Origin of the sequence: Teredinibacter purpureus (assembly GCF_014217335.1) — a bacterium.
Taxonomy (GTDB): domain Bacteria; phylum Pseudomonadota; class Gammaproteobacteria; order Pseudomonadales; family Cellvibrionaceae; genus Teredinibacter; species Teredinibacter purpureus.
The window spans coordinates 305,857-363,527 of the sequence record NZ_CP060092.1; the positions used below are offsets into that span (position 1 = coordinate 305,857).

Annotated in this window: 51 protein-coding genes (2 of these 51 only partly in view); 16 read left to right on the forward strand and 35 right to left on the reverse strand. The window is 47.8% G+C overall.

The window, feature by feature from the left end:
• Positions 1 to 401: the 3' end of a GGDEF domain-containing protein gene (locus tag H5647_RS01170; RefSeq protein WP_045855671.1), read on the forward strand. 883 nt of this gene lie to the left of the window's left edge; 401 of the gene's 1,284 nt are visible here — the last part of the coding sequence; its start codon lies beyond the left edge, outside the window; it ends in the stop codon at positions 399 to 401.
• Here H5647_RS01170 and H5647_RS01175 read toward each other — a convergent pair.
• The 3 genes from H5647_RS01175 to H5647_RS01185 form a co-directional block, all read right to left on the reverse strand.
• Positions 398 to 1,294, reverse strand: coding sequence for a type 2 periplasmic-binding domain-containing protein (locus H5647_RS01175; RefSeq protein WP_052691796.1), 897 nt, complete (start codon positions 1,292 to 1,294; stop codon positions 398 to 400). The two genes, H5647_RS01170 and H5647_RS01175, sit on opposite strands and share 4 nt — an antisense overlap.
• 69 nt (positions 1,295 to 1,363) lie before the next feature.
• The gene (locus tag H5647_RS01180) at positions 1,364 to 2,368 is read right to left on the reverse strand and encodes a lysophospholipid acyltransferase family protein (protein ID WP_236074725.1); all 1,005 of its coding nucleotides are present in this window, start codon (positions 2,366 to 2,368) and stop codon (positions 1,364 to 1,366) included.
• 92 nt (positions 2,369 to 2,460) lie between these two features.
• Complete coding sequence (locus H5647_RS01185; RefSeq protein WP_045855672.1) at positions 2,461 to 3,363, reverse strand: TolB family protein; 903 nt, start codon at positions 3,361 to 3,363, stop codon at positions 2,461 to 2,463.
• A 74-nt stretch (positions 3,364 to 3,437) separates the two neighbouring features.
• On the opposite strand from H5647_RS01185, the gene H5647_RS01190 reads away from it, so the two are divergent.
• Positions 3,438 to 4,394: a type 2 periplasmic-binding domain-containing protein gene (locus H5647_RS01190; protein WP_052691797.1), complete on the forward strand. Its 957-nt coding sequence runs from the start codon at positions 3,438 to 3,440 to the stop codon at positions 4,392 to 4,394.
• A gap of 17 nt (positions 4,395 to 4,411) precedes the next feature.
• On the opposite strand, the gene H5647_RS01195 is transcribed toward H5647_RS01190, so the two are convergent.
• Together H5647_RS01195 and H5647_RS01200 are read right to left on the reverse strand one after the other, a co-directional pair.
• Positions 4,412 to 6,613, reverse strand: coding sequence for an FdhF/YdeP family oxidoreductase (locus tag H5647_RS01195; protein ID WP_052691798.1), 2,202 nt, complete (start codon positions 6,611 to 6,613; stop codon positions 4,412 to 4,414).
• A 23-nt stretch (positions 6,614 to 6,636) separates the two neighbouring features.
• Positions 6,637 to 7,017 carry a nucleotide pyrophosphohydrolase gene (locus H5647_RS01200; RefSeq protein WP_045860947.1) on the reverse strand — a complete coding sequence of 127 codons (381 nt, stop codon included), beginning with the start codon at positions 7,015 to 7,017 and terminating at the stop codon, positions 6,637 to 6,639.
• A gap of 220 nt (positions 7,018 to 7,237) precedes the next feature.
• On the opposite strand from H5647_RS01200, the gene H5647_RS01205 reads away from it, so the two are divergent.
• A complete protein-coding gene (locus H5647_RS01205; RefSeq protein WP_082086918.1) occupies positions 7,238 to 11,041 on the forward strand; it encodes a hybrid sensor histidine kinase/response regulator in 3,804 nt (1,267 codons plus the stop codon).
• Between the two features lie 88 nt (positions 11,042 to 11,129).
• On the opposite strand, the gene pfkA is transcribed toward H5647_RS01205, so the two are convergent.
• The 8 genes from pfkA to H5647_RS01245 form a co-directional block, all read right to left on the reverse strand.
• Entirely contained in the window at positions 11,130 to 12,092 is a 963-nt protein-coding gene (pfkA, locus tag H5647_RS01210) for a 6-phosphofructokinase (RefSeq protein WP_045855674.1), read from the reverse strand.
• 133 nt (positions 12,093 to 12,225) lie between these two features.
• Positions 12,226 to 14,574 carry a putative bifunctional diguanylate cyclase/phosphodiesterase gene (locus tag H5647_RS01215; protein WP_162926258.1) on the reverse strand — a complete coding sequence of 783 codons (2,349 nt, stop codon included), beginning with the start codon at positions 14,572 to 14,574 and terminating at the stop codon, positions 12,226 to 12,228.
• Positions 14,575 to 14,953: 379 nt separating this feature from the next.
• Positions 14,954 to 15,220, reverse strand: coding sequence for a hypothetical protein (locus tag H5647_RS01220; protein ID WP_045855677.1), 267 nt, complete (start codon positions 15,218 to 15,220; stop codon positions 14,954 to 14,956).
• A gap of 175 nt (positions 15,221 to 15,395) precedes the next feature.
• Positions 15,396 to 15,926, reverse strand: a complete 531-nt coding sequence (locus tag H5647_RS01225; RefSeq protein ID WP_045855679.1) for a hypothetical protein — start codon at positions 15,924 to 15,926, stop codon at positions 15,396 to 15,398.
• Position 15,927: 1 nt separating this feature from the next.
• Positions 15,928 to 17,262, reverse strand: coding sequence for a Ni/Fe hydrogenase subunit alpha (locus H5647_RS01230; RefSeq protein ID WP_045855681.1), 1,335 nt, complete (start codon positions 17,260 to 17,262; stop codon positions 15,928 to 15,930).
• Positions 17,259 to 18,059 (reverse strand): NADH-quinone oxidoreductase subunit B family protein, encoded by an 801-nt coding sequence (locus H5647_RS01235; protein ID WP_045855682.1) that lies wholly within the window; start codon positions 18,057 to 18,059, stop codon positions 17,259 to 17,261. Before H5647_RS01235 ends, H5647_RS01230 begins: the two co-directional genes overlap by 4 nt.
• 2 nt (positions 18,060 to 18,061) lie before the next feature.
• Complete coding sequence (locus H5647_RS01240; RefSeq protein ID WP_082086919.1) at positions 18,062 to 18,949, reverse strand: FAD/NAD(P)-binding protein; 888 nt, start codon at positions 18,947 to 18,949, stop codon at positions 18,062 to 18,064.
• The gene (locus H5647_RS01245; protein ID WP_045855683.1) at positions 18,937 to 20,058 is read right to left on the reverse strand and encodes a 4Fe-4S dicluster domain-containing protein; all 1,122 of its coding nucleotides are present in this window, start codon (positions 20,056 to 20,058) and stop codon (positions 18,937 to 18,939) included. The genes H5647_RS01240 and H5647_RS01245 overlap by 13 nt, the downstream gene beginning before the upstream one ends.
• Positions 20,059 to 20,622: 564 nt before the next feature.
• Between H5647_RS01245 and H5647_RS01250 the strand changes: the two genes are divergently transcribed.
• From H5647_RS01250 to hypE, 6 genes are read left to right on the forward strand one after another with little or no spacing between them, the layout of a single operon-like run.
• Entirely contained in the window at positions 20,623 to 20,886 is a 264-nt protein-coding gene (locus H5647_RS01250) for a HypC/HybG/HupF family hydrogenase formation chaperone (protein ID WP_045855685.1), read from the forward strand.
• 1 nt (position 20,887) lies between these two features.
• Complete coding sequence (locus H5647_RS01255) at positions 20,888 to 21,424, forward strand: hydrogenase maturation nickel metallochaperone HypA/HybF (protein WP_045855687.1); 537 nt, start codon at positions 20,888 to 20,890, stop codon at positions 21,422 to 21,424.
• Positions 21,417 to 22,283, forward strand: coding sequence for a hydrogenase nickel incorporation protein HypB (gene hypB / locus H5647_RS01260; protein ID WP_045855690.1), 867 nt, complete (start codon positions 21,417 to 21,419; stop codon positions 22,281 to 22,283). Before H5647_RS01255 ends, hypB begins: the two co-directional genes overlap by 8 nt.
• On the forward strand, positions 22,280 to 23,440 hold the full coding sequence (hypD, locus tag H5647_RS01265; RefSeq protein ID WP_045855692.1) for a hydrogenase formation protein HypD: 1,161 nt from the start codon (positions 22,280 to 22,282) through the stop codon (positions 23,438 to 23,440). Before hypB ends, hypD begins: the two co-directional genes overlap by 4 nt.
• A gap of 25 nt (positions 23,441 to 23,465) precedes the next feature.
• Positions 23,466 to 25,718 (forward strand): carbamoyltransferase HypF, encoded by a 2,253-nt coding sequence (gene hypF, locus H5647_RS01270; protein WP_045855693.1) that lies wholly within the window; start codon positions 23,466 to 23,468, stop codon positions 25,716 to 25,718.
• Positions 25,719 to 25,760: 42 nt separating this feature from the next.
• A complete protein-coding gene (gene hypE, locus H5647_RS01275; RefSeq protein WP_045855695.1) occupies positions 25,761 to 26,768 on the forward strand; it encodes a hydrogenase expression/formation protein HypE in 1,008 nt (335 codons plus the stop codon).
• 32 nt (positions 26,769 to 26,800) lie between these two features.
• On the opposite strand, the gene H5647_RS01280 is transcribed toward hypE, so the two are convergent.
• From H5647_RS01280 to H5647_RS01315, 8 genes are all read right to left on the reverse strand, one after another.
• Complete coding sequence (locus tag H5647_RS01280) at positions 26,801 to 28,618, reverse strand: putative bifunctional diguanylate cyclase/phosphodiesterase (protein ID WP_052691800.1); 1,818 nt, start codon at positions 28,616 to 28,618, stop codon at positions 26,801 to 26,803.
• Between the two features lie 82 nt (positions 28,619 to 28,700).
• Complete coding sequence (gene rimO / locus H5647_RS01285) at positions 28,701 to 30,026, reverse strand: 30S ribosomal protein S12 methylthiotransferase RimO (protein WP_045855698.1); 1,326 nt, start codon at positions 30,024 to 30,026, stop codon at positions 28,701 to 28,703.
• A 110-nt stretch (positions 30,027 to 30,136) separates the two neighbouring features.
• Positions 30,137 to 30,703 carry a GNAT family N-acetyltransferase gene (locus tag H5647_RS01290; protein WP_045855700.1) on the reverse strand — a complete coding sequence of 189 codons (567 nt, stop codon included), beginning with the start codon at positions 30,701 to 30,703 and terminating at the stop codon, positions 30,137 to 30,139.
• A gap of 2 nt (positions 30,704 to 30,705) precedes the next feature.
• Positions 30,706 to 31,764 (reverse strand): lipoyl synthase, encoded by a 1,059-nt coding sequence (gene lipA, locus H5647_RS01295; protein WP_236074726.1) that lies wholly within the window; start codon positions 31,762 to 31,764, stop codon positions 30,706 to 30,708.
• Between the two features lie 37 nt (positions 31,765 to 31,801).
• A complete protein-coding gene (lipB, locus tag H5647_RS01300) occupies positions 31,802 to 32,437 on the reverse strand; it encodes a lipoyl(octanoyl) transferase LipB (RefSeq protein ID WP_045855701.1) in 636 nt (211 codons plus the stop codon).
• 31 nt (positions 32,438 to 32,468) lie between these two features.
• Positions 32,469 to 32,747: a YbeD family protein gene (locus tag H5647_RS01305; RefSeq protein WP_045855703.1), complete on the reverse strand. Its 279-nt coding sequence runs from the start codon at positions 32,745 to 32,747 to the stop codon at positions 32,469 to 32,471.
• A 5-nt stretch (positions 32,748 to 32,752) separates the two neighbouring features.
• Entirely contained in the window at positions 32,753 to 33,931 is a 1,179-nt protein-coding gene (locus H5647_RS01310; protein WP_045855705.1) for a D-alanyl-D-alanine carboxypeptidase family protein, read from the reverse strand.
• A 150-nt stretch (positions 33,932 to 34,081) separates the two neighbouring features.
• Positions 34,082 to 35,899 carry a glycoside hydrolase family 9 protein gene (locus H5647_RS01315; protein ID WP_236074727.1) on the reverse strand — a complete coding sequence of 606 codons (1,818 nt, stop codon included), beginning with the start codon at positions 35,897 to 35,899 and terminating at the stop codon, positions 34,082 to 34,084.
• A gap of 267 nt (positions 35,900 to 36,166) precedes the next feature.
• Between H5647_RS01315 and H5647_RS01320 the strand changes: the two genes are divergently transcribed.
• The gene (locus H5647_RS01320) at positions 36,167 to 37,264 is read left to right on the forward strand and encodes a GGDEF domain-containing protein (RefSeq protein WP_052691801.1); all 1,098 of its coding nucleotides are present in this window, start codon (positions 36,167 to 36,169) and stop codon (positions 37,262 to 37,264) included.
• Between the two features lie 26 nt (positions 37,265 to 37,290).
• On the opposite strand, the gene H5647_RS01325 is transcribed toward H5647_RS01320, so the two are convergent.
• From H5647_RS01325 to H5647_RS01375, 11 genes are all read right to left on the reverse strand, one after another.
• Complete coding sequence (locus tag H5647_RS01325) at positions 37,291 to 38,109, reverse strand: septal ring lytic transglycosylase RlpA family protein (protein WP_200911620.1); 819 nt, start codon at positions 38,107 to 38,109, stop codon at positions 37,291 to 37,293.
• 170 nt (positions 38,110 to 38,279) lie between these two features.
• The gene (mltB, locus tag H5647_RS01330) at positions 38,280 to 39,302 is read right to left on the reverse strand and encodes a lytic murein transglycosylase B (protein ID WP_121495340.1); all 1,023 of its coding nucleotides are present in this window, start codon (positions 39,300 to 39,302) and stop codon (positions 38,280 to 38,282) included.
• Between the two features lie 37 nt (positions 39,303 to 39,339).
• The gene (rodA, locus tag H5647_RS01335; protein ID WP_045855708.1) at positions 39,340 to 40,488 is read right to left on the reverse strand and encodes a rod shape-determining protein RodA; all 1,149 of its coding nucleotides are present in this window, start codon (positions 40,486 to 40,488) and stop codon (positions 39,340 to 39,342) included.
• Positions 40,485 to 42,383, reverse strand: a complete 1,899-nt coding sequence (gene mrdA, locus H5647_RS01340) for a penicillin-binding protein 2 (protein ID WP_045855710.1) — start codon at positions 42,381 to 42,383, stop codon at positions 40,485 to 40,487. Before mrdA ends, rodA begins: the two co-directional genes overlap by 4 nt.
• 55 nt (positions 42,384 to 42,438) lie before the next feature.
• Positions 42,439 to 42,882, reverse strand: coding sequence for a 23S rRNA (pseudouridine(1915)-N(3))-methyltransferase RlmH (gene rlmH / locus H5647_RS01345; protein WP_408034012.1), 444 nt, complete (start codon positions 42,880 to 42,882; stop codon positions 42,439 to 42,441).
• 39 nt (positions 42,883 to 42,921) lie between these two features.
• Positions 42,922 to 43,269 (reverse strand): ribosome silencing factor, encoded by a 348-nt coding sequence (gene rsfS / locus H5647_RS01350; RefSeq protein WP_045855715.1) that lies wholly within the window; start codon positions 43,267 to 43,269, stop codon positions 42,922 to 42,924.
• 50 nt (positions 43,270 to 43,319) lie between these two features.
• Positions 43,320 to 43,979, reverse strand: a complete 660-nt coding sequence (gene nadD / locus H5647_RS01355) for a nicotinate-nucleotide adenylyltransferase (RefSeq protein ID WP_052691802.1) — start codon at positions 43,977 to 43,979, stop codon at positions 43,320 to 43,322.
• Entirely contained in the window at positions 43,972 to 45,228 is a 1,257-nt protein-coding gene (locus tag H5647_RS01360) for a glutamate-5-semialdehyde dehydrogenase (RefSeq protein ID WP_045855717.1), read from the reverse strand. The genes nadD and H5647_RS01360 overlap by 8 nt, the downstream gene beginning before the upstream one ends.
• A gap of 214 nt (positions 45,229 to 45,442) precedes the next feature.
• Entirely contained in the window at positions 45,443 to 46,420 is a 978-nt protein-coding gene (locus tag H5647_RS01365) for an alpha-L-glutamate ligase-like protein (RefSeq protein ID WP_121495404.1), read from the reverse strand.
• A 5-nt stretch (positions 46,421 to 46,425) separates the two neighbouring features.
• Positions 46,426 to 47,958, reverse strand: coding sequence for an inactive transglutaminase family protein (locus tag H5647_RS01370; protein ID WP_236074729.1), 1,533 nt, complete (start codon positions 47,956 to 47,958; stop codon positions 46,426 to 46,428).
• 27 nt (positions 47,959 to 47,985) lie between these two features.
• On the reverse strand, positions 47,986 to 48,780 hold the full coding sequence (locus H5647_RS01375) for an ATP-dependent zinc protease family protein (protein WP_052691803.1): 795 nt from the start codon (positions 48,778 to 48,780) through the stop codon (positions 47,986 to 47,988).
• Positions 48,781 to 48,910: 130 nt separating this feature from the next.
• Here H5647_RS01375 and H5647_RS01380 point away from each other — a divergent pair, with 130 nt between their 5' ends.
• The 6 genes from H5647_RS01380 to H5647_RS01405 all read left to right on the forward strand — a co-directional run bounded on the left by H5647_RS01380 (position 48,911) and on the right by H5647_RS01405 (position 53,152).
• Positions 48,911 to 49,567 (forward strand): HAD family hydrolase, encoded by a 657-nt coding sequence (locus tag H5647_RS01380; RefSeq protein WP_045860957.1) that lies wholly within the window; start codon positions 48,911 to 48,913, stop codon positions 49,565 to 49,567.
• A gap of 74 nt (positions 49,568 to 49,641) precedes the next feature.
• Positions 49,642 to 50,220: a glycine zipper 2TM domain-containing protein gene (locus H5647_RS01385; RefSeq protein WP_045855722.1), complete on the forward strand. Its 579-nt coding sequence runs from the start codon at positions 49,642 to 49,644 to the stop codon at positions 50,218 to 50,220.
• 20 nt (positions 50,221 to 50,240) lie between these two features.
• Positions 50,241 to 50,642 (forward strand): PepSY domain-containing protein, encoded by a 402-nt coding sequence (locus tag H5647_RS01390; RefSeq protein ID WP_236074732.1) that lies wholly within the window; start codon positions 50,241 to 50,243, stop codon positions 50,640 to 50,642.
• 38 nt (positions 50,643 to 50,680) lie between these two features.
• Positions 50,681 to 51,358, forward strand: a complete 678-nt coding sequence (locus tag H5647_RS01395; RefSeq protein WP_045855723.1) for a response regulator transcription factor — start codon at positions 50,681 to 50,683, stop codon at positions 51,356 to 51,358.
• 8 nt (positions 51,359 to 51,366) lie between these two features.
• Complete coding sequence (locus H5647_RS01400) at positions 51,367 to 52,719, forward strand: ATP-binding protein (protein WP_045855724.1); 1,353 nt, start codon at positions 51,367 to 51,369, stop codon at positions 52,717 to 52,719.
• Position 52,720: 1 nt separating this feature from the next.
• The gene (locus H5647_RS01405) at positions 52,721 to 53,152 is read left to right on the forward strand and encodes a VanZ family protein (RefSeq protein WP_045855725.1); all 432 of its coding nucleotides are present in this window, start codon (positions 52,721 to 52,723) and stop codon (positions 53,150 to 53,152) included.
• Here the strand turns inward: H5647_RS01405 and H5647_RS01410 are convergent.
• The 3 genes from H5647_RS01410 to mpl form a co-directional block, all read right to left on the reverse strand.
• Positions 53,149 to 55,719, reverse strand: a complete 2,571-nt coding sequence (locus H5647_RS01410; protein ID WP_045855726.1) for an efflux RND transporter permease subunit — start codon at positions 55,717 to 55,719, stop codon at positions 53,149 to 53,151. The genes H5647_RS01405 and H5647_RS01410 overlap by 4 nt on opposite strands.
• Positions 55,720 to 56,089: 370 nt before the next feature.
• Positions 56,090 to 56,704 carry a flavin prenyltransferase UbiX gene (locus H5647_RS01415; protein ID WP_045855727.1) on the reverse strand — a complete coding sequence of 205 codons (615 nt, stop codon included), beginning with the start codon at positions 56,702 to 56,704 and terminating at the stop codon, positions 56,090 to 56,092.
• On the reverse strand, positions 56,705 to 57,671 hold the 3' portion of the coding sequence (gene mpl, locus H5647_RS01420) for a UDP-N-acetylmuramate:L-alanyl-gamma-D-glutamyl-meso-diaminopimelate ligase (protein ID WP_045855728.1). Its footprint extends 431 nt past the window's final position; 967 of the gene's 1,398 nt are visible here — the last part of the coding sequence; its start codon lies off the right edge, out of view; its stop codon occupies positions 56,705 to 56,707.

The following is a 57,671-nucleotide window of genomic DNA, read 5'->3' on the forward strand; positions in this document are numbered from 1 at the left end:
GGCGCACCAATATAGGTTTAATGATTTTCGATATCGATCATTTTAAACGCGTTAACGATCGGCGAGGGCACGACACGGGTGACCGAGTGTTGAAATCGATGGCTAAGCTAATCTCCATTAATACACGCGATTCAGATTTGGTGGGACGTTGGGGAGGCGAGGAATTTCTGCATATTTCCAGCGACATTCAAAAGAGCAACCTAATGGAGTTAGCTGAAAAATTACGGAATGCTGTAGCATTTTATACTTTTGAAGAAAACGACCCACTCACTATCACTATCAGTATAGGTGTGACGCTATTCAGAAAAGATGAGCCCTTTCTAAAAGCATTAAAGCGTGCCGACGACGCACTTTATGCGGCGAAAAATAATGGCCGTAACTGCTGTGTTTTTCAAGATTAAGGCGGAAACGTTTTCAACGTTAATACACGGCGGTTGTTCTTCTTAAGTTCCTTCATAGCCCATTGGTACCGAGGCACACTGTAAAACAGCCTATCGAAGCTGCCATCTTGCTGCGCCAAATGTAAGCCCGCTTCTATTCGATTTGCCAGCAGCTCATTGTCTCTTCCAACAAAAAAATAAAGGGCACCGTGATATTCCAACAACAACGTTTCTTCAATTGCCAGCGGCAAGTTGGGGTAGAAATGCACTTCTGAATGTATTTGGTAAATACCTCTCGAAAAATAGTCGAAACGCCTAGCGGCCAACATTTTAAATAATTTCCCGTAACCGGTGGCAGTCACCAGCGGGAGGCCATTAGCACGCATTACTTTTGCATCAGGCCATTGCGCACCCATTCCGCCACGTAGCTGCCCTAACGCTTCTAAGCCATTAATCGCACTAAACCTCGCCTGATCCTCTTCATGAATCAATAATAGCCGGTATTGGCTTAAGCCTTTTAACAGGGGAATTTTGACTGCTCGCAATTCTTTCTCTAGCGCCTTGCTGGAGGTTGACCAGATAACATCGACAGTTCCTTTGTTCAGCGCAAAGCGAAGGCGCTTATCGCGTAGCCATTCGGTATACATACCGTATTGCCAAGGCCCAAATTCACTGGTCGTTTTGTCTAACGCAAGGCGCAACAATTGAGAAAAATAATAATCTTCGTGGTTAATATCATGCGATAACAGATAGGGGAATACGACTTTGTGCACCGTTGAACGCGGGCTAACAGGTTGGGAGGTACGGCTAAGGTCTGGGCTGACAGTAGGTTCTGGCGATGCTGCGTGTCCCTGCGCAACCAACACTACGACACTCAGCGCCAACGCAACAATGCTAATGAAGGGTGTGTGCATGCGGGTAAACCACGGAAGTAGAATTCGTCAACGTAGTAAAGTTTAGTTGCTGATTCCTCATCTTGCCGATTAGTACACTTTTTTCTCGCCTTCCGGGCGATTTTTGAAACGTTTAATACTCCACCAATATCGCTCTGGGTGCGGCTCAATAATAGCTTCAATCGCACGATTTAAGGCCCTGGTATCGGCGATAGGCTCATCGCTGGGAAAATTATCGAGCGCAGGAAATATCCTCAACCGGTACGTTCGATCATCGTCATTACGGTAGTGGGCATAGGGCACAACAAGCGCATTGGTTGCCCGCGCAATACGACTAATGGCGAGAGTAGTGGAGGCTTGTACGCCTTTAAATTCAGCAAATACGCTATTTTTATTTTTAACTTCAATGTCGGGGGCGTACCACACAACCCCTTTTTTCTTTAACGCGCGAGTTATCCCCACGAGATTATTGACGGGGAAGAGGTGGTCCCCAAATTCGCCTCTGGCATCACAAATAAATGCGTCGACGATAGAGTCACTCGGCTTTCGATAGGTAAAGACAAAAGTTCGGTCCTTGCGCACTAAGCTTCCTACTAAGGCAACATTCAAATCCGGGCTGCCAAAGTGGCATGCCATTAAGATGATGCCCCGCTCGGACGCGAGCGCTGCCCGCCAATGCTCCAAGCCCTCTTGGGTAGCACTCGGCCAATAGAGTTTGGTCACATTCCCAAACCACGATTTAAACGTTTCGGCGAAGGTTATACCGAGTTCACGAAAGCTCGCCTTCACTAACGCCTCTTGTTCTCTCGGGGTTAACTCGGGGTAACACAATTGAATGTTCACACACGCAATGCCGCGTACGCGGGGCGAAAGCCATCCTATAAGGTGGCCGAAACCGGCGCCCAGCCGTAGAAGTATGCTGTGAGGAAGTAACGCCAACAAACGGCAAAACAGCAGCACGACACCCAATGCCCAATAACGTGGCGAGCGATTTAAGAAAAATTTTCGCCACATTTTAAAAGAGATACCGGTGTTATCCCTCGGTTTATAGGGCGTTATGGTCTCGGCGGTATCATCACTAGCGTTTAAGGTCATGGAGCAGCGGTACTTTAACAACACAAGGGTGGCGCATTATTTCCCAGCTAGCGCCAAATTGCGACTGCATTATCTCTCTACAATGCGGCAGCTTAGACCTGACGGTAGCTGACAAACGCCAATTGTGTGCTATCGGGCGACCAGCTGGGTACATTGAGTGAGCCCTGCCCACCGAAAAACACCTCGGTAATATCACGTTCGTTGCCGGTTTCGAGGTCCAATAAAACCAACTTCACATCACGACCAAACGGGTGCGCCTCTTGCTGGTCGTCTAGATAACGAATAAACACTAACTGTTTTCCGTCGGGTGACGGATGCGGAAACCAATCGGAATGCGGCGAATGCACAAGTTGCTTCGGGTTGCGGCCATCGGCATCCATACGCCAAATCTGCATCATGCCACTTTGATAAGAGTTGAAGTAGATAGTACCGCCATCGGGAGAGTAGTCGGGCCCATCATCAAGACCGCGCGTTTGCGTCAACCGACGTTCGTCGCCTCCGTCTACGCTAATGTCGTAAATATCATAATCGGGGCTACTAGCCCTGCCTGCAACATAGGCTAAACGCTCACCATTGGGCGACCAGCCATGCCAATAGGATGGACACTTTTCTGTCACTCTAAAGGGCGCGCCACCGTCGATAGGCAAAAGGTAGATTACCGATTCATCATCACTGTCCAGGGCATGATGACTGATGACAATCCGCTTACCGTCCGGCGATATACCGTGATCATTATTGCAGCGGGTGGCAAACCCACTATCAATGGGGTGCACGGTACCGGTAGCAAGATCAAACCGATACAACAAGCCTTCTCGGTTATAGATCAGATAGTGGTCGAACGGGTGCCAGTTAGGGGCTTCAAAGATGCCCATTTGGGCATAACGCGTCTCCCGTTCACCGGTCGCAAGGGTCAATATTTCCAGGCGGCTTTCAATGGCTGGCGGCGCAGTGGAGCAAGGTTCATCAGAGGAGGAGGCAGCTGGGCTTGTCGTCATAGTAATCTCAAGTATAGAGGTGGGCATATACGTCTATACTAAAGCACACTACGTGATGATCAGCGGAATATCCTTTGGCTTCAATTTTCAGTTCGCGACACTCCGCTAACAAGCATGCGGAAATCAAACGGTTGCTAATCACCCTGTCAATAGGGTGTTTGATTACAGTCGCCTTACTGCCCGTTAAAGCCAACGCTCAAACAAGCGTAGAGCCTTTACACTTTACGTACCCCTCCTCCGACGACATTTACTACGGTATACGCGATGCCTACTTCGTTAAGATACTAAAACTTGTACTCACAAAAAGCGGCGAACCCTACACCCTATCAACCATTAAAATGCCACCAATGCGCGAAAGCCGTAGCGCTCTTTACCTCAACAACAGCCGCTATACCGTACATTGGTATATGACAAATAATACCCTTGAGCACGACCTCATCCCCATTAGGGTACCGCTATACAAAGGGTTAATTGGTTGGCGGCTGCTGTTCATTCGGGACGGAAACCAACCGTTATTTGATAATGTTGAAACCGTAGACGATCTCAAAAAATTAAGCGGTGTACAGGGCACCTACTGGCCTGATAGCAGTGTCTTAAGAAGTAATGGCTTTGAGCTTTGGGTAACCGACGAATGGAACAGCCTCGCTGAACTAGTATCCCTAAAAAGAGCAGACTATTTCCCCCGCTCTGTGACTGAAATTTGGCGTGAAGCCTCCTTCGTTCGGGAGCAAAATTTGGTTGTAGAGAACACCCTATTGCTACAGTATCCGGCGGCCTATTATATGTTCGTCGCTAAACACAATACTGCACATGCGACACTGCTGAAAAAGGGCTTTGAGATCGCACTAGAAGACGGCTCTATGGATGCATTGTTTAACGAAACGTTTAGCGATTACATTCAGCAGTCGCACTTATACCGCCGAAAAATGATGAGTATTAATAACCCCCTTATGCCACCACAAACGCCCTATACCGATAAACGTTTGTGGTACCACATCCCTCCCACCACAATTAATATAGATCTCGATTAATCACACTGGCGAAGCATTTACACCACACGAACCGCAACCGATTTAAACCCTGGCGTTTTACTTCGCTCGTCGGTGCCACGCGGAATAAGTACATTTGCTTCGGGGTAATACACCATAATATTGCCGCACCGCACATCAAACGGTTTAACGTTTAACGCTTTCATCTCGCCGGTATCGGTACTAATTGTCACCTTTGAATTTTCGTGATAACCGCATAACTGCATATCGCGAGGATTCATCAACACCACCCAACGATTTTCTTGCCCACGATAGGTATCACGTTCATCATAAATAATAGAATTAAATTGCCCTTCACTACGAACGCTCGTTAACGTAAATTCATGCTCACCCTCATGATTTCGCCAAATGCCCGAGTGTGATCTTTTAGCTGTAGGTGAAAAGACGAAGGCCGCCTTACCCGTTGCCGTTGGGAAAACAGGCTGATGCAACGTACGCCCTGCAATGTGGAACTCCTCCCGTGAGTGGCCAATAGTGCTTACCGCCGAATACCCCGGCACAACATCGCCAATAAAGTCTCGAATACGCTGGTGATCCCTAAAAAGGGAAAAATCCAATCGTTTTATATCTATCAATTTTTCGCCTAAGGCACCAATTAAATCGACTTCTGACCGTAATTGCGGGAACCGGTTAATACCACCATTGCTCAAACGCACAAAATTGAACATCGATTCCTGTGTTGTTGGCTGAAGCTCTTCATCGCGCACTTTTATAGGAAAAATTAACACCTCGCCCTCGCTGCCTCCAACATGCCCGGAGTTAAGTGTCGAGGTGATAAAACACTTAAAATTAATACGGTTCATCGCTTCAACCGCGAAATTATGATCGGGGTTAGACGCCAGTAAATTTCCCCCAAGCATAACAGCGACATCCATATTTCCCACGCTGGCAGCGTGCATGCAGGCCATGGTATCGAGGCCTGTGGCCTGAGGAAGGCTCGCACCTAATCGTTCTTGAAGCTTTTCCTCCACCGAAGTTTTCAACGCCGGTGTAAAGCCCATAGAGCCCGTACCCTGAATATTACTGTGCCCGCGTAGCGGTAATAATCCCGCTCCCGGACGGCCCACCATTGCGCGCAACAACGCCAAAGCGACAAGCGTCTCAATATTGTCCACGCCATGATGATGATGGGTAAGCCCCATACTCCAACTAAACACGACATTTTTAGCCGCAGCGTATTCAGCGGCAATCGCTTCGATTTCGTGCCGAAAACACCCCGCGTTACGCTCAATATCATCCCATTCTAGCGCGTGAATGCTTGCTGAAAAATCGTCAAAACCCTCAGTATTGTGTTCGATAAAGTCAGTATCGTGCGCCGCATTATCCAACACCCATTTGGCCACCCCCTGCATAAAGGCAACATCACCCCCTAAATGCGGTTGAACATAATGGCTAGCAATATCTTCCCCGCCTTTTAGCATCGACCGCCAATCACTGGGCGATGCGAATTTCACCATGCCCGGTTCTTTCGCAGGGTTCACCACAATTACTTTGCCCCCACGACGACGACAATGCATTAGAGCTTTCACAAAACGCGGGTGATTAGATGCAGGGTTAGCACCAAAAACAAAAATGCAATCGGCCTTATCTAAATCGTCATAACGAATGGTTGCCGTGCTAGTACCAAGTGTTGACGTTAAACCAACCCCTGACGCTTGGTGACAGTAATACGAACAATTATTAACATTATTAGTGCCGTATAACCGTGCCATAAGTTGCAACAAAAAAGCGGCTTCATTAGAACTTCTACCCGACGCATAGAAAAAACTACGCTCGGGGCTCGCGGCTTTTAACTTAGTGGCCGCCAGCGAAAGAGCCTTGTCGTAACTGAGTGGCGTAAAATGAGTGTCGCCCGCTTTTTTATACAGGGGGATAGTAAGCCGACCCAACGCCTCTAACTGCTGGCCACTCATGCGGTTGAATTCAGCGATGGAGGTGCTAAGAAAAACGGTAGCCGGTATACCCGCTCGCACATCGCTTAAATGCGCTTGAATATTTTTATTGCAGACTTCTATACCTCTACCCGCTTCATTTTTAAACCCGCCTTTTTGGCCGCCAGTGCCAAATGCACAAGCTTTGCAAGCATTCTTTGAACGAAGTGTTTTCCATAAATTATACGGACCTATTTTCTGGGCATACCGCAACACGCTCAATACAGCCTTCCAGCCACCACCCACTATTTGATTGTTATTTTTCATCATTCAAAACACACCGTTAAAGGTAATTAGTCGAGGTTCGTATATTTTGTTGCATGCCCTTTTGCTTTTTCGACGGGGTAACGCTGTTCATTTAATACGGTTTTACGTTCGCTTGCTGCCATTAAATCGATCTTTAGAACATCGGCCATACGCAACAAATACAGGAATACATCGGCCATTTCTGCTTCAACCTCCGACATTTGCTCAATCGTTAGATGTCGCGAGCCCTCTTCCGGCAACCATTGAAAGATTTCCATTAATTCAGAAGCTTCTACCGCTAGCGCCATCGCTAAGTTTTTGGGCGCGTGAAATTTTTCCCAATCGCGCTCGTGTGCAAAAGTACGCAAATACTCTTGAATATCGTCAAGTGAACGAAAGTTCTTCGGTAAATCGGAAGATGTCGACATCAGTTTGGTGTCCATACGGTTTGAGGGTGTTTTTATCCTGAAGTAATAGCGTAAACTTATCAAACGCCATCACGCGCAGCCATAATGAATACACTAAGGCACCGTAATATTAAGAACCACATGGTGCCAATAGATATGGCCTACAATAAGCAACAAAACTGCTAGAATTACACACCTAAGTAAGTGGTTATAACAATAATATCGATTAAGGCTGCGGCTCGTGATAAAAACAGCACGTGTACTACTTTTTTATTTAGCTGTAATGGGGGTAGTGTGCTTAACATCACCGTTTTCCACTGCTAGCCATGACCCTGTCAGCGTAACCTTCCGTCACATTTTGCAAAGCAAAATGGAGGCTGTTGGTTATATCAATGCCATCGTTCAAGACGACGCTGGTTTTATGTGGTTTGGCGGCTCTAACGGCCTTGCCCGCTACGACGGCTACCAATTAAAACTATACCGCTACGATGAGAAAAAACCTCGTTCGTTATCGCAAAGCTATGTTTACTCCCTACTCGTCGACACCCAAGGCACGCTCTGGGTGGGCACTCGTGAAGGCCTCAATCGGTATCACCCAGAAACCGATGACTTTACTGTTTTTCATCACCCAAACCCCACAAAAACGGCGTTAAATGCCGACGATATCCGCTGTATTTTTGAAGATTCGAGAGGCCATCTTTGGCTCGGTACTCGCGGCGGGTTGTACTCATTCGATCGTGATAGCCAAGCCTATCATCGCTACCATATCAGTTCGCCGTCCAACGATAACGACCTCGATAGCGTTGTTACGTCCATTACCGAAGATCAGCAAGGCTCTCTTTGGGTGGGCAATTACAACCGAGGCGTGAGCCGTTTTGACCTCGCCAGCAACCACTTTCAACATTTTAATGAGGTTGCGCCACTCAGCGGCAACCGCATCCCTAACGATATTAGACGTTTATACGTCGATCACAACGACGTAGTTTGGGCCGCCACTTATAGTCGTGGTATTTTTGTCCTCGACCGATCAACCGATAGTTTTGAACCGTTTGCTCACGACACAGGAAACAGTGAAAAAAGTCGCAATGTCTGGGATTTTGTAGAAGATAAAGACGGCAATATGTGGATCGGAGACGGCAGTGCCGTGTCCGTTGTGCCGCCCAATCGTAACCATAGCGCCACTACTCGCTTCACCCACAGCGCGGGTGACCCGTCTTCACCCGGCAATTTCGTTATTAACCGACTTTACCAAGATAAGGCCGGCGATATTTGGGTGGGCTACTTTCCTTCGGGCATCGACCTCATTGACCACCAAGCCGCCGTGTTTCGTAACCACAATTACGACCCCGACGATGACAACACCGTGGCCGATGGCGGCATATTATCGTCGTTTGAAGATGATGAAGGCAATCTCTGGATTGGTGCCGGCTACGGCCTGAATTATTTTGATCGCGATAGCCGCCGGATCACACGCACCCTCTACGACGCCAAGAATCCAGAGGGGTTAAGTGGGAATACGGTTCTGTCGGTATTAGAAGATCACAAACAATCGCTCTGGCTCGGCATTTGGTCTGGCGGCCTAAACAGGCGCGACCCTGATTCAAACACGTTTAAGCATTATCTGCCTGAAGAAAACAATCCGAATTCGTTATTAGGTAAAGAACCATGGGCTCTACTATTAGACCACCAGCAGCGTTTGTGGGTGGGTACCGAGTCCGGGGTGAACCGTTATAACCCCGAGACCGATAGCTTTACCCGCTACCTGCCTCGCCAAGATCAAATGGATGGCGATGCTACCCTTTACACCCGCGCGATGCTAGAAGACTCGCAGAATCGTATTTGGGTTGGTTCTATTCGAGGGTTATTTCAGCTCGACCCTCAAACCCACCGTTTCACCCGCCATAGCACATTAAGCAACAACGCTTCGGCCATTAGTAATGACTACGTTATTGCACTTTACGAAGATAGCCAAGCCCGTATTTGGGTTGGCACACACGGTGGCGGTTTAAATTTATTTGATCCTGAAACAGAGCAGTTCACCCATTACACGATGGAGGATGGCCTGCCTGACGATGTTGTTACCGGCATTGTTGAAGATAATAACGGTATATTGTGGCTCAGTAGCCAACAAGGCTTAAGCTACTTCAACCCCGCAACGGGCACTATTCGCAATTACAATAAAGCGCACGGCCTCTCCGGTAACTTGTTTAACCGCAATACCCCATTAAGAACGCACGACGGAAAGATTTTTTTCGGCAATAGCCGTGGCTTTGTACTTTTCGAGCCAGACGACCTACAACCCAATGCCTATCAACCACCGGTCGTGATTACAGATTTTAAGTTATTTAACCAATCCGTCTCTCGCCTCGACGAGAATTCACTACTAGCAAAAGCGATTGAGTACACCGACACGGTAGAAATTGCGCACAAACAATCAATGATTACGTTTGAATTTTCGGCTCTCAATTTTCGCTCACCAGAACTCAACCACTATACCTATTGGCTAGAAGGGTTCGATCAGGATTGGCTGCCTGCAGACACAAGCCGCACTGCAACCTACACAAACCTCGATAGCGGCCACTATAAACTACACGTGAAAGCGGCGAATAATGACGGTATCTGGAGCCAAGAAGAAACCACCATAGAACTAACCGTTTTACCGCCTGTTTGGCGAACGTGGTGGGCATACTGTTTATACGGACTAGTCTTTATGGCCGCCATTTACGGTGTGATTTTTGTGCTAGTTAGCCGGCAATCGTTTAGTAAAGAGCGCGTATTACATAAGCGTTTAGAAGAAGTCGACCAATTAAAAGATGATTTTCTCGCTAACACATCGCATAAATTGCGCACACCCTTGAGCAATATGGTGGGGTTATCCGAAGCTATTCTTAACGAGCCTAGAACCCAGTACAGCGAAGGCACTCGCGAAAAGCTCAATGCTATAGCGTGCAGCGGTAAACAGCTTTCCGGCTTGGTAAATGAGATTATCGACTACTCACAATTGGCCGATAACAAACTGCAACTACATTTTCAGCCCGTTGATGTTTATGCGCTGGCCGAGCTGGTCATTTCTCTCGTTGCCCCTATGGCAGAACCCAAGCCCGTGCGCTTAATTAATGCACTTTCGCCGCGTATGCCACGGGTATTGGCCGACGAAGCGCGCTTAGAACAAATACTGATTAACCTCATTAGTAACGCTATAAAATATACCGCTGAAGGCTTTGTAACCATCAGCGGTGAAGTGCAGTCATCACATATTCGAATTTCGGTGGAAGATAGCGGCATAGGGATTGATCCCGACCAACTAGAGGCCATCTTCTTCCCGTTTCAACGCACAGAGATTGTTAATGAACATTACATCGAAGGGACAAGCCTAGGGCTAACCGTCTGCCGCAAACTCGTAGAACTTCATAACGGAAAAATTGAAGTGCGCTCAGCACTAGGTTCGGGCTCGGAGTTTATATTCGACTTGCCCATTGCCGACGATGACCTCTTAAAATCCAACCCCGCGACTACCGCCGACAACAGCCAACGGCAGCAAACACGCCACCGATTGGGGCAATCTATTGCCGCCCGTTCGGCAATTTACCCAGTAGCCTCTCACAAGCGCATAGAGCAAGATATATTCACACAGGTACCAACGCCGGCAAACGCTGCCCAATACCGCATATTAATTGTCGACGACGATAGCGCCAGCCGTATGGTGATTTCAGCCATGCTGGGGGCGCACAACTATCAGGTCGTTGAGGCCGCTTCAGGTGAAGAGGCTCTGGCACTTTTAGCCCATCAAACAGAGAAAGATTCGTTTGATTTGGTGATACTGGACGTTGTTATGCCTCACATAAACGGTTACCACGTATGCCAAAAAATTCGCCTCGACTACCCGCTAAAGGTATTACCCATACTGTTTCTTTCCGCCAGCACCCGCGACAAAGATATCGTTACGGCTTATAGCGTAGGGGGTAACGACTTTTTATCGAAGCCCGCCGCAAGTGCCGAGCTTATCTCCAAAGTGGATGTACATTTAAAATTAGTGTCAAAATAGGCCATAGCCGCTTAATTGCGTCATAAAAAAAGGGATGTGATTAACTCACATCCCTTTTCGGCCTTAACCGTGTGTTATACGCCGGTGTTTACGCCAAACGATGGCACAAATCGAGCAAACATTCTTTAAACGGACGAACCATATTATCGAGCGCATCGATAATATCGTGATGCACGAGCTCATTGGCTTGAATACCCACACAGCGGCCACCATGCCCTTCACGTAATAATTCAACCGAGTAAGCCCCCATACGGCTCGCCAATACACGATCAAAGGCTGTAGGCGCGCCACCCCTCTGAATGTGCCCCAATACTGTCGCGCGTGTTTCTAGCCCAGTAGAGAGTTCTACTCGCTTAGCCAGAGCGTTGACGTCGGTAATATGTTCAGTAACGCACACAATTGCGTGATTTTTACCTTCAGAGACATGCTCTTTAATATCGCGTATGAAAGCTTCTTCATCAAAGGGCTTTTCGGGCACAATCGCAAATTCGGCACCACAGGCCAACGCGGAGAAGATTGTAAGATCACCGCAGTAACGTCCCATTATTTCGACAATGGAGATGCGTTTGTGGGAGCTAGACGTATCGCGTAAACGGTCTATAGCTTCCAACACTGTGTTCAGTGCCGTGTAATAACCAATGGTGTAATCGGTGCCCGCTACATCGTTGTCGATGGTGCCTGGAATACCAATACACGGAAAACCCATCTCGGTGAGCTTTTTAGCGCCCATATAGGAACCATCGCCACCAATAACTACAAGCGCTTCAATACCGTGTTTCTCAAGGTTTTTAATCGCTTCGCGTCGTACCGCTTCATCTTTAAATTCTGGAAAGCGAGCAGACCCCAAAAAAGTGCCGCCACGATTCACCATATCGGCAACCGAACGACGGTCCAGCAGCTTAATTTCGTCGTGATACAGGCCATGATAGCCATTGTGAATACCGTACACTTCCAAACCGTAGTGCAACGCGTTACGTACTACAGCACGAACAGCTGCATTCATTCCGGGAGCGTCGCCGCCACTGGTTAAAACGCCGATTTTTTGTACCATCTTATAATCCTGTAGGCTGAGCTAAGTCGAGGTGGAGAAAAAGGAGCCCCCAATTAAGCTCTTATTCTCACCTATATGAAAAGCGTGTTAGTTGAGCGATTTCGCCTGGCAAGCAAAAACCGGCGCAATAATATCAGGAACCGCCGGTTAATGCCGGTGAAATCCCATATCTGCCGCTTATTTGACCCGCTGATGACTCTGACAAAGCCTTTTCAATACGAATTTTGAACAAGCCAACCCAGCGCTCAAAATCGGCTGCAGGGAGCGGGCGTGAGTGGAAAAACCCTTGACTGCACTCACAACCTTGTCGCAATAGAAACTGCAATTGCGCGTAGTTTTCAATACCTTCGGCCACCACACGAATATTCATGGCTCTCGCCATCGAGAATATCGCATTGACAATGACCGCATCATCGTCGTCATTCGGTAAGTCATTGATAAAGGAACGATCAATTTTAAGCACATCTATGGGTAAGCGCTTTAGGTAACTCAGTGACGAAAAGCCCGTGCCAAAATCGTCCATCGCAATCGTAACACCCAATTGTTTCAGTTGGTTTAACACTTCTACCGACTGCTCAACGTTTTCGATCACAGCACTTTCCGTTATTTCCAACTCAAGCAACGACGGATCTACGCCAAACTCGGCTATCGTATCGCAAAGACGCACCACCAAATCGTCATGGCTGAGCTGTCTAGGCGATAAATTCACGGCTAAACTTATAGTCTCTAACGAGGTGTGTTGCCATCGGGCTAACTGCGCACACGCCGCACGTATTACCCAGTATCCAATATCTACAATTAAATCACTTTGCTCGGCCACCGGAATAAAATCAAAGGGGTTTACAATGCTGTGGCCCGGCCGAAACCAACGCAGTAAAACTTCTGCACCCTGTACTCGGCTGCTGGAGATCGCTTCGCTGTGTACTTTACCCGTAGTATCTGTACCCATTTGATAGAGGATTTTGGGTTGAAAATACACGACCAATTCGTCTCGAATTAACCCTCGACGCAAGGCCTCTTCTAATTCTCGAGTATTTTTACGTTCAGATTCTAAATCCGCCGAAAAGAAAACTAATTGATTACGACCAAGCTCTTTCGCACGGTACATAGCGGCGTCTGAACGCTTAATAAGCGATTCCGCATTGCCGGCATCACGCGGGTACAACGCAATACCGATGCTTGCACCACCGTGTATACGGTTGCCCTCCAGCAACAAGATATCATTGGTCATCTCAATTAAATCTTTCGCCAAGTGTTGCAAGCTTGCTTCATCGCACACATCTGTTGCAATCGCGGTGAACTCATCGCCACCTAACCGAAAAATAAAATCTGTATTACGCACACGTTTTTTAAAGCGCTTAGCAATACTCTCTAGGTATTGATCGCCGACGGTATGGCCATGGCGGTCATTGATCCATTTAAAATTATCGAGATCTATATACAGAAGCCCCAACGACCGGGAATGCCGCTGGGCGAGTTGAATTTCATGTTCCAGTGTTTTAAGAAAGTTAGTCCGGTTCGGCAGGGCAGTAAGTGCATCAAAATAGGCCATGCGCTCTAACTCAATTTCGGAGGCTTTTTGCGCGCTGATATCCGTTATGACGCCCACATGACACACTTTATTACCATCGTGCCACACTTCATTAAAATTTAAACGCGCAGGAAAGGAACATGCCCCTCTTCGCCTTACAGCCACCTCTCCCGACCATTGTTTTAATTCCCTCAATTGCTGCCATAAGGTTGTGCCCGCACTACGTTCGGCCAATTTTAATTGTGGCCGCTTACCATAGAGATCGAGTGTGCTGTAACCGGTGAGCTGCGTAAATGCTCTATTCACCTCTATAACTTTAAAACTCCCATCCGTCATTACTACCCCTTCAGTAATGGCGTCGAGCGTTTGCCGCGCAACCTGCAATGAACGCACTGGCCGAATAAGCGATTGCCGTAACGACCAATACAAGAGCGCAACAAATAGCGTGCTCACTACCGCCACCTGAGCCAACTCAAGTAGCAGACCACTGTACAACGCACTTTTCAAACTCAAACGGCTGTACACCACCTCAACCGAGCCAATGGTCATGGTACCTTCACGTATGGCTTGATGAATATGAACTTCGTGCGGGCTGTTCACAGCTCGATTGTAGGGCGATTTTATATCAACCAATTGCCCACGCTCATTCTTTTCTCGCCCCAAATGGAGATGCCCAAAATTTCCATACACATTAATAGCGGTCACAAAATCAGAGGCGAGCTCAGCGTCGATAATAACCGACGCCACTTCAGACGGATAATGCCGATTAAACGAGCTAATATGAATATTCCAAATGGAAGGTTTCACCGAGTCTGCTACACGCTGTGCCACTTCAACCGCACGATCGTGTAATTCCAGCTGCCGCTGATCGGAAACCCAATAATACCGTAAGCCTATAAACGCGCTCATTACCGCAACAGTAATCAGTGTTAATACAAAAAATAATTTCATTGATAACTGAAATTGCATTATTGATATGGCCCGAACCACTGATAGTAATCATCGTAAAACGCTTTAAATTTTTTCTTTTTTGCACAATACGCTCGTTTTCTCGTCCCGTTCTCGATAGGGGGCAAGTACCACACCAGTAGAATGCTACCCACGGCGTAAACCAGCCTGTGTCCATCTGAAAAAAACCATGCAATGATAAAATCGGTGATGCCAAATAACGCCATAAGGCTCAGACAACATGTTTGCCATTAACGAGCCTTCCCCAAGGATAAAAAACATCATTGAGGCATCTAAATTCATACAATCAAATGGCGTGGAACCAACCTCCGCCCAAGCGGGGTAATAGCTACTCCACCCATTCGGCCTGCCATTTCCCATTTCAAGAGGTCGCTCGAAAAATATCGGGGCCTCTGACCCATTCGCCAGATGGATAAGGCGTTATCAGTAGACGCCCACGGCTCATCTGCGCAATGGCGTCGGTTAACAACGTGAGTTCTCGAAAACCCGCACTCTCAGCCACCACAGAGGTCTGTAATTGCCAACGGTGTATTGCATGCAACACCTTGTCGCATCCCGCCAATAAAACTAAACCGCATAAGCTCACGTTAAAACCCAAGCCACGGCGGTGTTTCCTCTCGAATAACACAGTATTTCTCTGATTACCTTTTTAAGGTTCTCGCAAGTATAGTTGCCTAAACGAGCCGCGTTAAAAAATCCCGTTATGAAGCACTACAGCTTATCGTTGAACGTTATTAAAACGAGCCATTAACGATGATAGGAATACCGTTTACGAAGCGTGGAGCACGCGTGGAGAAAAACTATTAGGTAGGCGCGTAAGATGATACGACAAAGGGTAATGCGCGGGGTTGAAGTACGCGTAAAATTTCCCCCCAAAGCGCGTGAACTAACTGCTGTTGTAACGACCAGCTCACCGGAGTGTGTTCATGCAAATACACATTCAAGCCCATTACGGCACAATGCTTCGGTAGCACGTTCAACGCACGCGCCAAACAAACGGCATCATTCACACCGCTTTCATGGCTGGAGAGTTCGCCTTTACCCGGCGTTAAAGCGTCTGCTTGAACATGAATAAGTGCGCCGTAATGTTGCTCTACCACACGACACGCATCAACAAACAGCACATGACTGAAGTGAGAAATTTTTTCCACTACGGCAGTAGGGTGTTGGTATTTAATAATATGTAAACCGTTCGCACCCTCGGCAGCGGCCTGACAGTATGGAAGCAAGCCGTGGCCACTTTCGAGATGAGCCGATAAATAATCGGCCACCTCCCAGCCTAAACTATCCGCACCATGTGCAGACCCTATCGCCGCAACCAGTAAAGAGGCCATACTATTCTCGGTGAACGGTTAAATTTAGAAAATGCGTTGAACAAGAAATACAGGGATCGTAATTACGAATAATTTTTTCGCATAACATCTGCAAGTCGTGATCCGAATGGTCTAACCCGTAATGCAACACCGCATTTTTAAGATTCAACTCAATACTGCCTTGGTTTTGGCTGGTCGGCGGAATCATACTGGCCGATACAACCTGGCCTTTTTCGTCTAGCGCAAACTCATGAAAAATAAGGCCGCGCGGTGCTTCGGTACAATGGCGTGCGATACCCGCTTTTGGTGTCACCGCTATAAAGGCTTTTTTGGGGCGCTGATAGCGCTTCAAAATACGCAGCGCTTCAACAATGCAGTAATACGATTCTACCGCCCGTGCGCGAACGTTATCAAACATATTGGTACTGGGAAAAGACAGCCCCACCTCCGTGCACAGTGTTTTGACAACCTCCGGTAACTGGTCAAAATTTACATTCATTCGCGCCAACGGCCCAACAAAATAGCTTTCGTTATCGAGCGTAGAATAAAAGGCCGTGGAGTGTTCCACCTGATGCTCTTTAAAGCGAGAGGGATAATCATCGAACGCTATCGTCTGACGCTTTGTGGTTACAATATGTCCTTCGTTAAGACCGTATTCGTTGTCGTTATGCACGGCAACACAATTAAACGCTTGATGGTCGACCGGTAAATCCAAACCTGCTGTCCATGCAACCACGCCTCGCGCGTCTTCTACTGCCGCTTCTAACCGGTCAATTAAATCGCTCACCTCGTGCATTTCTGGAGCGCGGTAAAACCCACCAACCCGCAAGCCGATGGGGTGCACCGAACGGCCGCCTAACAGCGTCAGCAACGCGTTACCCAACCCCTGTAACCGCATACCGCGCTTAACCGTTTCAGGGTGGTCTTGTGCCATAGCGATAGCATTGTTGTACCCTAAGAAATCCGGTGTTGCCAACAAATGGATATGTAACGCATGGCTCTGCAACCACTCTCCGCATTGCACCAGACGACGCATATCATGCACCCAAGGGCCAGGGTGCATACCGAAAAGACGCTCTATTGCGAGAATAGAGGTCATTTGATAGGCAATAGGACAGATGCCACAAATGCGGGCCGCCATGGTAGGCACTTCTGTAAAATACTGGCCCTCTAAAAATTTTTCGAATAATCGGGGCGGCTCATATATTTTGAGATGTAAATTATCTATTTCGCCGCCTTTGGCGCTAAATTCTAGAGCGCCTTCACCCTCTACCCGAACCATTACAGGTACGTCGATGGTGATATCCCTTGTGGGGCTATTCTTTGTGGCGCTAGGTGTAGACGTTAATTCGCTCATGAGTGCCCCCCGCTTGCATCAGCCCACAGCACTGTAGCTTTCGAGAATTCGGGCGATGCATTGTGCATCGATAAAAACTTTTGCTTTACTCTTTCTGGTGATAACCCCAACCCCATAAAGCACTCTCCTAATCGCTCCACATTCGCGTTTTCGGCTGGGCCATAACAGGCATAACAGGCCGCGCCGAAAGAAGGGCATAACGCACCGCACCCGGTGCGCGTAACGGGCCCCATACAGGGCATTGCCTGGGTCACCATCATGCAAACTGTATTGCGGCGTTTGCATTCTTGGCACACCTTTTCATTTATATCCAATGGTGCAACGCCAAACAATAGCTGCCTAACCGCCGCTAACATTTGTTTAACGTCTACCGGACAACCCCATAATTCGTAATCGACTTTTACATGCTGCTTAATCGCACCCGATGTTGATAACGACTGAATATATTCCGGCTTTGCATAAATTGAACGCATCCAAAGATCGCTATCCGCATTATTTTTTAATGCCTGAATACCACCAGACGTCGCACAGGCGCCCACGGTAATTACGTACGCACTTTTTTCTCTAATGCCTTTTAAACGCTCTACATCGTGCGGTGTTGTTATCGACCCCTCAATAAAACTAATATCCACGGTCTCGTCGGGGCCAAGTGGCCCGGCCTCTGCAAAATGCACGATATCGACCAATTCCGTTAGCGTAATTAAATCCTCACCCATATTGATGAATGCCAACTGACACCCCGAACAAGATGCAAATTTATGAACACTAACGCGCGGCTTACTCACTGGCCTATTCATGATTAAAACCCCCTGCGTTCAAGCACATCTTTTATGCGCTTGTAAGTGAATACAGGCCCATCCTTACACACAAAGGCCTCGTCCATCTGGCAGTGACCACAGTGCCCGAGCGCGCACTGCATATTACGTTCAAGGCTTAAGTAGATAGTATTTTCATTAACGCCCATATCCAACAACGCACGTGATGTTCCCGTCATCATAGGGTGAGGCCCACAACACATAACCGTACAGTGGTTAACATCGAAGTGCGCATCTTTAAACAGTGCCGCCACGCGGCCATGCTTCCAGTTGGGCCATGCGGTTTTATCTCGATCAGACGCCAACAAAACTTGTGTCGCCCGCACTTTTCGCCACTCGTCATATTGCGGCTCCCACAACATATCGTGCCGATGCAAAACTGTTTGCATAATAACGATACGGCCATACTCTTCACGGTGTGCCATTGCCTCGCGTATCGCCGATACTGCAGGCGCGCACCCCAAACCACCGGTGATAAAAACAAGATCTCGGCTTTTCGCTTCTAGCATGGGCCAGCCATGCCCAAATGGGCCACGAATACCCACACGCTGGCCTACTAATAACTTAGCCATAGCATTCGTAACACGTCCCACAGCCTGGATGGTATGTAATATACAATCACCCTCGCTGCCCATAATCGAAATAGCCACTTCACCAATACCAAATAAATACACCATATTAAATTGGCCGCATTGATACTGATAAACGTCACGCATTGCGTCGTTATCTAAACGAAGCTTCCATGTAAAAATAGTGGGCGTTTCTTCCTTTCGTTCTACGATTGTGGCCGACATCGGTATATAAGCATTACGCGAAATATTTTTCTCCGCGTGGCACGCCTCATCGGCCCGGTCCTGCACTATTGTTCCCATAATTCGAACTCCCCACATATTGCGTTCGCTACCGCTGGAAAATCAATTCCGGCTGGGCACCAACTAATACACCGTCCACAACCAACACAACCCGACCGGCCATACTGCGCGTTCCAGCTCCCTAATTTATGTAACATCCATTGCCTGTACCGCAATTCACTGCTATCACGCAATGTGTGGCCGTGCATCACACTATGGTCAGCATTAAAGCAACTGCTCCATTCACGAAAATGCGTGGTACTTTTTCCATTGAGGTCTGCGGTTTCTGTTTCTCTATGGCAAAAACAGGTAGGGCACACCGACGTGCAATTACCACAGGACAAACAAATATCCGCTATCTCGCGCCACTGACGGCTGTCCAGCTGCGAGAAAAGATTGGCGTGCATATTTTCATTAATGAGGAAACGTTTCTGCTGGGCTTTGGCGTGCAACGTTTGAATTTCGGCTAATTCAATGAGGTCACTACCGGCATTGATAACCGGTAGTGTCGATAAAATGTTCTCGCCCGCACCTGAACCACTGCGAATTAGAAATCCTGTGTCCAGTTCATCAAGCAATAAATCGTAGCCATCTTCGACGGAGGGGCCATCACCGGTAGACGCACAGAAGCACGTCTCGTTACACGTTGCGCAATTGACAACAACCGTAAATAGACATTGTCGTTGTGCGAGATAATAGGGGTCGACGTATTCGCCTTCTAAAAAATGCTGATCTTGCAATTTCATCGCCGCAATATCACATGGGCGAATGCCTATAACCGCTTTTGGTACCGGTTCTGGTGCTGCATCGCGAAACACTAACCCCCCATCCGTTGTTTCTGCTACCTGCTCAGCAAACCACAAGGGTTGACGCGATTTAAACAAGAGAGGCTTTAATGCACTAGGGCCATTCGCCCAATCGAAGTAGCGCGTAGAGAAAGTGTGGTCCAGCTGATAGAAACCAGGCTTCTGTACAGATTCCACCCCTCGGGGAATATCCGTAATATCGTCCATATGATCAAACACAATCGCGCCATCAGACACCTTAGGGCCAATGAGCGCATACCCAGATTCTGTCAGCGCACTGAATAAACTGGGTAGGTTTTCTGGTGTTAGAAAATAGACGGCCATAGCATGCATCCCTATGAAAAACAGTTGTCAATAGGACGACACTTTTTATTTCGACGCGTTGTAACGATAGAATTTTTATTTATATAGATAAACGTCGCAAATAATGGTGTCAGTCAAACCAAACACCGCGCTAATCCGATTGGATTGCTAAGGACGTAAAGAAGAATGGCTTCCGTTTAATACTTTTTTATTATCGTTTCCTACTAGAATATCGGGAAGCATATTTCTAATTGACCCTATCATAGTGGAGTATCACCGGCCTGCAATACCGCAGACACCTCGACCTCTATCGCAATCACACAACATCACACCCAGCCAACGGGCATGCGACGGCTAACGCGAACGTATGATTTTTTTGTTCGCGCTATTTACCCACACGAATAAAAAAATCCCACATTAAAATAACCGAAAAGATACGGGCCAAATATGCGCTACATCAATAAACCTCATCTTTATGAGGCATACACTCTTTAGTGTTCACTTTTTTCCATATCATTATTAATGATGCGTTACGCCTAACTCACGTTAACTAACTTGTTCACACTAAGGCCATAAGGTTAAGTTATGTGTTTAGCTATTCCCATGAAAATAATTAACATAGCGAACGGCGTTGCTAAGTGTGAGGCAACCGGTGTATTCCGTGACGTAAATCTCCATCTATTAGAAAAAGATGAAATAAACGTAGGTGACTTTATATTGGTTCACCTTGGTTACGCGATTCAAAAAGTAAATGAACCCGATGCCCGCACTTGCTGGGACACGTACAATGCCATGCAAGTAGCTGGAGACCTAGCCAACGATTCTAGAAAACCGAATAACGGTGGTTAACATGCATGAATTCAGCGTGTGTAAAAATATACTGCACGAAGCGCAAAAAATGGCGGCGCTGCAATGCCGCAACAACCCCGAATACGACACACAACAATCGATTGCTATCATTACGGGGCTTACGGTTAAAATTGGCCTGTTAGCGGGTATCGATAAAAATCTACTTCAACGGGCCTTTCCTATTGCGCTTCACGATCACCATCGTTATTGCCCGATCACACTAGAACAGGGCAACAAACAAGTTAGCGACGAACAACGCAATGGTGAAATTGATTTTTTACCCACAACAACGTTAATCGTTGAAGAGGTTCCGGCCTTGATCTATTGCCACGATTGTGGCTGTGAAGCCACCATTAATCAGGACCGTTTTCAGCGCCATTATTTATGTTGCGACAAGCAAGCCTCCCATCAAACACAGCTGCTCTCGGGAGAGGAAATGCACTTAGTGAATATAACCCTAAACATACAATATAACCCGCCAACCTTCTCAGCGCACCAGGACTCACGCAACGCGCAGAAGGAAAATCCACATGTGTGAAACCTGTGGCTGCACACTCAAAACACGTGTACTAACAATAAGTACATTCGCAAAAAGCACCTTAACTAAAAGTGCATTAAAAGCACCTAACCGACCACTCCAGGCCGGGGAAGTACTTTCCCCTCGCCAACCGTCTGAAAATCAGCATAGTCACGCCGTACTGCATAACATTATGTCGCGCAATGATGAGCAAGCTCAGCGCAACCGTGATCGGTTCAGTGACAACACTCTGGTATGCATCAATATCATGTCGTCACCGGGGTCGGGTAAAACGACGCTGCTCGAAACGACGCTTCAGCACTTAAAAAATAATTTTCGTATTGCCGTAATTGAAGGTGACCTTGAAACAGACAATGACGCAACGCGCATTCGTGCACAAGGCGTTGAAGCCATTCAAATTACCACGGGCAGCGCCTGCCATTTAGATGCTCACTATATTGCTGAGGCAATGAGCCAATTAAATCTTGCAGAACTCGACCTACTATTTATTGAAAACGTTGGCAATCTTGTTTGTCCTGCGGCATTCGATCTTGGCCAGCATGCCAATATCGCCCTACTATCCACGACAGAAGGGGATGATAAGCCGCTAAAATATCCTGTGCTCTTTCAGAAGATAGATGGTTTGGTTATTAGCAAAATTGAACTGCTCGATTTTTTCGACGATTTTTCCGAGATCGATGCCATAGAAAATTTTAGAAAACTCGCCAATAACAGTCCCGTCTGGCCGCTTTCTGCAAAAACAGGAAGGGGAATAAGCGATTGGATAGCGTGGTTACTCTGTTTACTGAACGATCGCCCTACACGCCCGATCAAGACCTTCAACCCCGAGCCGTTAAGCTCTGAAGGCGCCACTCAGTGAACCTAGACTTGTCGCACTATTGGCGCCAACAAATTGAGGCGCTACCCGTACCCGATACGCCATTTAATTTACTCAACGTTTGCGGCGGGCACGAACGTAGCATTACGCAAGCCGGTTTACGGTCAACACTGCCGCACTGGCTTAATCTTATTCCTGGCCCCGGCTGCCCCGTTTGTGTATGCCCGGAAATTGATATTGCGCTCGCCATTGCCATGGCCCACCAAACCAAGACTATTCTCGCAAGCTTTGGCGATATGCTGCGTGTGCCGATAAACACATTACAAACGAAAAACTTTTTTCCTAAAAAAATACGCTCATTAGCGCTGGCAAAAGCGTCTGGTCTCGATGTTCGCCCTATAGCATCCCCCATAGACGCCAAAAATATTGCCCTACAAAACCCCACTAAAACAGTTGTATTTTTTGCAGCGGGCTTCGAAACCACCATGGCCCCTGTTGCCGCTCTGGTGCAGGAATCACTGCACGGAACGTTGCCCGGCAACCTACAGTTTTTGATCTCCGGCAGGCGCACGTGGCCAGCCGTTCATGCCTTACTAACGGATGACCGAAGCACATCGATCGACGGTATGATTGCACCGGGACATGTCGCTACGGTGATGGGCACTCATGAATGGCAAAAAATTTCGCGCGCGCATCAACTGCCAACCGCCATAGCCGGTTTTGAAAACGAAAGCTTACTGCACGCGTTTTATTGTGTATTGCAACAATCGCACTTAAACCACCCGCAAGTAGACAACTGCTATACACAGGTTGTGAAGCCTGAAGGCAATCGCACCGCACGCGCAATATTATTACGGGCATTCGCGATTAAAACGTCGCAGTGGCGCGGCATAGGTGCAATACCTGATTCAGGATTTACCTTACGTTCACACTTCAACGACATTAATGCGCGTGTATATTTTTCAGATGTTCACACACATATCAGTGACGTTTATGCACACGCCCCCCGGCTAAAAGGCTGTCAATGTGCCGATGTTGTCATGGCCCGCTGCCGACCTAATCAATGCACGCTTTACGCAAAAACATGCACACCGCGCGAACCTATTGGCCCCTGCATGGTTTCCGACGAAGGCGCGTGTCGAATATGGTGGGCGAATGGTATGCCGTCGCAAACGGCCGCTTCGACAAGACCGGCTTAACCACCTATTCCTTTAGGAGAAAAGGATGATCTGTAAACACTATATTCTCGATGGCCGTGTTCAAGGTGTGGGGTTTCGCCCCTTCGTGCACAACCTCGCGACCCAACTTAACTTAGCCGGATGGGTGCAAAACACCAGCGGTAATGTTTCGGTTCGAGTGGAGGGCGACGCACACGTTGTGGCCGATTTTGAACGACGATTAATTTCCGATGCTCCCCCACAAGCAAAGCCCTCAATACGCGAAAGATGGGATAAAACCGTTCGCCAACTAAAATCATTTTTAATTATTACCAGCGATTCTCAAGCAAAAACGGGCAACCACAACGTACAAGTTCCACCCGACCATTATTGTTGCCCTGACTGCCAAAGCGAACTTCTCGACAGCGCCAATTCACGCTATGACTATGCGTTTATCAATTGCACTCAATGTGGGCCACGGTACACAATAATTGATTCGCTGCCTTATGATCGTCGTAACACCGCTATGGCCGATTTCCCGCTGTGCGATAACTGTGCCGCAGAATATCAATCCCCCAGTAACCGACGTTTTCATGCCGAACCCCTCGCCTGCCCACAGTGTGGCCCAACACTCACCTATACCTCAACCCGTGAAGGCATTCAGCACGACGCTATCAATAGTGCCTGCGAAGCCATCCAAAAAGGTTTAGTCATTGCAGTTAAAGGCATTGGGGGGTTTCATCTAATGTGTGATGCAACACAAACTCAACCGATTGAATGGTTACGAAACCATAAACCTCGCCCGCATAAACCCTTGGCAATTATGCTCTTGCCCGAGCAGCTTGATGAATATACCCATGCAACAGACACTCACCGACAACAGTTAACGTCGGATGTGCGCCCTATTGTGCTGTGCCCTAAAAAAAGTGGCGTAGCTTTAGCTGAAAATATAGCGCCTCAACTTCAAGAGATTGGCATTATTTTTCCGTACAGCCCCTTACATTTTTTATTAATGGCAACACTGCGCAGGCCCTTAGTGGTCACGTCAGCCAATATCAGTGGCGAACCGGTATTAACAGAAGCCACCGATATTCACAATCGATTACAGCATTTGGTCGACGGTGTGCTTAACCATAACCGCCCTATTCGTCGCCCTGCCGACGATACTGTTATGCACGTTGTCGTCAACAAACCGCACGTTATTCGAGTTGGCCGAGGTATCGCGCCCTTAGAGCTTGGCTCACCTTACCCCCTCGAAAAAAACAATACACTCGTGGCTACCGGCGCACAAAGTAAAAACACTCTCTGCCTTGCCTTCGACCAACGCATAATTGTTTCACCCCACATCGCAGATATGGACAGTTTGCGTAGCCATACCGTTTTCGAACAACTCATTCAAGAACTGCCAGCGCTCTATAACCGAAACACCACCCATATTGCGCACGACGCTCACCCCGGCTATGCCACCACACGCTGGTCCACTCAGCAATCACAACCCCGCTTCGCCATTTATCACCATCATGCGCACGCCAGTAGTTTGTATGCTCAAACCAGTGGTCGCAATTTAACCTGTGATCAAAACATTATGGTGTTTACGTGGGACGGCGTTGGCCTCGGTAACGATAGCCATTTATGGGGCGGCGACTGCCTGCACGGCCACCCCGGAAATTGGCAACGAACACTTTATTTTAAACCGTTTAAATTACCTGGCGGTGATCGCGCTGCGCGCGAACCTTGGCGGATCGCCGATAGTTTGCGATTGCACTGCGGCATTAAATTTACCTCGGACGACCCGTTACTCCATAAAATGTGGGACCAGAATGTAAACGCACCACTGACTTCGGCTGTGGGACGTTTATTGGACGGCTGCGCGGCGTTACTGGGTATTTGTTCGCATGCGTCTTACGAGGGACAGGCCCCCATGGAGCTTGCGGCTATAGCGGAGCAATCCAATACGGACAAACATATCGACCTACCCATTATTGACGGCCAAGTTATTTGGTTTGGGCTTATTAAATGGTTAATTCGAAAGCCTCACGAAACGGCGTTTGCCGCACGCGTAATACACAATACGCTTGCGCATTCACTCATTCGGCAAGCCGTAGCCACCGCCAATAAAACGGGAATTAAAACTGTAGGTATTAGCGGCGGCGTTTTTCAAAATCGCTTATTGGTAGAACGACTTACCACGCTATTGCCCCAACACGGCCTAACACTTCATCACCCCCAACAAATTCCGGTGAACGACGGCGGTATTAGTATTGGCCAGATTATCGAAGCCAGTGCGCTTATGCACAAGCAGAGTTCACGTCCGTTGTAATCCGGTTTTTTCACGTCACTCAGGTTATTGAGGTTGCACATTATGCCAACAGTTACGCTCGCTCACGGAAACGGTGGCTTACGTATGCGTGAATTAATAGACGACGTTTTTGCCTCTCGTCTTGCCAACGAGTATCTCAACACCAATAATGATGCCGCCTTTTTAAATTTGGACGGTGAACGTTGGGCCATGACAACCGATGGGTTTACCGTACAGCCGCTTTTTTTCCCCGGTGGAAATATTGGCAGCCTCGCCGTTCATGGCACCGTGAATGACTTAGCCGTATCGGGCGCTAAACCCTTCTATTTAAGCTTGAACGCCTTCATTGAAGAAGGCACAGAATTCAGTCAACTGGAAAAAATTATCGATGCAATGGCCTTAGCCGCTACTGCAGCCAATATTCATATCGTTACCGGTGATACAAAAGTGGTGCCCAATGGCAACGGAGGCGGGGTATATTTCGCTACAACTGGTATCGGAAAACGAGTAAAGCAATTGATGCTGGACGACACCCGCATACAAGCGGGCGACGCAATTATTGTGTCTGGCCCAATTGGGAATCATGGCATTGCCGTTATGATGGCGCGAGAAGATTTTGGCTTAAGTACCAATATTCTCAGTGATTCGGGCAACGTTTGGCCGCTCGTCAATGCCTTATGCTCTCTCGCAACACCCGCGCACATTAAGTTGTTACGTGATCCCACTCGCGGTGGTTTAAATATGGTTGTCCAAGATTGGAATCGAACCACTCACATAGGTATCGACCTATTCGAGCAAGCGTTGCCCATCGAGCCCGCCGTGCAATCCGTCTGCAATATATTAGGGTACGATGCCTTTAATTTAGCCTGCGAGGGACGCATTATTGCGGTGGTCGATGCGCGTACGGCAGACTCAGTATGTTCACGCTGGAAAAACCTACGAGAAGGCAAGGGTACCGCCATTATCGGTCGTTTTACGTCTCACCATTCACGGGTAGTGATGAACACGAAAATGGGGGGGGCACGTGTATTACTGCCGCTAGAAGATGAACCCCTGCCAAGAATTTGCTAGGCCGTTCTGGTGCTACGCTAGCTCTCGAGTATTTAGAGTATTAGACGCACGCCGGTAAGGTCTCGAATAACACGGGTACGGTCGTTAACTAATGTCATGAGTTGCTCTTCACTCAAGGGTTTACTGTAGTAAAACCCCTGTACTTGGTCACAGCCACGGTCGATTAACCAACGCGATTGTGCTGGCCGCTCAACGCCTTCGGCAATGACTTGTAGCGACATATTATGAGCAAGGTCGATAATAGATTTGGCTATTGCGGAATCTTGTTTGTCTCGATCGATATCGTCGATAAAACTGCGGTCGATTTTCAGTTTCTGAATGGGAAAACGCTGCAAATAGGCCAGAGACGAATACCCCGTTCCGAAATCATCAATGGCTAACGATAGCCCCATGCCGCTAAGTGTGGTCAGCATTTCAATAGTATCAGCGGCATTTTCCATTGCCGACGTTTCTGTAATTTCTAATTCCAAATATTCTGGCGGCAAGCCAGTACGCGATAATATTTGCGCGACGGTATCGGCGAAATCGCCCTGCCGTAATTGCCGCGTGGATAGATTAACTGCAATTTTTCCTAAATGAATATCATTGAGCAGCCAGCTTTGAAAACGCACACACGCGCGCTCTAGCACCCACGCGCCAAGTGGTTCTATTAACCCTGTTTCTTCTGCCAACGGAATAAAATGAATGGGTGAAACCAAGCCTCGATCTTTATGCTGCCAGCGCACCAAAGCTTCTAGGCCAATTATTCTACCGGTGTTTAAATCGATTTGAGGTTGATAATACAAACACAACTCATCTTGTTCCAACGCTCGCCGTAAATCGTTTTCTAACAGTAAATAATTGACGGCGGTATCTGACATTGCGCTTAAGTAAAATTGGTAACGATTTTTACCCGCAGCCTTTGCGCGATACATGGCCGTGTCGGCGTGTTTAAGTAATTGATCAATGGAATCGCCATCTTTAGGGAAAATACTAATACCCATGCTCGCGGTGGATGCAATTTCATGGTTCTGTATGGTAATGGGCTGCGCTAAACAATCCAGTAATTTTGACGCAATTTTTTCAATCACCTCAATGCCATTCACATTCTCTAATACAACCACAAACTCATCACCGCCTAACCGTGCAACGGTATCAGTATCGCGTAGTTCCTCAACAAGGTGTCGTGCAACATGTTTCAAGCACGCATCACCCGCATCGTGACCGAGGCTGTCGTTAATATTTTTAAAGCGATCTAAATCAAGTAATATAATCGCTAAGCTACTGTCATTGCGTTTCGCGCGAGACAAACTTTTGTGCATTCGATCATAAAATAACGACCGATTGGCTAAACCGGTGAGAGGGTCGTGAAAGGTGACATAGTTTATATGGGCACTCTGATCGCGCACAGAGGGGTCTTCTGTGCGGTGCTCGGTGATATCCACACCAATCGTGTAGGTCAACGCTATTGCAGAATGGCTTTCATGGCTATCAGCGCTTTGGCTTTCAACGATAAAACGCCGCATTTGATATTGATGGAGGGAGCCATCTTTGTGTTTTACACTAAGCTCCCAAACTTGCTCGTTTTCTAGGTCTACAGGCTGTTGTTTAAGGCCGTAAACACGATCCCAAATGAGCGCGGGATACAGATCGGCCTCTTGCTCAATATTCACAAGGTGATCGGCTACACCGGCAAGAAAGGTATGCTGACGGCTAGCAAACAGTACCCGGCCGTCATCTGCCACGAGAGACACTAACGCTGGAATTCTCTCCAGTAGAATTCCCAAATATAAGTGGGCATCTTTGTGGTTGTTGATCCAGCTAAAAAGTGAGTCTTGTAGGCCGAGCCCTTTGTTGTCGTTGTCCGCCATAATTTACTGCTTAATATGCTCTATCGCATTTGCCGTCGCATTGATAAGCATAGACTACGATACCCTCATTTAGAGCAATACATTAGCCCAACAATTCTGCCCACAGATCATACTCATCGGCCGCCACAATTTTAACCATCACTTTTTCCCCTGGCGCTAAGTGGGCGGCGTCTTCTACAATAATAACGCCATCGATTTCGGGCGCCTCGGCGTAACTGCGGCCAACCGCATTATCACCTTCCGTACTGTCGATAAGCACCTCTACTTCAGTGCCTATACGGGCTTGAAGGCGAGCGGCCGAGATAGTTTGCTGGGTTTGCATAAAACGCTCCCAGCGGTCTTGCTTTACATCGTCGGGTACTGGGTTATCGAGTTCGTTCGCCGGCGCACCTTCAACAGGAGAATACTGAAAGCAGCCCACTCTATCGAGCTGCGCTTCTTGTAGCCAATCTAACAACATTTGAAAATCGTCTTCTGTTTCACCAGGAAACCCGACAATAAACGTGGAGCGTATGACCAGTTCGGGGCACATTTCACGCCACTTCCGAATTCGATCAAGGGTTTTTTCTTGGTGTGCTGGCCGTTTCATTGCTTTCAAAATACGCGGGCTGGCGTGCTGAAACGGGATGTCCAAATACGGCAATATTTTCCCTTCGGCCATCAACGGAATAACATTATCCACATGAGGGTAAGGGTAAACATAATGTAGACGTGCCCATACACCCAATTCACTTAGGGCGGCACACAGGCCTAACATCTGCGTTTTTACTGGGCGCCCCTGCCAAAACCCGGTACGGTATTTTACATCTACCCCGTAAGCGCTGGTGTCTTGCGAAATAACCAAGAGCTCTTGCGTGCCCGCCGCTACCAAACGCTCGGCTTCGTCCAATACTTCGCCCACGGGGCGGCTCACAAGATCACCACGCATCGCAGGAATAATGCAAAAGCTACAACGATGATTACAGCCTTCAGAAATTTTTAAATATGCATAGTGACGCGGGGTTAATTTCACCCCCTGCGGAGGCACGAGATCAACGAGCGGGTTGTGTGGTTTTTCTTGCGGCACAAATTCATGTACAGCGCCCATCACCTCTTCGTAAGCCGCTGGGCCAGTAACACTGAGCACATTGGGGTAGGCCTCTTTAATCATTTGGGCATCGTTACCCTTACCCATACAGCCTGTCACTATGACTTTGCCGTTTTCATTAATTGCTTCGCCAATGGCGTCGAGCGATTCCTGTTTCGCCGAATCAATAAACCCACAAGTATTCACCACCACGAGATCTGCATCTTGATAGGTAGGCACGACGTTGTAACCGTCTATTTTCAATTGGGTAAGGATACGTTCGGAATCTACCAATGCCTTTGGGCAACCTAAGCTAACAAAGCCTACTTTTTTTTGACTCATAGTGATCTCAATAAATAAATACAATGACGGCGCGGTCTTATCCAATCTAGCCGAGAACGGTTGCGATTAATGCGTTGCATAAATCAACACAACCTGTGCGTGCAGACAGGTTAAGGCCTGACAGGAACCCGTGCGGGCAATCGTTCACCCACTCGTTTATGGAGTACAGAAACACGATTACCCTGAACTAAACCTTCGTGGCTAAACGCCCAGTCACGCTTAAGGTAATAGGCTTCTTTATCCCGCGTGTATAACTTTAAATTCTCTATAGCATTTTGAGCTGCGTACTGGTGAATGGCCTCTAATAGCTGCTCTCCAATACCATTATTGCGAAATGCTTCAACTACATATAAGTTGGTTATCCACTCAGACGCTTGTCGTTGTTTCGAAAACTGGTAATACACAATACTAACGGAGCCTATCACTTGTTTTTGGGTAGGCGCGTTAGTTTCAGCCAGAGCAATAAACGTACTCGGCACCGCAGGCGCATTAAAATGCGTACGCAAATTATGCTCTCGCTCGCGCAAATCTGCTGTTTTATCGAGTTCGATTAACAACGCATGCTTGCCTGCCATGCGATAACCCTGCAACCATTCACCGTGATGCCAAGCTGCTACTTCTGAAACATGTTCGGGGTAATCGCGTAGATTCGCGATTTCAAATACAGTAACTGCCACAATTATTTAACCACTTCACCCTGCGCTTGTTTATCGGCATGGTAAGACGAACGCACCAATGGCCCGCAAGCGGCTCGAACAAAACCTAACTCTTTTGCTACGGCCGTGTACTCATCAAATTCCGCGGGTTCAACATAGCGTGATACCGGTAAATGATCTCGCGAGGGCTGAAGGTATTGTCCGATGGTGAGCATATCGATATCGTGGTCGCGCATATCTTTAAGCACATCAATAATTTCTTCTTTGGTTTCACCCAAACCCACCATTAAACCGGATTTAGTTAAGACATTCGGTTGTCGGGCTTTGTATTTTTGCAGCAGTTCGAGCGACCATTTATAGTTTGCCCCAGGGCGAGACTGGCGATACAAACGAGGGACGGTTTCGAGGTTATGGTTAAAGACATCTGGCGGGGTTTGCTCGAGAATATCCAGCGCGATGTCCATACGACCACGAAAATCGGGTGTAAGGATTTCGACCTGTAAATTCGGCGACAGTAGACGCGACTCGCGAATACAATCCGCAAAGTGCTGTGCGCCACCGTCACGCAAATCATCACGGTCAACCGAGGTAATAACCACGTATTTCAACCGCATGTCGGCAATGGCTTCGGCCAATTTTTTAGGTTCACCTGTATCGAGTGCATTCGGTTTGCCGTGGCCAACATCGCAAAAGGGGCAACGACGCGTACAAATATCACCCATAATCATAAAGGTGGCCGTACCACCACTGAAACATTCACCCAAATTCGGGCAGTTAGCCTCTTCACACACCGTTGATAGCGAGTTTTTACGGAGTAATTTTTTAATGCGATCCACTTCTGGAGACGTGCTGACCTTAATGCGTATCCAATCTGGTTTGCGCAGCATGCTATCACTGGCTATCACTTTTACGGGAATACGCTCGACCTTATCGGCATCCCGTAATTTTTCGCCTTGCTGAAGGCGGCGAGTACGTTTTACCGGCTCGAGTGTATTACTGGCCGTTTCTTCTGTGGCTGCGTAAGCCAAATCAACGCCACTTTGGGCGGCAGTGTTCGGATTAATGTCAGTGGTATCGCTCATTCTTTCATCTCTTTGCCTGCCCTTTTGGAGCCAGACTTTACTGTGGGTGCTGTTGTAACAGTTCAATTAATGTGCGTAAAAAATGCGTTTCTACTTCGTGGTATTGGAGCGGCTCGGCAACCCACTCGCTGAGTTGCGTCATTTCTAACCCTTGATACCCACAAGGGTTAATATTTAAAAACGGCGCCAGATCCATATCAACGTTCAGCGCTACACCGTGATAACTACAGCCTTTGCGCACACGTAAACCCAGCGACGCTATTTTTTTACTCTGTACGTACACCCCTGGAGCATCGGCTTTCGCCACCGCCGCTATGTCATGGCCGGCTAAATACCGAATAACGGCTTGCTCTATGCAGGTGACAAGGTCGCGTACACCTAGCTTGCGACGCCGCAGGTTGAGCAGTGGGTATACCACTAGCTGCCCTGGGCCGTGATACGTAACTTGCCCACCACGATCACTGGACACTACGGGAATATTCTGCGGGTTAAGCAGGTGTTCGGGTTTGCCCGCTTGCCCTTGAGTGTAGACGGGCGAGTGTTCCACCAGCCATATCTCGTCGGCCGTATTCTCCGTGCGAGCATCAGTAAAATCGCGCATTTGCTGCCAAACGGTGCCGTAGGGCTGCAACCCTAAACGGCGAATGACAAACGAATTGGAAGTAGCGCTCATAGCAAACAACGAAGGAGGCCTATAACCGAAGCTAGAGTACCATTTTGGTTTCGGGTAGTTTTTTCAAATCATCGAATATGGATTGTAATTGCTCTACGCCCGTTGCGGTAATAAATACGGTCACCGATTGAAAGGTTCCTTTTCGGCTATCACGTACAGAGACTCGATTAATGTCGAAACCTGGAGCGTGCTTTTCCATGATATTTAATACCGCTTCACGGTAACTTGCTGTCGCTTCACCCATAGATTTTATCGGGTAATCCGGACAAGGAAACTCAATTTTAGGTGGCTCTTGAGTGGTGTTATTCATGGCAATTACTCTACAAATAACCGTTCTATGGAATCCCATAGGTAATCGAGAAGGCCCGCTTCGGCAATTTCGCTCGCAGCGACTAAATCGGTTTCAGCGATGAGTGCGCCCTCCAACATAACGCTTAAACGGCCAAGTACCGCACCCTTAGCCACTGGGGCTTCGCGTTCACGCTCTATTTCAATTTCAGCTTTAACATTATCTTGAGCGCCGCGCGGGATGGTGGCATAAATATCCTGCGCAATGGTGAGATCTAAACGTTCGGGATCCCCACCCCACACTCGCGTATTACCGAGTATGTCGCCTGCGCTATACAATTTATGCGTTTGATAGTAACGAAAACCGTAGGCTAATAATTTTTGTGACTCTGCCGCTCGCGAAGCTTCGGAGCGGGCGCCCATTACAACGGAAATTAAACGCATATTCTGACGTACCGATGACGCCACGAGACAGTAACCCGCCTCTTCAGTATGACCCGTTTTTAAACCATCTACATATTTGTTGGTAAACAGTAATTTGTTGCGGTTAGGCTGATTAATACCGTTATGTTTAAAATAACGCTCAGAATAAAGAGAGTAATGTTCTGGGTGATCGTTAATGAGGGCCTGCGCCAATAAGGATAGATCACGAGCAGTCGTCATGTGGCCTTCAGCAGGCCAGCCGGTCGCATTCCGGAAATGTGTATTGGTCATACCCAACAATTGCGCTTGCTGGTTCATCACATCGGCAAAGGCTTCTTCACTACCAGCAATGTGCTGTGCGAGAGCAATTGAAGCATCGTTGCCAGATTGAATAATCACACCGCGTAGCAGATCGATAACCGGCACTTCGCTTCGTGCCTCGAGAAACATGGTGGAGCTACCACTTTTGGTACCGCCACGACGCCATGCATCGTCACTGACACGCACTAGATCTGTATCTTTAAGCCGCCCAGTGGCGATCTCTTCTGACACAATATAGCTAGTCATCATCTTCGTTAAACTGGCAGGAGGTAATGCTTGATCCGCGTTATGCTCGACAATCACCTTGCCCGTATCAGCATCAATTAATAGAAACGCCGTTGCCGCAAGTTGTGGCGGCGCAGGAATAATGACCTGAGAAGCAAACGCTTGAGGGGCACATAAGAGTACAAAAAGCGCTATGTTTTGCAAATAGAGGGCAGCACGCGGAAGCAAAAATCGCATTGTTTCGACTATGACCTTAATAAGTAAGAGGCTGTTTAGAGGTGGGAATCCCAGCAAAGTGCCGCGATTGTATCAGTTTTATGAAAAAAACCCGAGTAAGCGCCCCGCTAAATATGCGGGGTGCTTAGAACTTAATAGCCATCAATAGGCTTAGAGTGCTTGCATCGCCGCTAATACATAGACCAAAGGCGCATTCCAGTTAATGGTAATTTCGTTGGATGCGTAACTGCACCAACTATCGACGTAGGATTTTGCAGGTTCGTCAGAGGGGTACGTGCACCCATCCTGCTGCCCAGGATTTGGACCGCCCGCAAGAAAACCAGGTACCGGCTCTGCAATTACATCAGCATAGGATTGGCGATGATGAATCTCCATTGGAGGTCGCGCACCATAGCCTGTCACGTAGGAATAATCGGTTGGGTTTTTGCCTAGGGCGTAGTCGACTAGGCCAAGTGCCGCATTCCGGTAGCTTTCCGTACCTGTCATACGCCACGCTTGTACGAGCATCATCGCCTGATTTAAGGCAACACCGTTACTACCCCAGTAAAAATCAGTCATCGACACTTTGTAGATAGAAGCAGCGTAGGTTGACGCAAGGCCGTCGGCAGTTTCGATAAGTTTGTTTTCAAAATTGCTATATTGGCTAGCGCTAACATTATCTTCACTGTGGAAAACTAGCGACATATACGCCAATGGCGCAACATAATTCCAACCCGGCACACCGTTACCGGCGTTTTGGTCAAGAAATTCCGTGAGATATGCGTTATCGCCCGTTGTAATAAATAGCTCGGCTGCTGCCCACGCAAATTCATCACCTAAACTTCCGTCGCCGTACTCACCAGTATTCACGCCACTTGGATTGCTGTAGGTCTCGTCGGGGTTGGCTTCAGCCCAATCCCAAGCAGCGACGGCGGCGGCTTGGTAAGAGGCTGATTTCGGTGCATCTATATCCGCGAATACACGACTCGCTGTGGCCATAACGGCCGCGAAATTCAACGCTGCTGCGGTACCTTTTGAGACGACATAACGCTGAGACGTCGCGTTTTCTGGCATTACTGCGCCCTCAAAATTCAACGTGGTGAGCTTATGGTAGACACCCCCGTCGTTTGGATCTTGCATGGCCTCCATCCAGTCTAAATTCCACACAATTTCATCCAGTAAATCGGGTAGATCGTTACCCGATTCAGGAATATTCCAGTCACGGTTATTATAAAATTCAGGGAAATGTTCATACGCGGCTAACAAGGTGTAAGTTGAAATGCCGGAGTTCACAATATACTTATTGTAATCACCAGCGTCATACCACCCTTTGGGGGCCGAAATAACCGTATTGGTGGGGCGCTCGGCTGAGGCCGCCGACGCATGGATACGAACACTGGTGTCGGGATGCCCTTCGGCACGCGCCCACTCATCAGCATGCTGCGCTAATAACGCGGTGCTCGCCCGATTGAAGTAATACGCCTTAATCGTGGCATCGTGTAATTCGCTGTACACGTCATTACTAATACTGAACACATCTGAATCGGCAACACCCGCCACCACAATGCGATATTGTCCCGCCGTGGTAAAATGGGAGAAATCGGCCGCTTTTACCGAATCTCCTGCAGGTTGCCATACGCTGGCGGCGGACAAATCAGCGGTAAATACACTTTCATTGGCCGCGTTCATCAAGCTAAAGGTCGTTGCGGCTACCTCTGGCACCACGGCAATTTTTTGGCCTACTGGTAAGTAACCCACTTGGTTGAGCTTGATTCGCACAGTGCTTTCAGAGCTAGCACTACTAGAACTCTCACTCGAACTACTAGAGCTTTCGCTGGACACGCTCGACTCACTGCTACTGGAGCTGGAGCTAGAACTGCTAGAACTCGCGCTACTAGAGGTAGTGCCTCCAGACGAACCACCACAGCCAATCATTAAAAGCGACACCATTGCCGCCAAAGGGCCTAACTGTTTTATTGTTATCATCATCTGAGACCTCAACCTTTTCACATTGTTTAAGACGCCATCTTACCGCGATCACGCCACTCAATTTTACCTAGCCGTCACTCTTGGGCCTACCCAATCGCCCACACGTCGCTTCGTGCATCTATAAAAGACAAGATTATTTCATGCGCGAAAAGGGGATCTATACTGGATATAACCGACCAAACTTATGATTGCGCCTACCCGTTAATAATTGCAACCAACATCTGCAAAAACGCTGCCGCTCTTCATCGACTATTAAGACGCAATTGAATGACCACAACCGCGAAACGGCTGAAAGATCTAGATAGAACCCTGACTCAACAAAAGCATCAGCTCATCGCTCGTTCGATGTTGGCTCTCACGGCTATCATTGTTCTAGGATTTGCCCATAGCTTTTCGACGGCTTGGTTGCACGTGGACTCCGCCCATCTCGCGGTTGCCCTGCTGGCGGTAACCGGCTGGCTATTTCGCGAAAAGATGTCGCTTCAAACATTAACGGCAGGGTTACTCTTACTTGCCTGCAGCTATTCAGCCTCGAGTTTACTGTCGTTTGGACTTGCCAGTGCAGGGCTGCCGCTCTTTGTGGCCACAGCAATAGTTTGCGTACTTATATTCGGGAATCACGTTACGCTTGTCGTCTGCGTTCTGGCAATACTCTCTTTTATTTTTGCCGGTTTTTTTCAATATCACCAACCTATCCCAGCCTCAGCCGATATGTCGCCCAGCATCGCGTATATTAACTGGGCCGCCATCACCATTGCTTCATTGTTATTTATCCCGCTGTTAGCCGATTACCTAACGGCTGCCAAACACAGCTACGAAGATCAAATTGCTCGAGCAAACCAATCACACCCCGCCCCAGAGAGTAGCCAATACGACCCCCTCACCGGGCTACCCGTTCTGCAGGTAACGCTTGATCGCTTACGTCATGAACTTGATAGAGGTAAGCGCCACACTAAAATTGGTGCGGTAATGATGATTGATGTAGATGATTTCGCGGCCATCAATCAACAGTATGGCAGTGATGGCGGCGACAGAGTGCTGCGCGCCCTGGCCTCTCGCATCTCGAGTATCGTGCGCGCGGCCGACACGGTGAGCCGTATTGGAGGAGATGAATTTGTCGCTATTTTTGCCGATCAGGCAGATGAAGACCAAGTGCGGCTCATAGCACGCAAAATACTGGCGACGGTAAATAATCCCATTGCCTATAGTGACGAATTTATTCAATTAAAGGTGAGCATAGGAATATCACTTTTTCCAACGCATTCAACTACCCCGCAAGAGCTGTTAGCACTCGCTGACAATGCACTTGAGATCGTTAAAACCGCTGGTGGCGATAACTTTAGAATAACCTCTACCGAACTCTAAGGATGCCGGCCGTCGCCCACAATCCCTTACTGATAGACGATATGCGCTTGAGGGACGTTGTGCTGAGCAAGCGTTTCACGCAGCATCAATAAATCATAACTATCTTTTAAAGGGCCTATTCGTACCCGAAAAAAGGCAGACTCTTTAGAAGTATAAATTCTTACAGGGTAAGACGTTACCACTTGCAACCGCACTAATAGACGCTCCGCAACCTCACGAGAACTAAACGCGCCTACCTGTAAATACGTGTTATCCGGAATTTCATAGCCACCGGAATATGCGGGCGAGGGTGCCGCAGGCATTTGAGGTGAACCGCTACTACGAGACGTACCTAATGACGCCGTGAGAACAGAGGGGGGGGCAGGCGGTACAGGCAAACTCGAAGGCGCACCGCGGTATTGCCTGGGGTCAATATATTCCACTTCTACCGGCGCAGTACCGCTGTCCACAAAGCCGAGTTTTTTCGCAGCGGTGTAGCTTAGATCGATAATGCGGCCATCGTGAAATGGACCACGATCATTTACCCGAACAATCACAGAACGACCATTTTCTCGATGCGTAACACGCACATAACTGGGAATAGGCAATGTTTTATGCGCGGCGGTCATGCCGTACATATTATAGATTTCGCCGTTTGAGGTGGTATGCCCATGAAACTTCCGGCCATACCATGACGCTATACCCTGTGATTTATACCCTTCAGGCGAAGGAAGCAGCGTATACGTTTTACCTCTCACCGTATAAGGGTTTTTATTCCCCGCAATGGTGCGCGGTTCTTCACGCGGCACCGCATCGGGAATATGATCGACGCTCATAGATTCCCTAGGGCCGGCATCTTGCTTCATTGTATAAACGCTGGGCGCTTCGCAAGCCACCAAAAACAATAAAGTACAGAACCCGCACGGGAGATTTAGTGTAAGCAGTTTTTTCATAAATAGCGGCTTTCAATCAATAGCGATTAACCGGTGACTAGCTCGTGGCCACTACCGTTCTCGTTTTAACGTTCAACCCAGTCTCAATGCAGCTGACGCTCATAGGTATACCGTAACTCTTCACTTAACTGCCATACCGCCATTGCGTACATCTGGCTGCGGTTATAGCGCGTAATGACGTAAAAGTTATCAAACCCTAACCAAAATTCTTTACCGTGCTGCCCCTCGTACAATAACGGCACGACTTTTTCGTTACCGCTAAGCTGCGTATTCACCGGCGAAAAACCCATCGCTATTACCTCGTCCAGAGACAAATGAGGCCGGACGCGCTCGTTCAAGGCCGATTTATCGTAATCAGCATTAATTCGCGCTCGGCTGAAAACAATTTCACCTTTTTTCCAACGGTGTTCTTTAAAGTAGTTGGCAACGCTACCGATAGCGTCCACAGGGTTCTGCCAGATATCCGCTGTGCCATCATTGTCGAAATCGATGGCATAATGCCGGTAACTACTGGGTATAAACTGACCGTAACCCATAGCGCCAGCATACGACCCCTTTAAGCTTAGCGGGTCTTGTTTTTGTTCACGTGCGAGCAAGAAAAAATGCTCAAGCTCTTTCGAAAAGAATTTGGATCTTGGTTTATAGTCAAAACCTAACGTCGCCAACGCATCAAGCACACGGTATTTGCCCATATAACGACCGTAACGTGTTTCCACGCCAATTATCGCGACAATCACCTGCTCATCAACACCTAACGTTTCGGACGCTCGACGTAGAATTTCTTGGTTTTTGTTCCAAAACTCCACGCCCTGATCGATTCGCGTTTGGCCGAGGAAAATTTTACGGTAGTCTTTCCACGGCTTAGTTTTTTCAGCAGGACGAGAAATAGCATCCAAAATAGACTGTTTTTTCTCCGCGGCTTTTAACCAACTGATAACATCTTCTTTTGCAAAACCGTGCTCTTCAACCATTTTTTGAATAAACGCAGGCGCTTTTTCATGTGAGGAGTAATCCGCACGTGCGGCAAAACTGATGACGCAAATAGCGCACACCCCTAAAGAAAAAGCGACACGATACAACTTCAACACAGGAGAGGAAAAAACCATAAACACTTCATCATTCGTTATTCAGCAGTAAAAAGAATTAGCTAACGCGTTTTTTTTCCGTCGCAATAGCCATAAGCAAACCAAAACCGGTCATCAAGGTTACAATCGAGGTTCCACCAAGACTCACCAAAGGCAACGGTACACCCACCACGGGGAGCATGCCACCTACCATACCAATATTTACAAACACGTACACAAAAAATGTCAGCGTAATACTTCCCGCCAATAGGCGGCCAAACATATTCTGGGACTGTATCGCAATAATTAACCCTCGCGCTATCACAAGTAAATATAAGCTAATTAAAAACAATACGCCTATCAAACCAAACTCTTCAGCCATAACCGCAATAATAAAATCAGTATGGCTTTCTGGCAAAAAGTCTAATTGTGATTGAGTGCCGTTAAACAATCCTTTGCCATGTAAACCACCCGAACCTATTGCCGTTTTCGATTGAATAATATTCCAACCCGCGCCCAATTTATCGGCCTCTGGATCCAATAAGGTAAGAACACGCTGTTTTTGGTAATCTTTCATTACCCACGTCCACATGGGGTAAATACTTGCCCCCAATGCAAACAAGCTTCCCAAAATATAGCGCCACGGCAACCCAGCCAAGAACAAGACCAGAATGCCCGATGCCGAAATAAGAATAGCCGTGCCCAAATCGGGCTGACGAAAAATGAGAACCGCAGGCAAAACGATGAGCAGCAAGCTCGCCACAACATGCTTAAAGCTTGGCGGTAACGCACGCGACGAAAAATAAGCCGCGGTAGCAATGGGCACGGCGAGCTTCATTATTTCCGATGGTTGGAAGCGCATAAACCCCAAGCTTAGCCAGCGCTGTGCACCTTTAGCGCCTACCCCTACGACAAAAATCAAAAGCAGTAGAATAATACCCGCCGCGTAAAACCATGGGGACCAACGACGAATCATCTGTAGATCAAGCTGTGCCGTCACAAACATGGAACAATAAGCAACCACAAAAAATGCCAGCTGCCGACGCACCATACCTTCTTGCTGGCCGCTTGCGCTGTATAAAATGGTGAGGCCGAAAGCAGTCAACACTAAGAGCCCCAGCAATAACAACGGGTCGATATGAAGCCGGTACCAAACACTCTGCACGCGCGCAAAATGCTGAGTGGAATCGGGCAATCGTCGAACAAAATCTTGGTTAGCTCCTTTCATTGCTCTATCTGTCCCCGCTGCGAAAGCGTTTGTGCGGCACCAATGGGGTACTGGCGAAAAAATTCATCGAACAGCAGACGCGCGATAGGGGCTGCTGCACTGGAGCCATGCTCACCATTTTCGACAATTATCGCCGTTGCTATTTGAGGGTTATTAACGGGGGCAAAACCAATATACAGGGCGTGATCCCAGTTACGCTCGTCCAATTTCTCTGCATCGTACTCAGCATCTTGCGCAATACCCACTACCTGCGCGGTGCCGGTTTTACCGGCCATACGATATTGTGCACCCCATCCTATTCGACTTGCCGTACCCCGTGGGCTATGTACCACCCCTTCCATTGCCGACATTACGAAATCCCAATAATCTTCATCCACCTCGACAATATCTTCTACTGTCATTTCGGTTTCAACATCGCCAATTTTCTTCACTAAGCGTGGCTGAATATGAATACCACGCGAGGCTAACGTAGCCGTCATTACGGCCAATTGCAGCGGTGTAGCCAATACATCGCCCTGCCCAATACTCACATTTAAACTATCGCCAGGAAACCAATGCATACCGCGCGTTTTTTTCTTCCACTCTCTGGAAGGCCACAACCCTCGCCGCTCACTGGGTATCTTTAGGCCCGTGCGCTCCCCCAAACCGAATTGACTACCAAATGAATGCATTCGATCAACGCCCATATGAAACGCCATGCCATAAAAGAATGTGTCGCACGATTCGATAATCGCCTGACGTAAATTAACACTTCGACCATGTCCGCCTTTTTTCCAATCGCGATAGAAACGCTCGTCCGTTTCCAGTTGATAATAACCAGGGTCGTCAATATGCGTTTTAAAATCAATTACCTGATGGTGTAATGCACCAAGGCCCAGCATGGGTTTGATTGTTGAGCCCGGAGGGTATTGGCCTTGAATCGTGCGATTAAACAGTGGTAAATCACGCGATTCGTTCAACGCGCGATAATCGGTATGGCTAATACCATTCACAAATAGATTTGGATCGTAGCCCGGCGCACTGACCATGGCCAATATTCCGCCGTTCGTGACATCGATAGCGACTAAGGCACCACGCCTCCCATTCAAAGCAGAAGCTGCCGCCTGCTGAAGCCCTGAGTTTAAAAACAGCTGTAAATCTTGGCCTGGCACAGGGTCAACCGACTCGAGGTTTCTCAGTACACGACCATGCGCATTTGTCTCAATGTTTTCGCTACCCACTTCGCCCAACAAAATTTTTTCATAGGATTTTTCCAATCCAATTTTACCCAGGCTGTGCGTGCCACTATAAAGGCGATAAGTTTCTTCATCGAAAGAGCGTAACTCCCGCTCGTTTATGCGGCCAACATAGCCAACCGTGTGCGCAAATAATGTGCCTTTTGGGTAGGCACGCGTAAGCTGCGCTTCAATTTCTACGCCCGTTAACCGAAACTCATCCACTGCAATTTTGGAAATCTCGTCTTCTGTCAGCCGATACCGCAAAGGCACAGCCTCAAATGGACGACGTCGCTGACGCAACAATTTGTAAAAATTGTCTCGATCGCTCTCTTGAATACTGATTATTTTGCCCAGTTCTGCAATGGTAGCCTCTAGGTCTATCGTGTGCTCTTTAACAATTGAAAGCGAAAAGGTAGGACGATTATCGGCGAGCATTTCACCGTTAGTATCGTAAATTAAGCCACGATTGGGCGGGACGGGACGGACATGGATACGGTTACGATCAGATTGCGTAATATAGGCATCGTAATCAATCACTTGAAGCGTGTAGTAACGCGCGATTAGTGCGCCGAATAAAACCACGACAAGCAGAAAACTAATGGCGAGGCGAAACCCGAATACTCTTGCTTCGTAGTGATGATCTTTGAAGTGGTGCAGCTCTTTTCCTGCCCATATCATAAAATCGCGTGTCTACCTGTCTTGAATGATTAGATAGTGGATAGGCTGTAGTGCCTTATTTGTGGTACGGATGGTTTTGCAAAATAGTCCATGCGCGGTACAGCTGCTCCATTAACAACACCCTAACGAAAGGATGCGGTAGCGTTAACCCCGAGAGCGACCACTTTTCGTGCGCTCGCTGCAACACTTTTTGTGTTAACCCGTCTGGGCCACCAATAATGAGACACGGATTAACACCTTCCATTTGCCAGCTGGCCATCTTCTGCGAAAGCTTTTCAGTGCTTAAGCCTTTTCCCAGAACATCTAGCGCAATAATGCACTTTTGCCCAGGTAGATTTTCGATAGCGGCGAGTATTTGCTCAGCTTCGGCATCTTTAACGGTTTGCTTACGGGTATTTTTAGAACGATTTGCGAGCGGAAGTTCCACAAGATTCGGTTCCATTTCCCTCGGCATACGCTTTGCGTATTCGGAATAGCCCTGCTGGACCCAGCTGGGCATTTTACTTCCAACGCTGATTAAATGGATTTTCACCGACGATTATTCTGGCTGGTTTTGACGGGACGCAGGCTCTGTAGACCACAATTTTTCTAATTCGTAAAACGATCGCGTTTGCTCAAGCATCACGTGCACCACCATATCACCGAAGTCCACTAACACCCATTCTCCGCCGTCTAGACCTTCAACACCTATTGGCTGAAAGCCATTTTTCTTTGCGTCTTCAACAACATTGCTCGCCAACGATTTCACATGGCGGTTGGAGGTGCCGGTAGCAATCACGAAAGTGTCCATTACGTTACTTAGCTTTGAAACGTCTAGGCTTTCAATTTTTTGCCCTTTTAAGTCTTCGAGGGCGGTCTGTACGATGTCGGCTAATTCAGGTTGCATTCAAAATTCCAATAGTTTGTGCTCAATAAGTTGAGCGGTAGGGGACCCGCTTAACGCGAATAAAGCCCCTGTTCGTTGATATAGTGACGCACGTTAGAGGGAATATAAGCCTCTTCGGCGCCAGTCAATATGGCGTTACGCAACTGCGTAGACGAAATATTGTTAGCGGTAGTGGGTATAAAACTTACCCCCCCACACGCACTTTGCGAGAGTTGCTCGGCCCTGAGTTCTCGCGATGCAAGCCATTGCGATACCGCTGGAGGAAGTTCTGTATAACCCGGCCTCTCCCATACGGCAAAATGAGTAAGAGATTCCAATTTCTGCCAATGGTACCAGCTTGGTAGCGTTTGCAAAGAATCCCAACCCATTAAAAAAATGAGGCTGATGATATCACCATACTCTCGACGATAGCGTTGTAGGGTATCTACAGTATAGGAAGGTTTATTTTGCTCAAGTTCCCATGGGTCGATGGCCAAACGTGGGTAGTCGGCAATTGCCAGCGTCAACATCGCCAGCCGCTGAGCAGGCGTAGCCATAAGCGGCCCTTTATGCGGCGGAATATGACAGGGAAGCAAAAATACTTTAGCCGCACCTAATTGCTGTGCGGCTTCATCGGCAGCTTGCAAATGCCCCTTATGAACCGGGTCGAAACTACCGCCAAACACCACCAGTGGCCCAGATGAACCTAAAGCTAAGCCTGCATCAGGCAAGAATTTCTCCGTTGCCTAATACTATCCACTTTTGCGATGTTAACCCCTCCAAACCCACTGGCCCACGGGCATGAATTTTGTCAGTAGAAATACCAATTTCTGCACCCAACCCATATTGAAAACCATCGGCAAAACGCGTCGAAGCGTTGATCATCACTGAGGCAGAATCGACACGGGTTAAAAAAGCGCGTGCCTTGGTGTAATTTTCGGTCACGATACTTTCTGTATGCGCTGAGCTGTACTCCGCAATATGGTCGATTGCCGCATCCATTCCGGTCACGATACGAATGGACAGTACCGGCGCCAAGTATTCTGTCGCCCAATCTTCTACCGTAGCCGCAATTGCAGCCGGAAGAAGGCTACAAGTCTTTTCACAGCCGCGAAGCTCTACACCTTTTTCGGCATAAGCCTCGGCCAGTTTGGGCAAAATATTAGCGGCCACCGTCTCGCACACCAATAGTGTTTCCATTGCGTTACACACGCCGTAGCGATGGGTTTTGCTGTTCAGCGCTATGTTAAACGCTTTTTCCAGATCGGCTTCGTCATCGATATAGACATGGCAAATACCGTCCAAATGCTTGATAACGCTTACTTTAGCTTCTTTCGAAATACGCTCGATTAAACTCTTACCACCACGTGGCACAATCACATCAACAAACTGCGGCATTGTAATCAGTTCGCCAACAGCGGCTCGATCCGCTGTTTCGATCACTTGGACGGCTGTCGCGGGCAAGCCAGCTTTTTCTAGGCCCGCGCTAATGCATTTTGCTATCGCTTGATTAGAATGAATGGCTTCGCTACCGCCACGTAAAATAGTGGCGTTACCCGATTTCAAACACAAGCTAGCGGCATCGATGGTCACATTTGGGCGAGATTCGTAAATAATACCCACAACGCCCAACGGCACGCGCATTTTGCCCACCTGTATACCAGAAGGCATATTTTTCAAATCGGTAATTTCACCACAAGGGTCTGGCAGCGCGGAAACCTGTTGGAGGCCTTCGATCATGCCGTCTATTCTTGCCGGCGTAAGCTCTAAACGGTCCAATAACGCGGCATCTAAACCATTAATGCGACCATTTTCCATATCACGTGTATTTTCTGCCACGATACTTTCGCGCTCAGCGTCTATTTCAACAGCAATAGCCTGTAATGCTGCGTTTTTAATACCTGAGTTCGCTGCCATCATCAATCGAGAGGCTTCCCGCGCCTGTCGACCCAATTGAGCCATGTAATCTTGTACACTCATAAGAATTAAATATCTTGTTGGTTAACGATTAAGCGGGCCATTATACCTATGTTGCTCGGTATCAGGAAAACCAATGCGGCCTAATTCTCACCAAAATGCCTCGGTTTTGGGGCCGTACGGTGGTTGTAATGGCAGCTTTGCCGTGATTCAAGGTTGTTGGGTGTCACTATTGTAGGAATGACGCACATATTGAGCCCGCAATGCGCGGTCGAACTTAACCCGCACAGCCAACTGGCGCGACAGCTGAAAAATGTTTGCACGCAAAGTCTACGCGCTCGGCAATACTCATCCGTTCAGGGCGCACCAACTGCTCAACGGCCGTCAAGCGCGGTACCAACCCTTGACCGTTCGCGATTTGAATCGATAACCCTGGCCGCGCATTCAGTTCAAGCAACGCTGGCCCACAAGTTTTATCGACCACCAAGTCAACGCCTAAATAGCCCAAACCTGTCATGTCGGCACAGGCACAACCCAATTCTAAGAGCGCTCGCCAACACGGGATGTGAAGAGTAGAAAGGTTCAAATGAGTATCAGGGTGATGGGTCACACGCTTATCAGATTGCACCGCATGAACAGCCTTCCCCGTGGCAATATCAATGCCGACACCTACCGCGCCCTGATGTAAATTGGCCTTTCCTTGTGAGGCCGTGCACGCTAGGCGCATCATCGCCATTACAGGCACGCCACGAAACACGATTAGCCGTAAATCGGGAACCCCTTCATGTGAGAACGGGGCCATTTTATCATCCACTTCGATCAACGCTTCAATCAGGGCAACATCCACAGCACCGCCCAAGGAAAACAAGCCAGCTAAAATATTGGAGATATGTCGCTGTAAATCCACCAACGATAATGTTTGACCGTTCGAACGAAAAAAAACGTTACCCTCACGGCGCTGAATAACCACAATACCCTTTCCACCGGAGCCCTTTGCAGGTTTTATACAAAACGAATCGTGCCCCAACAGTATTTTTTCAACCAATGACACATCATGCTGGTTGTCGACCACGCCCAGTAGCGCAGGTATGGCTACAGAATATTCTAGCGCTAATTGCTTGGTATTAAGTTTATTATCGACTAACGGAAATAAATTACGGTCGTTGTAACGAGAGATATAACGGATGTTCCTACGATTCATGCCTAGCACACCACTTGCCTGCATGGCCTTCAACTGCCGGTACAAGGCGGCCAACATCATTATGTTTCCTTGCCTGATGGGCTCGCAACGCTCAACGATCGAAAACGCCGGAATTCAAGTAGCCGATAACCCGTATAACTACCAAACATAATGACGAGCGCCATTATGACTAACTGCAAACCAATAAAATTGAACGTGAGGTGCCGTACAAACTCGTTAATCATTACGCTATATGCGCACAGCGCAACCACCAGAGAACCTCCTGTTTGAATAAACACTTCTTTGGAGCCTTCTTCCTCCCATAGAATCGACATACGCTCTATGGTCCAACTTAATATGATCATGGGGAAGAACGTAATCTTTAATCCTTCACTTAACCCAAGTTGAAACGACAAGACAGCAAAAATCGCAATGATAGAAATCACCGAAATTATGACCGCCGAAATACGTGAGACCAAGAGCAAGTTCAACCGCGAAAAGTAGCTGCGAATCATTAAACCTATACCCACAATGAGCACAAAACCCACAATGCCCGTGGACAAACTGGTTTGAATAAACGAGATAGCGATGAGTACAGGCATAAACGTTCCGGTTGTGCGCAAGCCAATAAAAATACGCATAAACACTACAACGAGAACACCCACAGGAATTAGGAAAATACCTTTAAATAGCGCCTGTTCTTCCACGGGCAAGCTATGGATAGAGAAATTGAGTAGGGCAACATTATGATTTTTAGTATCGGCCTGCACTTGCGCAACAGGCACCTCCTGCTCTATCACCGAAAACAGTACGCGCGACTGTGAGCCACCCACAATATCGAGCAAAGCGCCCGATTGATATTCCCACAGTAATTGATTTTTAAAGCGACCTTGCCGGCCACTCTCGGGGTCAAACAAACGGTATTCTTCGCCATCATACACTTGCAATAACGTGTTCAACGGTTGCCGGCGGCGCCCATCTTCTAGCGTTAAACTCAACACTTCACGCACGGGCACTTCTGCATGCTGAAGCAGCGAGACCAACCACGTCGTTCGACGTTGTTTTTGCGCCAAAAACTGCGCGCTTTGCGCCTGTCGATTGAACTCATGAATTAACTCGCGGGTAAGAGTGTAGTTATCTGCTGAGCGACTCAGCGCACTACTGAGCAATTCCAACGCCGACGTTTCATGAGGGCCATCCCCAAGCAAGTGATTGTTCGGCGATTTAAACGGCACCGATCCACCAACAGTGAGTGACTCGTCGAACTGCATATCAACACGGTAGTAGAGTGTTTGACGCCCCCAAGCCGAGCGTATCGACCATTCCGCTCGCCGCTCATCGTCTTGCCCCACGAACGCTAAACCATAGCCCGGGCTAGCCGTGTGTTCAGCAATACGCTCATATCGAGATTGAGTATCGGGTATGGCCAACGAAACTTTAACAGGCTCACCACGGGCCATGAATTCGACTTTTGCTTCCACCGACCACACTTGGCGCTTTTCCCCTGGCAACCAAGGTACATCCAGCATTTGATGCCGGTACCATGTCAAAAGACTACCCACCACCAACAATAGAAGGACGATCGTAAAAACAGACGTACGCGGTCGACTCACGGCTTTTATCCACAGAGTAAGGTTACGTTAGGGGGTTAGTAGCTCTACTTTTGGCTGCGTAAATTTGCGTGCGACATCCACTATCGCGATATCACGCAGGAAATTACGCCCCAATAGAACGGGGTAAAGCATGCTGTCACGGTCAGTAAGGTTAAATTCAACCTCTTCGTTAATCTCGCCCACGCGCGCCATAAGCTTAACGACAGGTCGCTTGTCTAACACTTCCACGGAAGATTGGCGTATTTTTTTATAACGAAGTAAGGGCGTTTCGAAAGACAGTGTTGGCTCTTGACCGGGAATACGAAAACGAACCCATTTATCACCATTACGCTCAAACGGCTGAATATCCGTTGCACTTAAAGACGAACTGGATGCCCCTGTATCAATACGTGCTTTAAAACGCGCGCCGGCCAAATCGAGCCAAACCCATTCAACTCGCCCAACCACCACTTTACCCTGAGCAGGCATCTCGGGTTGAATGTGTTCACTTTCGATCGAGGTTAAGACGGGCTCAGCCCAATGAGTCTCGGGCGCGAAAGGTTCATCTCGACTCGTGACAACGGTATGAATATCGTTTAATTGCGCCTGTAAATCACCCAGCTGCGCCATTAAATCCTCTTGCGCTAGGGCTAATGTTTGCAGCTGAATGCGCTGGGATTCCAGCAGCGCTAGCTGCTCCTGCAACGTTTTTTGCTCGAGCGGTATTTTAGACGGGGGAAACAGGTGCCCGCAGCTGGCCAGTAATAAAACCGACAATAACAACAAAAGAGCTGGTATAACTCGACTCATAAGGTTTAATAAGCTCATTGTGGCAGCACTCATGTGCGGCTCTTTGTGCAAGTCTTCCTATAACTATTGTTACAATGTCGCGCATTATTGGGCCGCTATCTTAGCAGCGTCTATTTATATTACTGAGAAAAACACCTCACACCCAGAGATTCAGGAGCCCACTTTGGCAATTACCGCAATTATCTTCGATCATGATGGCACCCTCGTAGACTCAGAGGGAATTCACTGCTCAATTTGGCAAGACCTATTAAAAGAAGACCACGGAATTTCATTCAGCAAACAAGAATACCTCGCTCATCACTGTGGTGTACCCACACTCACGAACGCCGAAGTCATCGTACAACAATATTCACTCAACCTGAATCCAGAACAATTGTACGAGATCAACCGAAAGCGATTAGCCGTGTGGCTGGAGCATAATTCTTTCCCATTAATGCCGAATGCACGCGCCGCTCTAGACAAATGCCGACAAGCCGGCTTAAAAATGGGAATGGCAACAGGCGCCAGCCGATCGGAAGCGGGAGGCTCAATTGCCTCGCACCAGCTAGCAGAGTATTTCTCCGTTGTCACCACCCGTGATGATGTCACTAACACCAAGCCCGCGGCCGATACCTACAAGCAAACCGCCCAGCAGCTTGGGGTGAAACCTGAGCATTGCATCGCCATAGAAGATAGCAGTACCGGCGTTCAATCGGCTGTTGCCGCCGGCATAGCCTGTATCGCTGTAGAAAACGAATTTTCAGACAGCCAAGATCTCTCCAAGGCCCGCTGGCAAGTGGCCAACTTAATGGAAGCGGTGGACCTCGCACTTTCATTATGAAGCTATAACAGTTCAGCACCAGTTCAGCCAGCAAAGCGTAACCTTTGTGTGTCTACTACCAAAGGAGGTCTGACATGAATCGCCCGAACTCAATACTGACCCTATTAACCCTAAGTATTTGCCTGCTTAGCCCTGCCACCTTAGCCGGCAATAATCGCAATACGATCCGCCACGTAGACTACGGCATAGTCATTGCGGCCACCCCGTTATACGAAACCGTCGAACGTTCAGTTCCTGTTGAGCGCTGTTGGACAGAACGCGTTCGTGAAGAAACACCGGTCTATCACACCAAGCAGGGGCCAAAGCGCGATTCAACCACGAGCATGATCGTAGGCAGCCTTATCGGTGGTGCTTTCGGCAACGCCGTTGGCGCGGGCGACGAAAACAAAAAAGTGGGGACAGTTGTAGGAGCCGTACTTGGCGCCTCAATAGGGCGAGATATTGGCCGGCAACAAAGAGTTTACTCCCACACCACCGTTAACTATCGCGATGTTGAGCAATGTGACGTTCAGGCCCAGATCCATAGTGAGAGAATCACAACCGGCTACACTGTAACCTACCGTTACCATGGTGAAACCTATACAACCCGCACTCGTAGGGACCCCGGTAAAAAGTTAAAAATTGCCGTGAGCATACAACCCCTCGAACACTAAACCCGAAAGGAGCGAGTGAATTGATTGCACAGTTTGTCATACAATGTCGAACCATTCATTTGTTTGACTTCGCCATGCGCACTCGCTCGCTCATTATCAGGTTCTTGCTCATTCGCAGCCAATATTTGTTGGCCTGCTTAGTGATGTGCTGCGCCCCCTTAGCCAACGCGCACTGGCACGCGCAGCTTGACGCCGCGACTCCAGCGTTTTTAACGCCAAGCTCTCTCAACCTGCAACTGGCCCAAGCCACAAAAGGCGTGAGCCGCAGCCAAGCCGCGAATGCCGCACAACGACGTTACGGCGGCAAGGTGTTAAGCGTGAGCCGCAAAGAAAGCCTTTATCGCGTTAAGCTTCTCCAAGATAGCGGCAAGGTCATTATTGTGTCCGTTGACGCGCGCAGCGGCAAAGTATCCGGGCGCTAAAGCCAAAAGACCCTCTTTAAAGACAGCAGGAACGCTTTATGAAAATGTTAATCGTTGAAGACGAAAACGCTATTCGTGAACAACTAGCGGCCTATTTCACTGCACAACAGTTTGTGATTGAGACTGCCGCCGACGGAGAAGATGGTGCGTACTATGCAACAGAGTTCGACTACGATTTTGCCATCATTGATATTGGCCTACCGAAAATAGACGGTATCGAAATTATTCGTAGGCTGCGTGCCGCAGGTAAAAAATACCCCGTACTCGTGCTCACCGCTAGAGGAAACTGGCAAGATAAAGTACAGGGACTTGAAGCCGGTGCAGACGATTATCTGGTAAAACCTTTTCACGCAGAAGAATTACGCGCTCGCACAAATGCACTCATACGTCGTGCAGGTGGTAGCGCAACATCGAGCCTACGCTTCGGGCCACTGACGATTGACACCTCCAGTAAACGCGTAAGCGTTAACGACGCCTTCATTGAACTCACCAGTTACGAGTACAATACCTTGGAATATTTGGCCATGCATGCGGGCAAGCCCATTTCAAAAACAGAATTAACGGAACATCTATATCACCAAGATTTTGAACGCGACAGCAATGTTATAGAAGTTTTTGTGGGGCGCTTACGCAAAAAACTAGACCCAAAAAATGAGATTAAACCTATTGCCACCGTTCGCGGTCAGGGCTACCGCTTCGAATTAATGGCGAGCTAACGCCACGAATGGCTTTCTTTCATCATCGATCGCTGGCCGCACGACTGACATTATCGTCAGCCTTTGTGCTGCCCATTATTCTCATCTTTAGCGCCTACTCCCTAGACCGTGCTTTTAAACAAAGCCTCATCAATGCTGAACAGCAAGCACTCGAAGCTCAGCTTTATTCACTTATGGGCGCAGCAGAGCCCGAAGGTCACTCGCTCTACTTACCTGAAATGTTTGCAGAGCCCCGTTTTAATCGACCTCAATCTGGGCTTTATGGCGTAGTCGTCAATGCTGACCATGCCATCGTATGGGGAAGCGGCTCCTATTCACACGAAACCGCTCTACCCGGCGCCACCCAAGAACCCCTTAGTGCCGGGCGAGAAACTTTTCTGCAACATACCTATCTGCATCAAAAGCGACACTTTTTCCTCAGTTTCGATTCATTATGGGAAACCGAAAACGAAGACGCGCTTTTTCGCTTTATTGTTATTCATGACCAAGCTCAATTTCAAAAAGAGCTTAACGGTTATCGCGACGCACTACTGCTGTGGCTTATAGGCATTTCACTGATTTTTATCGCTGCGCTATTTTTCATTACCCGCTGGGGTTTACGCCCACTGCAATCACTAGCACGAGAACTTGAGAAATTTCAGCAAGGCCAAAACAATCAACTAGAAGGCCAATACCCTTCCGAAATCTCGCCCGTCATTCGCAACCTAAACGACGTACTTACAAGTGAGCAAGCACAACGTCAACGTTATAAAAATACGCTTTCCGACCTTGCGCACAGTTTAAAAACACCACTGGCTATCATTCGCGCGGAACTCAGCGCAGGCACCCTCAATAAGCAACAGGCGATCGACGAACAAATTACGCGCATGTCCGATATTATCCAACATCAACTGCAGCGAGCAACACTCACAACCACCACCCATTTACGCATCAAAACACCTTTAGCCCCTACAATCACTCGCTTAGCCAGCGCGCTCAATAAAGTATTTCTTGATAAGCACATCTCCGTAGACATTAGCATTCCCGAGCACTTAAACTTTCCGGGTGATGAAAGTGATGCTCTCGAAATTTTTGGTAACATTCTCGAAAATGCGTTTAAATACGGCAAAGACGCCATCGTTATCACCACAAACGAAAACGAAACTGACTTCTCTATTTCAATTGCCGACAACGGTCCAGGCATTCCTGATGCCCAAAAGAAGACGCTTCTAGCGCGTGGCGCGCGTGCAGACACGTCGACCCAAGGACAAGGCATAGGCCTATCTATTGTGGTTGATATGCTTAGCAGCTACCAAGCCGAACTCACCGTAGGCAACAGCGCAATTGGCGGTGCAGAATTTACATTAACGTTTCCGGTATAACATGACCCTATTACCTTTATTACAACGCGGCCTTATTACACTCTTCTTTCACCGTTACTGTCGCTGGCTAAGACAACTACAATTTGCTGTCGCGATAGGTATATTTGCCTACATGGCGCTAAGCCCTGCACCTGCCATCTGGATTGAAAACTGGTCAGATAAGCTACTCCACTTTATGGGTAACGTGCTTTTAATGGGGTCAACGTGGGTGGCCTTTTTTGGGTTTATTAGCCGTCGAAAGACCTTTGTATTCGCCCTTTTCTATTCACTAACAATAGAAGGTATGCAAAGTTTTTCGGCAATGCGCCAGCCGGACGCTTTAGATGCAGCCACAAATCTAACGGGGATAATTTTGGGGTTTTTCTTGTGTGTATTGCTGGAAAATTATTTGACCACGCTACAACGCGCGGCCATTACCACAATTAAGCCTTAAACAGAAAAAGGCTTAGTCAGTAAAATTAATTTCGGTAACAATAAAAGAGCACCGAGAAGCGCTAAAAACATGGCTAAACCGGTAAGTAAACCGAAATAGATAGTAGGGATAAACGCTGACAATACCATTATGGCAAAACCGAAAATGATAATCACCGAGGTATAAAACATTGCTCGACCAATGGATTGGTGAGCGCGATGCATACTGGCAATATAATCTTTATCGAACTCAAGTTCCCGACGAAAACGATGAACATAGTGAATCGTATTATCGACGCCGATACCAACCGTTATCGCAGCTACAGTAATGGTCATCATATCCAGCGGCAAGCCGAAAACCCCCATAAAGCCTAGAATCCCGACGGCCGATAAAACGGTCGGCACAATAGCGATAGCCGCGACGCTTAGCGATCGAAACAACACCACGAACATCACAAGAATTCCCAAAAGAACAGTACCTAATGTCGCAATTTGCGAGCTAAACAAACTCTGCAACATATTATTATACAGTACCAGCAAGCCGCTAAAACGCAAATCTTCTGCTTCTACCCATTCATTATCCAACAAATGACGTTCAATTCGCTCGACTAACTCTGCACGACTTAAGTTTGGATACCCGTCATGGATGCGCAGCGTAATACGTGCTTGGTTATTATTGGCATCCAGATAAGGTGATACTAATGCGTCCTTAATAGAGCGCGGTAATTTTTTCTGCATCACCGCAAGTTCAACATCGTTCAGGCTGCCACTAATATCCATACCTATTTTATACAAAATAGCGAGCGACTGAACTTTCCCTACTTCGGGTAAGCTTTCCAAATAATCGTGGATTTTTTCAATAGTACGCAAACCACCTAGCGTCATCCAATAACTGGTGGCGTCCTCACCATGCTCCGAAAAAGGATCAACTTCGGAGAACGGGTCTTCGTCGCCGAGCGGCGCCAAAGATTCAAAGGGATCACTCTCATCGAAAGGATCGCCTTCTCCGAACGGGTCATCTTCGCCGACAAACCCTTGCATTTCCAGACTAAAACTGTCTTCACGGTAATTAATAATAATATCAAGTGAGGTTGTACCACCGAGGTCGTTATCAATGACGGACAAGCCTTGATGTATTTCGGTACTCTCATGAAAGTAATCAATAAAACGATTTTCAACTTGTAGCTGCGTCACGCCCCAGCCACTCGCTAGCGCAAGCAATACAGAACAAGCCAATACCCACGTACCGCGAGTTTCGACAAAGCGCGAGAAAACCAATGTAACCGGGGCACCATCGTCAACCGTTACATCCTTTTCGGTATTATTCGGTTTTTTCCGAGGCAACAACATCATGGCGGCAGGCAGTAAAGTAAAGGCAAGAAAGAAGGCGAGTACCAGCCCCATTGTCATGAGCCAGCCAAAATCGATTACCGGACGAATATTACTGACCACCAATGAAGCAAACGCTACCACTGATGTCATAACGGTATAAAGGCAGGGCAATATCATGAATTTTACCGTTGCGGTTACCAGCTCACGTTGATCCCACTGTGGGTTTTGTTCAGAAAACTCCCGGTAACGTACGATCAGGTGAATAATAATCGCTAATGAAATAATCAGCAGTAACGCAACGAAATTCGATGAGATAACGGTTAATCGCCAATCAATCCAGCTAACGTAACCCAACATGATCAATACGGCGGCACTACAACACGCCATTGGGATAACGACGAAATACCACGAACGAAAAATAATGGCGAGAACAAAGACCATAAATAACAATACAGCCGAGCCAAATACAATAAGATCGCTTTTAATAAAGCTAATCATATCGGCGGTAATCATCGTCAACCCACCGACATAGATTTGCGCTCTATCTCGGTAACGATTAACAACGGATCTAACCAATTCGACTCTTTGATGATCGCGTTCTGCTGCAGCAGTTCTATGCACCAAAAGTTCGCGGCTGACATCGGTATAGTTCAACTGTTGCTCTATTGAAAAACTACCCTCTGTTTTTTTAATCCGTAGCAAATCATCGCGACGCTTGACCAAGTTAATGTAGCGTTCATCAACAGCCAAATTTAATTGCAACGCCGTTGTTTGAGCATCGGGGCCCAAAATTAAATCACGGTAGGCTGGGCTTACCAGAAATTCTTCCCGAGCAAGCGCATAATCTACGCCTGAGGTTTGCAAGTTACGTGGCTCAGAGACCATTTCACTTAGGCTAAGTTTGGGGCTATACAGTAGCGGAACATCAAGGATGCTATTGACGCTAACAACTCCGTCTATAGAGGCGAGTTCGCCCCGCAATTTGGCGAGCACAGCTAACGACGGGTCAGTAAAGAGTGGGGCTTGTGGTCGAAACGTTACAACTAAAAAATCGCCGCTCCCGTACGCTTTAATAACGTCACGATAAAATTCCAAGTCCGTATCATTTTCTAACGTAAGAGAATCGGAAGACGCATCCAATTTAAAATTGGGCAGGGCAACTGACGCCCCTATTAACACCACGGCAAGCAGCAGTAACGTTACCTTGGGAAAACGAGTAATTGTGGCAATATAGTGATCAAAGAGGCGGCCGAACATTTCGGGGTTACGTCATCCTGAGTTGAGAGGTAGTACAACCCGCATCATGCGAATCGATGGAGTAGAGCCATCATTATTCTAGTGCAATGGCTATTGATGATCGGATAGTTACGCTTCGAAGACGCTCGAGCGTACAAACGGTTAAAGTAAGAAAATTAACCTAAGTCTCGTATTTCCCTACTACGGGCCATGGCATTATCTACATGCGTAGCCCGCCCAAACCAATGTATCTAAAGCACATTACAGGCTAAGCATAAAACTAACATTTGAAAGGTGAATAAACAGGCACCGAGCGACCGAAGTGCAGCATTATACTGATATCAATACGTTTTAGTTAATTATAAATTCGTAAAGATTCGTAAAGTACGATCTACTCCTCACCCCATCGAGAAAGGAGTGTTTGCGGAACCTCCAATTGATCCAATATTCGCGCAACAATAAAATCCACTAAATCATTAATTGACTTTGGTTTGCCATAAAACCCAGGGCTTGCTGGAATTATAACGACTCCCATTCGCGTTAAGTTCAACATATTGCTCAGATGAACTTCAGAGTAAGGCGCCTCTCTTGGTACCATAATTAGCGGCCGACGCTCCTTTAACGCAACGTCTGCTGCGCGCTCGATCAAATTATTGCTCGCGCCATTTGCAATGGCGGACAAACATCCGCCCGAGGCAGGACAAATCACCATCGCCGCGCTAGAGCTTGATCCAGAGGCAACAGGCGCCATCCAGTCTTCGCGAGAAAAAACACGCAGCTGCCCGTCGTGAGCCCCATACAAATTTTGAAAATAAGTTTGCTGCGCACCACTATCATTTTTAGGCACCAACAAATTGGTTTCGGTTGCAATTACCACTTCCGCTGCACGTGATATAAGAAAATACACTCGACAATTTGCATCAATAAGCGCTTCCAATAATCGCAAACCATATTGAGCGCCCGACGCGCCCGTAAGCGCCAAAGTGATCGTTTTTTCGTGTTTCATTTATTTCTCATTTGTATAGCAGGCACGTAACGCCAGCAGCAGTCGCTGATGAATACCGTCAAAACCGCCATTACTCATAATGACAACATGTAATTTTTCGCCATCAACCAATAGGCCCGCTTGATCAATCACTGCAGCAATAATCTCATCGATTTCATAGAACACGAGGGTACCAACCCAATCGCCAAGCGCTTCTTTTAGTTCCCAGCTCATTGCACTTGGCTGAAACCAATAACATTGATCTGCAGCTTTTACCGCACCAGACAATGTTTCCCGATGAACGCCTTGACGCATGGTATTTGAGCGCGGCTCTATAATCGCGAGCACTCGCTCCGCCCCCACTTGCGCCCTTAATCCTGCGAGAGTGGTTTCGATAGCTGTAGGATGATGGGCAAAATCGTCGTAAATTTTAATACCCGCAATATCGTCCAGTAACTCCATTCGTCGCTTCACGCCTAGAAACTTATCCAGCGCCTCACACGAAAGCGCCGGCAGTACACCCACGTGCCGAGCCGCGGCAATTGCGCCTAGAGCATTCATCATGTTGTGTTGCCCAGTTAATGCCCAATTAATATTGCCCTGACACCGACCAGACAAATGGATGCTGAATGAAGATCCATCCTTAGCTAACGGCTGCACCCGCCAATCGGTGTCGTTTTCGCACTCACCTATAGAGGTTGTTTGTTGTTCGGACCAACACCCTTGTTGGATCACTTCTTCGACCGCGATTGAAGGCTGGGGATATATAACCATACCGTTACGCGGCACTGTGCGTATCACATGATGAAACTGACGCTGAATGGCCGCTAAGTCAGGAAAGATGTCTGCATGGTCAAACTCAAGGTTATTAATCACCAACGTATTGGGCTGATAGTGAATAAATTTCGAGCGTTTATCAAAAAATGCCGTGTCATACTCGTCCGCCTCGATAACAAAGAAATCTGTTTGCCCAAGCCTAGCGGAGGTT

Excerpts from the sequence above, each read along its gene's own strand:
- H5647_RS01375 (WP_052691803.1), bottom strand. The coding sequence starts at position 48,780 with ATGAGTGCTGCCACAATGAGCTTATTAAACCTTATGAGTCGAGTTATA.
- H5647_RS01310 (WP_045855705.1), bottom strand. The coding sequence starts at position 33,931 with ATGCGATTTTTGCTTCCGCGTGCTGCCCTCTATTTGCAAAACATAGCG.
- rlmH (WP_408034012.1), bottom strand. The coding sequence starts at position 42,882 with ATGCCCAGCTGGGTCCAGCAGGGCTATTCCGAATACGCAAAGCGTATG.
- H5647_RS01175 (WP_052691796.1), bottom strand. The coding sequence starts at position 1,294 with ATGCACACACCCTTCATTAGCATTGTTGCGTTGGCGCTGAGTGTCGTA.
- rsfS (WP_045855715.1), bottom strand. The coding sequence starts at position 43,269 with ATGCAACCTGAATTAGCCGACATCGTACAGACCGCCCTCGAAGACTTA.
- lipB (WP_045855701.1), bottom strand. The coding sequence starts at position 32,437 with ATGAGCGCTACTTCCAATTCGTTTGTCATTCGCCGTTTAGGGTTGCAG.
- hypE (WP_045855695.1), top strand. The coding sequence starts at position 25,761 with ATGCCAACAGTTACGCTCGCTCACGGAAACGGTGGCTTACGTATGCGT.
- pfkA (WP_045855674.1), bottom strand. The coding sequence starts at position 12,092 with ATGGTACAAAAAATCGGCGTTTTAACCAGTGGCGGCGACGCTCCCGGA.
- H5647_RS01315 (WP_236074727.1), bottom strand. The coding sequence starts at position 35,899 with ATGATGATAACAATAAAACAGTTAGGCCCTTTGGCGGCAATGGTGTCG.
- H5647_RS01185 (WP_045855672.1), bottom strand. The coding sequence starts at position 3,363 with ATGACGACAAGCCCAGCTGCCTCCTCCTCTGATGAACCTTGCTCCACT.
- H5647_RS01200 (WP_045860947.1), bottom strand. The coding sequence starts at position 7,017 with ATGTCGACATCTTCCGATTTACCGAAGAACTTTCGTTCACTTGACGAT.
- H5647_RS01385 (WP_045855722.1), top strand. The coding sequence starts at position 49,642 with ATGAATCGCCCGAACTCAATACTGACCCTATTAACCCTAAGTATTTGC.
- H5647_RS01255 (WP_045855687.1), top strand. The coding sequence starts at position 20,888 with ATGCATGAATTCAGCGTGTGTAAAAATATACTGCACGAAGCGCAAAAA.
- H5647_RS01195 (WP_052691798.1), bottom strand. The coding sequence starts at position 6,613 with ATGATGAAAAATAACAATCAAATAGTGGGTGGTGGCTGGAAGGCTGTA.
- hypB (WP_045855690.1), top strand. The coding sequence starts at position 21,417 with ATGTGTGAAACCTGTGGCTGCACACTCAAAACACGTGTACTAACAATA.
- H5647_RS01215 (WP_162926258.1), bottom strand. The coding sequence starts at position 14,574 with ATGAAATTATTTTTTGTATTAACACTGATTACTGTTGCGGTAATGAGC.
- H5647_RS01280 (WP_052691800.1), bottom strand. The coding sequence starts at position 28,618 with ATGGCGGACAACGACAACAAAGGGCTCGGCCTACAAGACTCACTTTTT.
- H5647_RS01225 (WP_045855679.1), bottom strand. The coding sequence starts at position 15,926 with ATGGCCTCTTTACTGGTTGCGGCGATAGGGTCTGCACATGGTGCGGAT.
- H5647_RS01240 (WP_082086919.1), bottom strand. The coding sequence starts at position 18,949 with ATGGGAACAATAGTGCAGGACCGGGCCGATGAGGCGTGCCACGCGGAG.
- H5647_RS01180 (WP_236074725.1), bottom strand. The coding sequence starts at position 2,368 with ATGACCTTAAACGCTAGTGATGATACCGCCGAGACCATAACGCCCTAT.
- H5647_RS01235 (WP_045855682.1), bottom strand. The coding sequence starts at position 18,059 with ATGAATAGGCCAGTGAGTAAGCCGCGCGTTAGTGTTCATAAATTTGCA.
- rimO (WP_045855698.1), bottom strand. The coding sequence starts at position 30,026 with ATGAGTCAAAAAAAAGTAGGCTTTGTTAGCTTAGGTTGCCCAAAGGCA.
- H5647_RS01405 (WP_045855725.1), top strand. The coding sequence starts at position 52,721 with ATGACCCTATTACCTTTATTACAACGCGGCCTTATTACACTCTTCTTT.
- H5647_RS01245 (WP_045855683.1), bottom strand. The coding sequence starts at position 20,058 with ATGGCCGTCTATTTTCTAACACCAGAAAACCTACCCAGTTTATTCAGT.
- mrdA (WP_045855710.1), bottom strand. The coding sequence starts at position 42,383 with ATGATATGGGCAGGAAAAGAGCTGCACCACTTCAAAGATCATCACTAC.
- H5647_RS01415 (WP_045855727.1), bottom strand. The coding sequence starts at position 56,704 with ATGAAACACGAAAAAACGATCACTTTGGCGCTTACGGGCGCGTCGGGC.
- H5647_RS01400 (WP_045855724.1), top strand. The coding sequence starts at position 51,367 with ATGGCTTTCTTTCATCATCGATCGCTGGCCGCACGACTGACATTATCG.
- lipA (WP_236074726.1), bottom strand. The coding sequence starts at position 31,764 with ATGAGCGATACCACTGACATTAATCCGAACACTGCCGCCCAAAGTGGC.
- H5647_RS01320 (WP_052691801.1), top strand. The coding sequence starts at position 36,167 with ATGACCACAACCGCGAAACGGCTGAAAGATCTAGATAGAACCCTGACT.
- hypF (WP_045855693.1), top strand. The coding sequence starts at position 23,466 with ATGATCTGTAAACACTATATTCTCGATGGCCGTGTTCAAGGTGTGGGG.
- H5647_RS01325 (WP_200911620.1), bottom strand. The coding sequence starts at position 38,109 with ATGAAGCAAGATGCCGGCCCTAGGGAATCTATGAGCGTCGATCATATT.
- H5647_RS01230 (WP_045855681.1), bottom strand. The coding sequence starts at position 17,262 with ATGAGCGAATTAACGTCTACACCTAGCGCCACAAAGAATAGCCCCACA.
- H5647_RS01360 (WP_045855717.1), bottom strand. The coding sequence starts at position 45,228 with ATGAGTGTACAAGATTACATGGCTCAATTGGGTCGACAGGCGCGGGAA.
- H5647_RS01250 (WP_045855685.1), top strand. The coding sequence starts at position 20,623 with ATGTGTTTAGCTATTCCCATGAAAATAATTAACATAGCGAACGGCGTT.
- rodA (WP_045855708.1), bottom strand. The coding sequence starts at position 40,488 with ATGAAAGGAGCTAACCAAGATTTTGTTCGACGATTGCCCGATTCCACT.
- mltB (WP_121495340.1), bottom strand. The coding sequence starts at position 39,302 with ATGGTTTTTTCCTCTCCTGTGTTGAAGTTGTATCGTGTCGCTTTTTCT.
- H5647_RS01410 (WP_045855726.1), bottom strand. The coding sequence starts at position 55,719 with ATGTTCGGCCGCCTCTTTGATCACTATATTGCCACAATTACTCGTTTT.
- H5647_RS01305 (WP_045855703.1), bottom strand. The coding sequence starts at position 32,747 with ATGAATAACACCACTCAAGAGCCACCTAAAATTGAGTTTCCTTGTCCG.
- H5647_RS01395 (WP_045855723.1), top strand. The coding sequence starts at position 50,681 with ATGAAAATGTTAATCGTTGAAGACGAAAACGCTATTCGTGAACAACTA.